Raw genomic sequence first — 57671 nt, 5'->3', positions numbered from 1 at the left:
CCGGCCGCCCGTGGGCGGGCAGGCGCAGGTCGGGCAGGCCGTCGAGGCGCTCGCGCCACCAGTCCAGCTCGGCCCGGGCCGTGCCGGCCCACCGCCGCCGCTGCGCCGCGGCGACGTGCCCGGCGGGGCGGGCGGCGGGCAGCGGCGCGTCCGTGCGGTACGCCCGGGTCAGGTCCCCGGCGAGCAGCTCCAGCGACCAGCCGTCGCAGATCGCGTGGTGGGCGACGAAGACGAGCCGGTGGCGCTCGGGTGCGACCCGCAGCAGGCGGGCCCGCCACGGTGGCGCGGCGGCGAGGTCGAAGGGCTCCCGCGCGAACCGGGCCACGAGCGCGTCGGCGTCGTCGGCGGGCACGTCGTCGGCGGGCAGCGCGACCCACGGCGCGCCGTCCGCGGGCAGCACGCGCTGGGCGACGCCGCCGGGCACGAGGCACGACCGCAGCCCGGCATGGCGGTCGACGACGGACCGCAGCGCGCGCTCCAGCCGGGCGGCGTCGAGCGGGCCGTCGAAGCGGACCTCGGCGGCGACGTGGTAGGCGGCGCTGTCCGGGTCGAGCGCGTGCAGCAGCCACATCCGTTCCTGGGCGAACGTCAGCGGGTGCTCCTCCGGTGTCTCCACCGGCGCTGTCCCGGCGGGCGCCGTCGCGGCGAGTGCCTTCTCGACGAGCGCGGCGACCCCGGCGACGGTCGGCGCGTCGAACAGCCGGTCCAGGGTGATCCGGGCGCCGGTGCGCTCCTCGATCCGCGCCACGAGCCGCATGGCGAGCAGCGAGTGCCCGCCCGCGGCGACGAAGTCGGTGTCCGGGGTGGGCTCGTCCGTGCCGAGCACCTCCGCCCACACGCCGGCGACGAGCCGCTCGGCCGGGCTGGCGGGCCGCTCCGGGCCGGGCTCGGCCACCGGCACCGGCACGGCGGCCAGGGCGGCCCGGTCGAGTTTGCCGTGCCGGTTGCGCGGCAGCCGGTCGAGGCGGATCCAGCGGGCCGGCACCATCGTCGCGGGTAGCCGCGCGGCGGCGTGCTCGCGCAGCTCGGCGTCGGTCGCGGCGCCGGCCACGTAGGCGACGAGCAGGGCGTCGGACGCGGTCGGCCGATGCACCCCGACCGCCGCCTCCGCGACGCCCGGGTGCGCGCCGACGACGGATTCGACCTCGTCGAGTTCGATGCGCACGCCGCGCACCTTGACCTGCCGGTCGGCGCGGCCGAGGTACAGCAGCGTGCCGTCGGGGCGACGGCGGGCGAGGTCGCCGGTGCGGTACTCGCGCCCGCCCCCGCCGGCCGGGTCGGGCACGAACAGCTCGGCCGTGCCGGCGGGACGGCCGAGGTAGCCGCGGGCCAGGTGCGAGCCGCCGAGGTGCAGCTCGCCGACGACCCCGTCGCCGGCCGGCCGCCCGGCGGGGGTACGCACCACCGCCGTGACCGCGGGCAGCCCGGTGCCGATGTCGACGAGTCGACCGCCGGCCGGGTCGACCTCGCCGCCGGTGGCGTACGTCGTCGCCTCGGTCGGGCCGTAGAGGTTCACGACGCGCCGCACGCCGTGCCGGTGCAGTTCGGCGGCGAGCCGGGCCGGCAGCGGCTCCCCGGCGAGGTTCACCGTGCCGGCCCCGGCCGGCAGGCCGTCCAGCAGCAGGTGCGCGGCGATGGACGGCACGGTGTTGAGCAGCGTCAGGTGCTCGCGGCCCGGCAGCCGGGGCAGGTCCAGCGCGTGGTCGGCGACGACGACGGTCCCGCCGGCGGCGAGCGTGACGAGCAGCTCGAAGACGGACAGGTCGAAGCTCAGCGGAGTGCCGGCGAGTACGGCCCGCCACTCGTCGGCACGGTACGCCCCGACACCCCAGGCCGCGAACGCGGCGAGCCCGCGGTGGGTGAGCGCGACGCTCTTGGGCCGGCCCGTGGAGCCGGAGGTGAACAGCACGTACGCGAGCTGGTCGGGGTGCACGACCGCGGGCGGCAGCGACTGCGGCGGCCCGGCGGCGCCGTCGCCGTGCTCGTCCGGGTCGTCGAGCAGCAGTCGACGCGGCCCGGCCGGTACGCGGTCGGCCAGCGCCGACTCGGTCACGACGACGGCGGGCTGGGCGTCGTCGAGCACTGCGGCGAGCCGGGCCGGGGGCAGGGCGAGGTCGAGCGGGCAGTAGGCCCCGCCGGCCCGCAGGATGCCCAGCAGCGCCAGCGGCAGCCGCTCGGTGCGCGACACCGCGACGCCGACGACGACCTCCGGCCCGACGCCGAGGCGGCGCAGCCGGTGGGCCAGGGCGGTGCTGTGCCGCTCCAGTGCGGCGTAGGTGACCGAGCGGGCGCCGTGCCGGACGGCGACGGCGTCGCGCCGCCGTATCCGGTCGATCCGGGCCAGCAGGTCGGGGCCGGCCGTGATCGCCGCCGCGGCGGGTGCCGCTGTGGCGTCGTCGGCCAGCAGCGCGTCGAGTGGGGTGGCGGGGTCGGCGAGAACCCGGCGGACGGCCCCGGCGCAGCGGGCGGTGACGGCGGCGGCGGTCGCCGCGTCGAACAGGTCCGCGGCGTAACGCACCTGGACGGCGGTGCCGGATGCGGTGTGCGCCACCTCGACGCAGAGCGGCACCTGGGCGTCGGTCGGCGGAACCGGCTCGGCGGTGAGCACGAGCCCGCCGAGGTCGAGCCGCTCGCCGGCGGCACCGAGGGCCAGCGCGGCGGTGCCGTCAGGGGCGAACGACGGCGGCGCGTGGTAGACGAACATGACGTCGAACAGCGGGTTGCCCCCGTCGGGCCGGGACGCACCGGCGGCGGCGACGATCTGCGCGAACGGCAGCGCGTGATGGTCCAGCGCCCCGGTGATCGCGGCGTGTGCCCGGGCGGCGAGGTCGGCGGCGGTGCGCGCGCCGGTGGTCTCGACGCGGATCGGCACGGTGTTGGCGAGGAAGCCGACGGTGCTGCGTACCGCCGGATCGGTGCGGGCGGCGACGGGCACGCCGACCGTGACGGCGGTGGTCCCGCCGTATCCGCGAAGGACCGCGGCGACGGCGGTGAACAGCACCGTGAACGGCGTGGTACCGAGGGCGGCGGCGACCGCGGCGACGTCGTCGCGGGCCACCTCGGGCAGCAGGCTGCGCACGGCGCCGGCCGGTCCGCCGGGCGTGCCGTCGCCGGTCCGGTCGACCGGCAGCGCCGTGTCCTCGTGCTCCCGCAGCGTCCGGGCCCACCAGTCGCGCAGCGCCGCCGGGTCGGTGCCGCCGGCCGCCGCGGCGGCCGGCGGGGGACCGGCGGGTGGCAGCTCCGGTGCCCGGCCCGCCGAGAAGGCGCGGTACGCGGCGGCGAACTCGCCGACCAGGATCGACGCCGACCACAGGTCGACCGCGGTGTGGTGCGCGGCGAGGGCGAGGAACCGGTCGGCACCGGCGTCGACGACGGTGGCCCGCAGCCGCGCGTCTGCGGGCGCGAACGGTGTGCGGGCGGCGGCCCGGACGAGCGCGGCGACCTCGGCCCGGTCGCGGCCGCGCGCGTCGACGATGTGCAGCGGCAGCTCGCCCGTGGGGGTGGACCCGCCGGGCGGCGTGCCGAGCAGCGCCGGATGGCGCGCCCCGAGCAGGCGCAGCGTCGCCCGCAGCGCGTCGAGATCGGCGTCGGCGGGTAGCCGGAAGGCCCGGCCGAGGACGTACATGGACGTACCCGGGCGGCGCTGTTCCAGGTACCGCGTGGCGGCCGTGTTCGCCGCGGCGATGCTCTCGCCCGCTTCGTGGTCCGGCGGCTGTCCGGCCTCCCGGCTCGGCAGGCCGCCGGGCAGCGGGCCCGTCCCGGTGCGGGTGGGCCAGTGCGCGACGACGGCCTCGGCCAGCTCGGTGACGGACGCGGCGGCGCTCAGCGCCGACATCGGCAGCCCGACGTTCCACGCGGCGGTGAGGTCGCCGTACAGCTGGGCCGTCGCGAGCGAGTCCAGCCCGGCGGCGACCGGCGAGGCGTCGTCGTCCAGCAGCCCGTCGGGCCGCTCGCCGGACGGTTCGGTGAGCGCGGCCAGCCGGGTGCGCAGAGCGGCGGCCACCGCGGCGACCCGCTCGGCGGCGGGCAGCGCGTCGAGGTCGGCCCGGTCCGGCAGCGGCGGTGTCCGCGCCGGCGCGTCGCGCAGCCGGTCCTCGGCGAGCACCCGCAGCGTGCCGTCGAGGTACCGGTCGCGGCTCGCCGAGCGGCGCACCTTGCCGCTGGTGGTGCGGGGCAGGCCACCCCGGCGTACGGCGAGCACGGCGTGGGGCTGCACGCCGAAGGCGTCGCCGATCGCGGCGCGCAGGCGCGCCAGCAGCGGGGCGGGATCGGTCGCGCCGGGCCCGCGCGTCGGCGTCTCGGCGGCGAGCACGAGCCGCTCGGTGCCGTCGTCGACGGCGAACGCGGCCACGACGCTGCCCGACAGCGCCGGGTGCGCGGCCCGAGCCACCTCCTCGATGTCCTCGGGCGCGAGGTTGCGGCCGCGTACGACGATGGTGTCCTTGCGCCGGCCGGTGAGGTAGACCTCGCCGTCCACGATCCGGCCGAGATCTCCGGTGCGCAGCCCGTCCGGCCCGTACACGGCTGCGGTCGCGGCCTCGTCGCGCCAGTAGCCTCGTGTCACGCTGGGCCCGCTGACCACGAGTTCGCCGACGTCGCCGGGCGGCACCTCAGCGCCCGTGTCCGGGTCGACCGCCCGCACCCGCAGCCCGCCCAGGGCGCGGCCGCAGGAAACCTGCTCGGGCCGGCGCGGCCGGTCGGGCGGCAGCGTGCGCAGCCCGCCGCCACGACGGCCGCCGCTGATGATGAGCGTCGTCTCGGCCATGCCGTAGCAAGGGTAGAACGCCTCGGGCCGGAAGCCCGCGACGGCGAACGCCTCGGCGAAGCGGCGCAGGGTGCGGGCCCGGACCGGCTCGGCGCCGACGAAGGCGATCTCCCACGAGGACAGGTCCAGCGCGGCCCGCTCCTGGGCCGGGATGCGGTCGACGCACACGTCGAAGGCGAAGTTCGGTCCGCCGGACAACGTCATCCGGTGCTCGCTCACCAGCCGCAGCCACGACAGCGGCCGCCGCGCGAAGACCTCGGTGGACAGCAGCGTCATCGACATGCCGGACCAGACGGGCGACAGCAGCCCCCCGAAGAGGCCCATGTCGTGGTACGGCGGTAGCCAGACCAGGGCGCGGTCGGCCTCGGTCAGCGACATGCCCGCCGTGATCGCGGCGAGGTTGTGCGCGATGCTGTCGTGGGTCACCATCACGCCCTTCGGCGCGCCGGTGGAGCCGGAGGTGTACTGCAACACGGCCACGCCCTCGGGCGCCGGCGCGGCAGCCGCCGGATCGGCGGTGGCGCGCAGGTCGAGCGGGCCGGCCGGGGTGAACGCGGCGACGGCACCGCTGGCGCGGACGACCGGATGGGCGGCGAGCCGCGCCTGCGGTGACTCGTCCTCGTCCCGGGCCCGCACGCGGGGCGGCAGCGGCACCGCGACGGCGCCGGCGGCGAGGCAGCCGAGCAGCCGGACGAGATACTCCAACCCGCCCGGCAGGGCGAGCGCGACACGTTCGCCGGGCCGGACCCCGGCCGCCCGCAGCGCCGCCGCCACCTCCTCGACCCGGTCGGCGAGCCGCGCGTACGACAGCCCGCGCGGCGGCTCGTCGCCGTCGGTCGCCTCCAGGTACCCCACCCGCTCCGGCTCCCGCTCCGCGCGCCGCCGCAGAACGTCGAGCAACGGCGCGGACCCGTGGTGCAGTGCCATGTAGCAACCCATTCCTCGCGTCGTCTTGCGGATGGAGGTCCGTGCTAGCGGGCCGCGCCGGCCACCGCCGGTTCGGGTACGAGCGCCGCCGCGGTCGCGTCGAGGCGGTCCAGGGCCTCCTCGACGCCGGCCAGCAGCCGCCTGCTGCGTGGCCCGAGCTGCTCGGTGACGCCCGGCTTTCCGGTGGAGCCGTGCGCGCCGAAGACGCGCAGCGCGGTCCACTCGTTGGCGAGACGGTCGACCTGCCGGCCGGCCTGCGCCAGCTCGTCACGGCCGAGGCGGCGGCCGGCGGCGCGCAGGAAGTCCGCGTGCAGCGCGGCCGCTCCCTGGGCCGCCCAGCCGACGCCGTACAGCTCGCCGAGCGCCCCGGTGGCGGTCTCCGCGTCCCCGCCGCGGGCGCGGTCGCCGATGTCGCCGAGCCAGTGCCGCAGTCCGTCCAGGCCGCCGCGGCCGGTCGGCGTCGGCGCGGGGTCGCGGAAGCCGTCCACGTTGGACCTGATGACGCCCGCGACCCAGGCGGTGTCGGTGACCGGCGGCGGGCCGGTGAACTCGACGTCGATCCAGCGGTGCGCGATCCTGGGTCCGGCGAAGAAGTAGTCGCGGGTCGCGGGCCGGGCCTCGTTGCCCGAGCCGCGGGCGCGCAGGAAATCGGCGATCGGGATGGGACCGCGGTACAGCGGCGGCGTGGGCTCCAGCACGTACGCCTCGCCCGTGTCGTCGTCGTAGCCCCAGACCACCACGAGGTGCGCGGCGTGCACGTCGCCGAAGGCGGGCCGGATCGGCATGTGGAAGTTGTCCACGGCGGCGATCGCGAGGCGGCTCGCGCGCAGCGACTGCCGGAGCCCGTCCCAGCCCGCCGCGCCGTCGGCCGGGTGCACCCAGCGGGCGCGCACCGGGTGGAACGGGAACATCGTCTCGCCCAGCGTCGGCCGGGGTGCGGGGTGGTAGAACTCCTCGCCCCGCACCTGGGCGGGGTCGTGGTGGAACTGCCACACCGCACCGAGCGCCCCGACCGGATCGAAGCCGCGCGCCAGCAGCAGGACCGCGAGGCAGTCGTGCAGGCAGTTGCCGAGGTCGTGGAACCAGAAGGGCGGCTCGTCCAGCAGGACCCTCATCACCGCCACCCGTTGGACACGGCGGTCATCGCGAAGATGTGCACGGCGACGTTGTCGGGCAAGCGCAGGTACACGAGTTCCTCCTGACGTGGCACGGGCAGCCGTTGCTGCCAGATCCTCGGTCCGATCCCGGGCTGGACGTGGCGCGGGAAGTGGATGCGTTCGCAGCGCACCGCCTCCAGCTCGCCGAAGCGTGGCGGCGACGCGGGCCAGAAGTCCGAGACGCGCAGCCACTCCTCGTCGACGGAGCCGTCGCGGTAGTGCAGGTGCACGACGTCCTCGATCCGGCGTTCGGCGCAGGCCAGCAGGTAGATCCAGTCGTACCGCGCCGGCCGCAGGTCGATGCGCTGCCCGGCGCAGACCACGTTGTCCAGCCGGCCGGGCCCGGTGGGCGGGAAGCGGAACGGCACCGCGCCCGGGCGGAACACCTCGGCGGCGCCGGGCAGTTCCTCGATCGGGAACGAGTTGCGCCACACATTGAGGCCGCCCTCGCCGGTGGTCTCCCGCGTGGTCGCCGCGGTGTTGTTGAAACAGGCTGACAGGTCGACCATCTCGGCGCGAAAGGTGGCCATTTCCAGCACATTCGACATGGCAATCCAAACATTGATGCTCATGAAACGAATAACCCCGACGGGCGCAGTCTGTGTGGCTCAAACCGCGCGCGTCAAGGCTGGTCAGTCGCGTATGTCCCGCCGGCGGGACAGCGAATTTCCGGTCGCTCCGCAGCGCGGTACGCCGTGCTAGCTTGGCCGGGAAATCGACCGGTAGGAGGCATTTCGGTGCGCCCTGAACTCGCGCGTCGGCCATTGTCGGACACCGTCGCGGCGTCGTTCGCGCAGGAGCGGTTCTGGTTCGTCGACCAGTTACGGCCGGGCTCGGCCCTGCACAACCTCGCCTTCGGCGTGGACGTCGACGGGCCGCTCGACGAGAGCGCGCTCGCCGCGGCGCTGCACGACATCGTGCGGCGGCACGAACTGCTGCGCACGCGGTTCGTCGTGGTCGACGGAGCGCTGTGCCTCGGGCCGGTGGAACCGGTCGGGCCGCGGCTGATCGTCCGCGACGCGCCGGCGGAGCGGCTCGACGAGCTGACCAGGGCCGCGGCCGACGAGCCCTTCGACTACCGCGCCGGCCCGCTGCTGCGGATGCTGCTGCTGCGCCTGTCGCCGTCGCGCCACCGGCTGGTGCTCGTCGCGCACCACGCGGTGTTCGACGGCTGGTCGTTCGGCGTGTTCCTGGCCGAGCTCGGCGAGCTGTACGCGGCGCACCGGCAGGACCGGCCGGCCCGGCTTCCCGGGCTCGCGCTGCAGTACCGTGACTACGCCGCCTGGCAGCGCGAGGCGCTCGCCGCCGGCGCGTTCGACGAGGACCTGGCGTACTGGGCCGGTCAGCTCGCCGGTGACCCGCCGCCCCCGCCGCTGCCCGCCGACTTTCCGCGTCCGTCCCGGCCGCTGCTGCGCGGGGCCACCCACCGCTTCCGGCTGCCGGCGGGTGACGTACGGGCGCTGCGCACGCTCGCCGCCGAGGAGCAGGCGACCGAGTTCATGGCGTACCTCGTGGTGCTGCAGGCGCTGCTGTGGCGGTGCGGCGGGCAGACCGAACCGCGGATCGGCAGCCCCACCGCCGGGCGGCCGGACGAACGGCTGGACGCGCTCATCGGACCGTTCATCAACGTCGTGGTGCTGCGCGGTGACCTGTCCGGCGATCCCACCCTGCGGCAGTTGCTCGGCCGGGCCCGCGCGGCGACCACGGGCGCGCTCGCCCACCAGCACGCGCCGCTGCAACACGTGGTCGAGCGCACCGCCGGACGGCGGGCGCCCTACCACGTCGCGTTGGCCGTGCAGAACTTCCGCGCCCCGCCGCTCGACCTCGGCGACGGTCTCCGGATCGTGGCCTTCCCGGTCGACGTCGACGCCGCGCAGCACGACCTGTCGGTCTTCGTGACCCCGTCGGCGGACGGCGCGCGGTGCATGATGCAGTACGACACGGCGGTGCTGCGCCCCGACACCGTCGCCGCGCTCGCCGCGGACTTCGCCGACCTGGTGCGCCGCCTGGCCCGCGACCCGGACCTGCCGCTGGCCCGCCTCGCCCGCCCCGAACCGCCGCCGGGGCGCTTCGCGCGGGACGCGCCGTTCCCGCTCGGCGCGGCGCAGCGGCGCTGGCACGCCGCCGAGCTGACCCGCCCCGGTGACCCGGCGGCGAAGATCGTGCGGGTCGTCGAGCTGCGCCCGCCACGGCCGGCCGCCCGGGTGCGGACGACGGTGGAGCGGCTGGCGCGGCGGCACGAGATGCTCCGCGTCGGCATCGCGCCCGACGGCCGCACCCAGTCCGTGCGGCCCGGCGGCGGGCCGGAGCTGCGGGTGGTATCGGCGGCGGGGGACGGTGACCCGGTCCGGGCCGCGGTCGAGCAGGCCCGCGCCGCCGTGCCCGGCCTCGACCGGTGCGGCGTCGAGGTGACCCTGGTCGAGCCGGCCGGTCGGTCGGTCCTCGTGGTTGCCGCGCACCGCGCCGTGCTCGACGACGACGGCGTCGACCGGCTCTGCCGCGACCTCGCCGCCGCCGAGCCCGCCGCCGAAGCCGAGGATCGGCCGGAGCAGACTCCGGGGCACCTCGACTGGGCGCTGTGGCGCCGGCGCCGGGCCGCTGGGCGTGACGAGGCCGTCGAGGCGTTCTGGCGCCCCCGGTACGCCGTGGCGGCCGAGCCGCTGGTCCTGGACGGCCGCACCGCGGCGACGGCGGCGGACACCGCCACCCGGGAGGTGCCGGTCCGGCTGGACGCGGCGGCCACCGCCCGCCTCGACGCCGCGTGCGCGGCCGCCGCCGTGGACCGTGGCACCGGCCTGCTCACCGTGCTCGGCCTGCTGCTCGCCCGGCACACCGGACGCGCCGAGACGTGGATCGGTGTCGAGGTCGCGCCGCCCGGCGCCCCCGACCCGCACGTCGAGGTGGGCGCCCGCGCCGAGCTGCTGCCGGTGCCGGTCGAAGCGGGCGACGCCGACCTGCCCGGCGTGCTCACCGCGGTCCACGCGGCGCTGGCCGAGGCGCGGGCGCACACCGGGTCGGAGGCGGCCACCGCCGCGGCACGTATCGTGTTCCGGCACCGGCCGGCCGGCCCCGGCGACCCGGCGACCGAGGCAACCGGCGTCGACGTGACGGGGGCCGCCGAGGCGGAGCTGACCGTCACCGCGCGCGACGCGGCGGGCGGTGTCGACATCGTCTTCGCGTTCCGCGCGCAGCAGTTCGAACCGGGCGCGGCCGACCGGCTCGCCGGCCGGTTCGCCGCACTGCTCGACCATCTGTGCGACGCGCCCGAGCAGCCCGTGCGGCGCGCCGCCGTCGTCGCCGGCGCCGAACGGGCCGCGCTGCTGCGGGCCGGGGACCGCCTCGCCGCGGCGGGCCCGGACGCCACGCTGCACGGGCGGTTCGCGGCCCACGCCGCCGCCGACCCCGACCGCGTCGCGCTGCGGCACGGCGCCCGGGCCGTCCGCTACGGCGAGCTCGACCGATTGAGCAACCGGATCGGCAACGCGCTGGTGCGGCTCGGCGTCCCGCCCGGGGGCGTGGTCGCGGTGGCAATGGAGAACGGTCCGCTCGCGATCGCGGTACTGCTCGGTGTGCTCAAGGCGGGCGCGGCCTTCGCCTGCCTCGACCCGGCCCAGCCACCCGCCCGGCTCGACGCCGTCCTGCGACGCACCGCACCGGCCGCCGTGCTGATGGACCGCCGCGCCGCGGCCCGCCACGGCGGCCCCGCGACTGTGGTGCTCGACGACGGCGGAGCACCCGACCCGGATCCCGCGCCGCAACCCTGGCGCGGGCCGGTTCTCGACACCGGCCGTGAACCGGCCACCGCGCCGGGGCGGACCGTTGCCCCGGACGACCTCGCCTACCTCGCCTTCACCTCCGGCTCGACCGGCCGGTCCAAGGCGATCCCGCACGCGCACCGCGACCTGGCCCAGTTCGCGCAGTGGCAGAGCACGGCGTTCGACGTGGCGCCCGGCGCGCGGATGGGACAGCTCGCGCCGATGCCGTTCGACGTGGCGTACTGCGAGATCTTCGGCGCGCTGTGCCACGGCGCCACGCTGTGCCTGCGACCCGCCGCCGGGCACGGCGATCCGGTCGCACTCGCCGCCTGGCTGGCCCGCGACCGCGTCAGCGTGCTGCAGGTGATCCCGGCGCTGTTCCGCGAGATACTCGCCGCCGCCGGCCCGCTGCCCGACCTGGGCACGGTGCTGTTCGTCGGGGAGGCCCTGCACACCGAACTCGTCCGGCGGGCCCGGCACCGGCTCGGCCCGGCGGTGCGGCTGGTCAACGTCTACGGCCCGACGGAGGTCGTCGCCGCGACCTACCACGTCGTGACCGACCTGCCCGGCGCGGCGGTCGTGCCGATCGGCCGCCCGATCGACGGGCGTCAGGTCGTGGTGCTCGACCCGGCCGGGGAGCTGTGCCCGCCGGGTGTCACCGGCGAGGTCTGCGTACACAGCCCGTACCTGGCGCCGGGGTACCGCGACGACGAGGGGCAGACCGCGCAGCGGTTCGTGGCCGGGCTGCTGCCGGAGGTGCCCGGCGTGCTCTACCGCACCGGCGACCTCGCCCGGCTGCGCCCGGACGACCTCGCGCTCGAGTTCGCCGGACGTCTCGACAACCAGGTGAAGGTCTCCGGCATCCGGCTGGAGCTGGAGGAGGTGGAGGCGGCCGTCACCCGCCACCCGGACGTGCGCCAGTGCGTGGCGGCCGTACGCGGCGGCTCGGGTCCGCGCGACCCCGGACGACTCGTCGCCTACGTCGTCACCGGCGACGGCGCCGCGCCGCCCGGCCTGCGTGACTTCCTTCGCGACAGCGTGCCCGCGCACATGGTGCCGGCCGACGTGGTCGCCCTGCCGGCCCTGCCCCGCACCGCCAACGGCAAGGTCGACCGGGCCGCGCTGCCCGAGCCGGCCGGGCGGCCGGACACCGGAGTCGAGCACGTGGCGCCGCGGACCTTCCTGGAGCGGCAGCTCGCCGGTCTCGTCGCCGAGGTGCTCGGCGTCGAGCGCGTCGGTGTCCACGACGACTTCTTCGCGCTGGGCGGCAACTCGTTGCAGGCGGCCCGGCTGGTCAACCGGGCCCGCGAGGCGCTCGGGCTGGAGCTTTCCCTGCAATCGCTGCTCACCGAACCCACCGTGTCGGCGGCCGCCGCGGCGGCCGACCGCGCAGGCGGCTACGAGGCCGAGGTGGCGCGGCTCGAGCGCGAGCTGCGCGAGCTGCCGCCGGAGCGACTGCGCGCCCTGCTCGCCCGCCACCAGGCGGGCGGAGTACCTGCCGAGCCACGGGAGCCGTGACGACATGACCCACGCCGACACCATCGACACCGCGCGTGACACGGTGGAGATCACCGCCGAGCGGTACACAGTGGAGGAGCTGTACCGGATCGCCACCACCCGGCCCCGGCTCGCGCTGGCGCCCGACATCGCCGAGAAGATCGCCGAGGGCGCGCGTTACATCGCGCAGATCTCCGGCCAGGACCGGCACATCTACGGCGTCAACACCGGATTCGGCTCGCTGTGCACCACCCGGATCTCACCCGAGCACATGTCGGACCTGCAGCACAAGCATCTCGTGTCGCACGCCTGCGGCGTCGGCGACGTCGTGCCCGAGCGCGTCTCGCGGTTGATGATGCTGGTGAAGCTGCTGACCTTCCGCGCGGGATACTGCGGAATCTCCCTCGACGTCGTCGGCCGGATGCTCGACATGTGGAACGCCGACGTCATCCCCGCCGTGCCGAAGAAGGGCTCCGTCGGCGCCAGCGGCGACCTCGCGCCGCTGGCCCACCTGGCGCTGCCGATCATCGGCCTGGGCCGGGTGCACGCCGATGGCGCGGTGGTGGACGCCGCCGAGGTCCTCGCCGAGCGAGGCTGGCAGCCGCTGCGGCTGCGACCGAAGGAGGGTCTCGCGCTCACCAACGGCGTGCAGTACATCAACGCCCTCGCGACCGACTCGATCGTGCGCTGCGGGGAGCTCATCCGCGCCGCCGACCTCATCGCGTCGCTGAGCATCCAGGCGTTCAGCTGTGCCGACACCTTCTACCAGCGGATCCTGCACGACACCTGCCTGCACCCGGAGCGCGGCGTCGTCGCGGCGAACCTGCGTGCGCTGCTGGGGGGCAGCAACCACCCGACCCTGCCGGGCGCCAACGTCGCGCGGGAGGACCCCTACTCGTTCCGCTGCGTGCCGCAGGTGCACGCCGCGGTCCGGCAGACGTACGGGCACGCCCGCACCGTCATCGAGCAGGAGTGCAACAGCGTCTCGGACAACCCGCTGTTCTTCCCCGAGCACGACCGGGTGATCCTGGGCGGCAACCTGCACGGCCAGTCGACCGCGTTCGCGCTGGACTTCCTGGCCATCGCGATGAGCGAGCTGGCCAACATCGCGGAACGGCGCACCTACCAGATGCTGTCGGGCCAGCACGGCCTGCCCGACTACCTCGTGCCGCGGCCCGGCCTCGACTCCGGGCTGATGATCCCGCAGTACACCTCCGCGGCGCTGGTGAACGAGAACAAGGTGCTCGCCACCCCGGCGAGCATCGACACCATCCCCACCTGCCAGTTGCAGGAGGACCACGTCAGCATGGGCTCGACCAGCGCCTACAAGCTCGACCAGATCATCGGCAACTGCGAGTACGTGCTGGCGATCGAGCTGCTCACCGCGGCGCAGGCGGTGGACCTCAACGAGGGGCTGCGGCTGTCGGAGCGCACCCGCGCGGTCTTCGACGACTTCCGCGCCGTCGTGCCGTTCCTCGCCGAGGACCGGCAGCAGTCGATCGACATCGAGCTGGCCCGGCAGTACGTGCGGCGGCACCGGTCGGCCTGGGCGCAGGTGCTCGCCTGATGACGGCCCCGGGCGGAGCCGCCGGGCCGGACGACGGCGCGCTGCGCGCGCTCGCCGAGGCGCTGCTGCGCGAGCGGCTCGGCGGCGGCACGCGGCCGACCGGCCCGGCCGCCGACGGGCCGGCGCCGCTGTCGTACCAGCAGGAGCGGCTGTGGCTGCTGGAGCAGATGCACCCCGGGACGGCCGCGTACAACGAGATGTTCGCGGTGTCCCTGCGCGGCCCGCTCGACGCCGACCGGCTCGCCGCCGCCCTCGCGCAGGTGGTGCGCCGCCACGACGTGCTGCGCACCGCGATCCGGCTCGACGGCGCCCGCCCGGTGCAGGTGGTCAGTGCCGACGCCGACGCGCCGCTGCGCGTCGAGTCGTGGGAACACCTGCCGACCGCCCGGCGGGAGGCCGCCGCGGCCGAGCGCCTCCGGGCGCTGGCCCGCGAGCCGTTCGACCTCGCCCGGGCGCCGCTGCTGCGGGCCCACCTCGCCCGCCTCGACGCCGGCGAGCACGTCCTCGCGCTGGTCCTGCACCACCTGGTCACCGACGGCTGGTCGCTGCGCCTGCTGCTGGCCGAGCTCGTCGCGCACTACGACGCCGGTGGCCACGCGCCGCTGCCCCCGCTGTCCGCCCAGTACGCCGACTACGCCCGCCGCCAGCGCGCGGACGGGCCGGGCGCGCAGGAACGGCTCGCCTTCTGGGTGCGCGCGCTCGCGGGCGCGCCGGGCGAGCTGGAGCTGCCGACCGACCGGCCGTACCCGCCGGTCGCCGGCCACGACGGCGCCGAGCACGTGTTCGCCGTCGACCCGGCGGTTCTCCAGGGCGTACGGGCCCTCGCCGCGGCGCAGCGGGCCACACCGTTCATGGTGCTGCTCGCCGCGTTCGACGTCGTGCTGTCCCGCTGGAGCGGGCAGGAGGACGTCGTCGTCGGCACGCCGGTGCTCAACCGGCACAGCAGCGCGACGGAAGGGCTCGTCGGGTTCTTCGTCAACACGGTGCCGCTGCGCGCCGACCTGTCCGGCCGGCCGACGTTCCGCGCGCTCGTGGACCGGGTGCGCGACGGCGTGATACCGGCGCTGGAGCACCAGGACGTGCCGTTCGAGCGGATCGTGCAGGCGGTGCGCACCGCCCCCGACGCGCGTCGCGCGCCGCTGTTCCAGGTGATGTTCGCGCTGCACAACCTGCCGGACGAGCCACCCGCGCCGCGGGGACTGTCGATCGCGCCGGTGCCGGGTCTGCACCACAGCGCCAAGTTCGACCTCACGCTCGCGCTCGTCGAGACCGGCGGCGCGCTGCGCGGGCATCTGGAGTACCGCACCGACCTGTTCGACGCGCCGACCGTGGCCCGCCTCGCCGGGCACCTCGCCACGCTGCTCGCCGACGCGGTCGCCGACCCGGACCGCCCGATCGGGGCGCTGCGGCTGATGGGCTCCCGGGAGCGGACGGCGGTCCTGCGCGACTGGCACCCGCCGGCCCGGCCGCGCACGGACGGCGTGACGCTGCACGAGGCATTCGCCGCGCAGGCGGCGCGTACCCCCGAGGCGGTCGCGGTGGTCGACGGCGACCAGCGGCTCACGTACGCGGCGCTGGCCGGTCGGGTCGACCGGCTCTCCGCCCGGCTGCGCCACGCCGGCGTGGTCCGGGGCACGCCGGTGGCACTACGGCTCGGACGCGGCGCCGACCTCGTGGTGGCGGTCCTCGCCGTGCTGCGGGCCGGCGGCGCCTACGTGCCCACCGACCCGCGGACCCCGCCGCGGCGGCTGCGGCACATCCTCGACGACACGGGCGCGCCGCTGCTGCTGACGCACGGCGGCCTCGCCGCGGGCACGCCGGCCCGGCCGGGCACCGAGGTGCTGCTCGTCGACGCCCCGGAGGAGCCCGGCGCCGCGCCCGTGCCGTCGGAGCCCGGCGACGGCGACGACCTGGCGTACGTCATCTACACCTCCGGCTCCACCGGGCTCCCGAAGGGTGTGCGGATCCCGCACCGCACCGTCGGATGGCTCATGCGCGCCGCCCGGGAGCGCTTCGGCGTCGGCGCCGACGACGTGTGGACGCTGTCGCACTCGTACACCTTCGACGTGTCGGTGTGGGAGCTGTTCGGCGCGCTGCTGCACGGCGGCCGGCTGGTGATCGTGCCGCAAGCGGTGAGCCGCGACCCGGGCGCGTTGTGGCGGCTGCTGGACCGCGAGGGCGTCACGGTCCTCAGCCAGACACCGACCGCCTTCCAGGGCCTCGTCGCCGCACAGCCGCCCGACGCGGTGCTGACCCGGCTGCGGCTGGTGGCCCTGGCCGGCGAACGGCTCGACTTCCGCCGCCTCGAACCCTGGTTCGCCCGCTACCCCGACACGCATCCGCGCGTGGTGAACCTGTTGGGCGCGACCGAGACCACCGTCCACTCGACCGAGCGGTTCGTGCGGGCGCACGAGACCGGCTCCGCGCGCAGCCACGTGGGCGGCCCGCTGCCCGGTGTGCGGCTGCTCGTCGTCGACGACGAGCTGCGGCCCGTGCCGCTCGGCGTGCCCGGCGAACTGCTCGTCGGAGGCGAGTGCGTGGGGCTGGGCTACCTGCGCCGCGACGAGCTGACCGCCGAGCGGTTCGTCGCCGACCCGCTGGGCTCGCCGATGCGCTGCTACCGCACCGGAGACCTGGTGCGCCGGGGCGTGGACGGCGACCTGGAGTACCTCGGCCGCGCCGACAACCAGGTGAAGATCCGCGGGTTCCGGGTCGAGCTCGGTGAGGTCGAGGCGGCGGTGCGCGAGCACCCGGCGGTCGCCGAGGCCGTCGTCGCGCTCACCGGGACCGCCGCCGACCAGCGGCTCGTCGCCTACGTCGTCGCGGCCGGCGACGGGACGCCGCCCGCGCTCGGCGAGCTGCGCGACTTCCTGCGGGGCCGGCTGCCGGAATACATGTTGCCCGCCGCGGTCGCCCACCTCGCCGAGCTGCCCCGCACCACCGGCGGCAAGCTCGACCGGCGGGCCCTGCCCGCTCCACCGTCCGTCGACGAGGCCCGTACGGCGGCCTACACCGCGCCGCGCACCGGCACCGAACGCACGCTCGCCGGCATCTTCGCCGAGCTGCTCGGCGCCGCACGCATCGGCATCGACGACAACTTCTTCGAACTCGGCGGGCACTCCGTGCTCGCCGTCGAGGCCCATCGCCGCATCCGCGACGCGGCGATCCCCGTCGAGGTCATCGACCTGTTCCAGTACCCCACCGTGCGCACCCTCGCGCAGCGGGCGGGCGGCGGGCGGCGGGACGGCGCCGACCTGCGCCGGGCCCGTGGCCGCGGCGCGCAGCGGCGTGCGGCGCTGACCCGGCACGCCCCCGACACGGGAAGCGAGGAGACACGTGACGACATCCGGCGATGAGTTCGACACCGCGGTCGCGGTGATCGGCATGGCCGGCCGGTTCCCCGGCGCCCGGTCGGTCGACGAGCTGTGGCGCAACCTGTGCGAGGGCCGGGAGGCGGTGACGTTTTTCTCCGCGGCGCAACTGCGGGCCGCGGGCGTTGCCGATGCCGAGCTGCGTGACCCGGCGTACGTGCCGGCCCGGGCCGTGGTCGAGGACGTGGAGCTGTTCGACGCCGGATTCTTCGGGTTCGGCGTACGCGACGCGGAGATCCTCGACCCGCAGCACCGCATCTTCCTGGAGTGCGCGTGGGAGGCCGTCGAGCACGCCGGATACGACACCAGCCGCTACGACGGCCACGTCGGCGTCTACGCCGGGTCGGCGATCAGCACGTACCTGCTGGCCCTGCTCGCCGACCCGGCGCTGGTCGCCGCCGTCGGCGGCTACCGCATCCTGCTGGCCAACGACAAGGACCACCTCACCACCCGGGTCGCGCACCAGCTCGACCTGCGCGGGCCCGCGGTCACCGTGCAGACGGCCTGCTCCACCTCCCTGGTCGCCGTGCACGTAGCCACCCAGGCGCTGCTGGCGCGCGAGTGCGACATGGCGCTGGCCGGCGGCGTGGCGGTGAGCCTGCCGCAGGTCAGCGGCTACCGGTACGAGCCGCAGGGCATCATGTCGCCGGACGGGCACTGCCGGGCCTTCGACACGGAGGCCCGGGGCACCGTCGCCGGCAACGGAGCGGGCGTCGTGATGCTCAAGCGGCTCGCCGACGCGCTCGCCGACGGCGACACCGTGCACGCGGTGATCCTCGGCTCGGCGGTGAACAACGACGGTGCCGGCAAGTCCGGCTACACCGCGCCCAGCGCCCGGGGCCAGGCCGACGTGATCGCCGAGGCGCTCGACGCGGCGGGGGTGGCGCCCGCGTCCGTCGGCTACGTGGAGGCGCACGGCACCGGCACGGGTCTCGGCGACCCCATCGAGGTTGCCGCGCTCGCCGAGGCGATGGACCGCGACGGGAACGCCCCGGAGTGCCTGCTCGGCTCGGTGAAGACCAACATCGGCCACCTCGACGCGGCGGCCGGGGTCGCCGGGCTCATCAAGACCGTACTCGCGCTGCGTGCGGGCATCGTGCCCGGCACGCTGCACTTCGAGCGGCCCAACCCGCGGGCGCGGCTGGCCGAGTCGGGCTTCACCGTGCACCCGGGGACGCGCGCCTGGCCCGACCGCGCCGGTCCCCGCCGCGCCGGGGTGAGCTCGTTCGGCATGGGCGGCACCAACGCGCACGTCGTGCTCCAGGAGCCGCCGCCGGCCCCGCCGCCCGGCGCCGGCCCGCGGGACCGGCAGGTGTTCGTGGTGTCGGCGGCGTCACCCGCCGCGCTCGCCGCGGCCTCGCGGCGGCTCGCCGAGCACCTGGCCGCCGCGCCCGAGCAGCCGCTCGCCGACGTGGCGTACACGTTGCAGGTCGGCCGCCGGGCGCTGCGGTACCGCCGGGCGGTGGTGGGGGAGTCCGCCGCGGCCGTCCGCGCGGCGCTCGCCGAGCCGGCGGCCGATGCCCGTCCGGTGCCCGACACCGACCGCGGCGTGGTGTTCATGTTCCCCGGCCAGGGGGCGCAGCGCGCCGGCATGGCCGCCGGCCTGTACGCGCGGGAGCCGCTCGTGCGCCAGGTCGTCGACGAGTGCGCGGGCCTGCTGCGGGAACCGCTGGGTGTCGACCTGCGGGACGTCCTGCTGCGCGGCGTCGGGGACCTGCGGGACACCGCCCTGGCCCAGCCGGCGCTGTTCATCGTCGAGTACGCGCTGGCCCGGCTGTGGATGTCCTGGGGCGTACGCCCCGAGGCGATGATCGGGCACAGCATCGGCGAGTACGTCGCGGCCTGCCTGGCCGGCGTCTTCGACCTCAAGGACGCCCTCGAACTCGTCGCGGCCCGGGGACGGCTCGTGTCCGGGCTGCCGCGCGGCGCGATGCTCGGCGTGGCGCTTCCGGCAGCCGAACTCGCCGAGCTGGCCGAGGACGGCGACGGGCTCGCGGTCGCCGCGGTGAACGGCCCGCGCGTCGGCGTGCTGTCCGGACCGGTGGAGGCCGTGGCGGCCCGCGCGGCCGCGCTCGCCGCTCGCGGGGTGCCGACGAGACGGCTGCACACCTCGCACGCCTTCCACTCGCCGATGCTCGACCCGGTGCTCGACGCGTTCACCGCGATCGTGGCGGCGGTGCCGAGGCGGGCGCCGCAGATTCCGTACGTGTCCAACGTGTCCGGCGGCTGGATCGGTGAGGACGAGGCGACGGACCCGGCGTACTGGGCACGGCAGATGCGCGGCACCGTCCGCTTCGGCGACGGGGTGCGCACGCTGCTGGCGGACGGGCCGCGGGTGCTGCTGGAGGTGGGGCCGGGCGACGGGCTCGGCGCCCTCGCCGCCGGCCACGACGGTGAGCACCGGTCGGTGGTGGTGGCCACGCTGCCGCCGACGGACGCGGCCACGATCGGCGGCGCCGCCGTGCCCGACTCGCTCGCCCGGCTCTGGAGCGCGGGGGTGCGGGTCGACTGGCCGGCGTACCACGCGGCGGCGCGCCGCCGCCGGGTTCCGCTGCCGACGTATCCGTTCCAGCGGCAGCGCTACTGGGTCGAGCACCGTCCGGGCGCGTCGGGGCTGCCCACGGCGTCGCCGGGCGAGCCCGCTGCCGTGGCCCCCGTGACCGCGCCGCCGCCGTCGGCGGACGGGCGGGTGCCGACGCCGCCCGGCACCGACCTGGAGCGGGCGCTGGTGGAGCTGTGGACGCAGATCCTGGGGGCCCAGCCGATCGGCATCCACGACTCGTTCCTCGACCTCGGCGGGCACTCGCTGCTCGCCACCCAGCTCACCGCCCGGCTCCACGACCGCTTCGGGGTCGCCGTCACCGTCGAGCAGATGTTCGCCCTGCGGACCGTCGCCCGGCTCGCCGAGCACATCGAGGAGCAGCTCATCGCCCGGCTGGAGGAGCTGTCCGACGACGAGGTCGCCCGGCTGGCCGCGGACGAGGGACGGTGAAGCCGTGACCACCACGACCTCCGCCCGGCAGCCGGGCACGACGGACGGTCAGATCGGGTTCACCGCGGATCAGCTCGCGCTCGAACGGGACGTCCACGCGCTGCTCACCGGGCCGCTCGGGCGGCCGCTGGTCGCGCGGGCCGCCGCTGACGGCCCCGCCCGCGGCGAGGCGCTCGGCCCGTTGCACCGGCTGCTCGGCGCTCGTGGATGGCTCGCGCCCGGCTGGCCGCGGGAGTACGGCGGCCTCGGCCTCGGCCCGGTCGAGACCGCGATCGTGCACCGCGAGCTGGTCCGCAACGGCGTGCCCGACCTGCTGTTCGTCGTCTCGATCTGCTACGTCGGCACCTGCTTGCTGCTGGCCGGCAACGACACCGTCAACCGGACGTATCTGCCGGCGCTCGCGGCGGGCGAACTCACCTCGTGCACGCTGTACAGCGAGCCCGACACCGGCTCGGACCTCGCCTCCCTGGCCAGCCGGGCCGAGCGCGTCGAGGGCGGCTACCGCCTGCACGGCCGCAAGACCTACAGCCAGGCCACCGAGCACGCCGGCTACGCGCTCGTCGCCGCGCGGCTCGCCGAGGCCGGCGCATCGGGCGGCTCGAGCGACGGCGCGCCGCCGGCGCACGCCGGGATCACCCTGTTCTGGGTGTCGTTGCACGCCCCCGGCGTCACCGTGCGGCCGGAGCCCAACCTCGGGGAGGCGCCGTTCAGCACGGTGCTGCTCGACGGGGTGTTCGTCCCCGGCGACCACGTGATCGGCCCGCCGGGCGAGGCGTGGTCGCTGTTGAACACCGCGCTGTCCATCGAGCGCACCGGCTTCGAGGCGCACCTGAAGATGCGCCACTGGCTCGACGCGGTCGACGCCCGCGCGGCCGCGCTCGGCCTCGACCGGGAGCCCTGGTTCGCCGGAGCCGCGGCGGTCCTCGACGCGCGCGTCGAGGCGGGCGGCCACCTCGCCTGGCAGATGATCGGCAAGCAGGCGCGCCGACAGCTCGACGGCCCCGGCGCGGCGATCGCCAAGTGGTACAACACCGAGTTGGGCCGGCCGATCGCCCGCCTCGCGCTGGACGTGGAGGCCGCCGCGGGCACGGTCGTCGACGCGCCCGCCGGGCCCGGCGCCGACGAGCAGTACCGGGAGTGCCCGGGCCTCACCCTCTCCGCCGGCACGTCGGAGATCATGCTGTACGCCGTGGCGACCGGCCACCTGCGCGTGCAGATCGGCGACGCGCCGCCGCTACCGCTCGACGACCCCGACGCCGCGTTCCGGCGGCGGCTGCGCCGCTTCGTCGGCACCGCCTTCGCCGCCGAGTTCGCCGCGGCCGGGCCGGGTACGCCCACCGGCGCGCCGCGCACCGACCCGGCCGCGGCCTGGCAGGCGCTCGTGCGCAGCGGCACCGTCGGGTTGACGCTGCCACCGGCGGCGGGCGGCGCCGGCCACGGCGTCGTCGAGTCGCTCGTGGTGGCCGAGGAACTCGGCCGTGCGCTGGTGCGCGGGCCGTACCTGGCGACCGTCGCCGTCGCGGAGGCCGCGGCGGCGGACGGCTCCGGCGGCAGCGGCTGGCCGCTGGCCCTCGCGGTAGCCGGGGGCACCGTCACGGCCGCGGTGGCCGGCGAGGTCACCGCGGACGTCCCGGCGACCGGCCCGCCGGATGCCGCCGTGTTCGACGGCGGGACGGTCAGCGGCGCCGTGGCGCTCGTGGCGCACGCCGAAGTCGCCGACATGCTCGTCGCCCCGGCGTGGACGCCGGCCGGGCCGGTGCTCGTCACCGTCCGGCGCGACCAGCCGGGCGTGCGGTTGCGCCACCGCACCGCGCTCGGGCACGAGGACCTGTTCGCGGTGACGTTCGACCGGGCGGCCGTGGAGCCGGGTGGTGTGCTGTGCGAGGCCGGGTCGCCGACCCACGCGGCACTCGTCGAGCGGCTGCGGCTGCGGCAGTGCGGGTACCTGCTCGGCCTGTCCGCGCAGGCGTTCGACCTGACGCTCACCCGCGCCAAGACCCGGCGGCAGTTCGGGCAGCCGATCGCCGCGTTCCAGTACGTGTCGTTCCGGCTGGCGGCGCTGGCCGCCCGCCTGCACGCCGCGCGGGTCCTGGTGCGGGCCCGCGCCGCCGAGCACGACGCCGGGCGGGTGCCCGAGCCCGCGCGCGGCGCGGCGGTGCTCGCCCTCGTCGCGCAGGTGGCCCGGGACGTGACGGCCGAGGGGGTGCAACTGCACGGCGCCCACGGCATGACCCGGGCGGCGGCGATCGGCCGATTCTACCATCGCGCCGCCGCCGAGACAGTCGTGCTCGGCGGCCCGCACGCCATGCGGTCGGCCGCGGCGGGCTGAGCGGCGCCGCGCCCGCGCTGGTCGCGGCACCTGGGTCAGGGCGCGGGGGGCCGACCTCGCAGAGGCGGCCGGCGCTACCGCCGGCGCGGCGTCTCGGCGAGCATCGCGTGCGCCGTCGCCACCACCTGGCCGGCCGTCACACCGGCCCGCCCGAGCAGGTCTTCGTGGTCGTCCGCATACGGGAAGAACCGGTCCGGCGCGCCGATCCGCCGGACCCGGGCCCCCCGCTCGGCAAGGCACTCGGCGACGGCCGAGCCGAGCCCGCCCGCCGCCCAGTGGTCCTCCACTGTGAGCACGGTGTCGTTGCCGGCCGCGGCGGTCAACGTGGCCACGTCGAGGGGCTTGACCGTGTGCATGTCGAGCACCGTGGCGGCGACGCCGGAGGCGGCGAGCACGTCCGCGGCGTGCAGCGCGATCCGGACCGGCCGGGGCCCGCAGCCCACGATGGTCACGTCCCCGCCGATCGGCCGCAGCACCTGGGCCCGGCCCAGCCGCACCGGCGACGGGCGCGGTGGCAGCGGTGGGGTGCCCTCCCGCCCGAGCCGCAGGTAGCTCGGGCCCGGGCCGCCGAGGCACTGGCGCAGCAGGCCGGCGGCGTCGTCCGCGTCGGCCGGCACGACGACACGCAGGTTCGGCAGGGTCCGCAGCACCGCGACGTCCTCCAGCGCGTGGTGGGTCGGGCCGAGGCTGCCGGCGGACAGCCCGCCGTGGGTCGCCACGATGTGTACGGCGAGGTTGCCGAAAGCGACGTCGATCTTCACCGCCTCCAGCGCGCGGGTGGCGGCGAACGTCGCCATCGTGTGCACGACCGGGATCCGGCCGGCCCGCGCCAGGCCGGCCGCGGTACCCAGCAGGTTCTGCTCGGCGATGCCCAGGTTGACGTACCGGTCGGCGGCGGCGCCGAAGTCCGTCCGCGCGAACTGCCCGGTGTCGCTGTCCAGGCACACCAGGCGCTCGTCGGCGAGCATCATCTCGGCAAGGAGCTGCGCGCACACCTCGCGGGCCGGGCGGGCCGCCGTGCCTGCGCCGCTCACGGCCGCGCCGCCCGCGTTCCGTGGTCCAGGGCCGCCATGGCCCGCGTGAGCTGGCGCTCCCCGAGCCGGGCGTAGTGGCTGTGCACCTGGTCCTCGACGTACGGCAGTCCTTTGCCCTTGACCGTGGTGGCGAGCACGACGGTCGGCCGTCCGGGCTGCGGGGGCGCCGACAGCGCGGCGCACAGCCGGTCGCGGTCGTGGCCGTCGACGGCGCGCACCGTCCAGCCGAAGCTCGCCCATTTCGCGGCGAGCGGCTCCAGGGCCAGTACCTCCTCGGTCGGTCCGGTGATCTGCAGGCCGTTGCGGTCGACGACGGCGACGAGCCGGTCGAGGCGGTGCGCGGCCGCCGCCATCGCCGCCTCCCACACCGAGCCCTCCTGCAACTCGCCGTCGCCGAGCACGACGAAGCAGCGGCGTTCGGCCCCGTCGAGCCGCATCGCCAGGGCGTACCCGACACCGAGCGGCAGGCCGTGGCCCAGCGCGCCGGTCGGGGCCTCGACTCCGGCGACGTCGGGGACCGGGTGGGCGAGCAGCGTGCCGCCGGGCCGGCCGTACCCGGCGATCGTGGACTCGGGCAGGAAGCCACACTCGGTGAGCACCGCGTACAGCCCGATCGCACCGTGGCCCTTGCTCAGCACCATGATGTCGCGGTCGGGGTCGTCGGGGCGCGCCGGGTCGACCCGCATGACGTCCTGGTACAGCGTCAGCAGGATCTCCACCAGCGACATCGAGCCACCGAGGTGCCCGCCGCGGGCCTGCCCGCACATCTGCACGATGCGCCGGCGCACCCGCCCGGCGGCGGTGTCGGCCCGTGGCGGCGAAACAACGTCCATCATCTGCTCCCGGTAGCCGGTGCGGTGGTGAGGCGCTCGACGGCCCAGCGCAGGGTCGCGATCGCCCGGTGGTACTCGGCCAGTTCGAGGTGCTCGTCGGCGCTGTGGTCGAGCCGGCTGTCGCCGGGCCCGTAGCAGGCCATCGGCACGTTCCAGTACTCGGCCAGCGTGTTCATGTCGGAGGTCGCGGTCTTCACCTTGTACCCGACCGTGCCGCCCTGCGCGCGTACCCCGCCCACCAGGGCGCGCACCACCGGGTCGCGCCGGCCGACCCGGCACGCAGGCACGCTGGCGCACACCTCCAGCCGCCCGGCCGGCAGCCGGCGGCGCAGTTCGGCGACGAGCGCGTCGGCGTCGAACCCGAGCGGGCTGCGTACCGTGAACTCGGCCTCGGCCTCGGTCAGGTCGCCGCGCAGCGAGCACAGGGTCGTCGCCGGCCGGTCGAACGCCGAGTGCGCGTCGGGTGTGCCGGCGAGCGCGGTGAGCGTCTCCCAGGCGGCGGCGGCGAGCTCTACCGCCTTGGGCCCGGGGCGGGTCGGGTGGCCGGCCGGGCACGTCACCCGGTAGCGCAGGTCGAGCTTGCCCTTGTATCCCAGGACGACTGTCGACCAGCCGCTCGGCTCGCCGACGACGAGCGCCGACGGTGGCGGGTGACTGCTACCGACCAGCCGGGCGCCGCGGGAACTGGGCAGTTCCTCCTCGACGGCGCCGACGACCACGACGCGGCCGCGCGCTCCGTCCGCCCCGGCGGCGGCGCTGATCATCGCGGCGAGGGGGCCCTTGGCGTCGACGGTGCCGCGGCCGTACAGGCGGCCGTCGGCGACGCGCACGGGAACCGGGTCACCGGCGGTGTCGAGGTGACCGAGGAGCATGACGGTGGGCCCGTCGCCGCGGTCGAGTTCGCCGACCGCGTTGCCGGCCGCGTCGACCCGCGCGGTGAAGCCGAGCGTACGCATCCGCGTGACGACCAGGCGGGCCAGCCGCTCCTCGTCCCCGGACGGCGACGGGATCCGCACCATGTCGTGGAGCAGCCGTTCGGCGGCGTGGGGGGTCACGCCGGTACCGTCGCGCCGGACAGGCGGACCCGCGTGCCCGCGCCGTCGAGGGCGGCCCGCACCGGGTGGTGGCCCCGGCCGTCGGCGATCATGACGTGTCCGACACCGGCGTGCAGCGCGTCCCGCGCGGCGAGCAGCTTCACCGTCGCGCCGTCGCGCACGCCCGCCGGCGGTCCACCGTCCGGCGGCAGCGTCACCACGTCGCGGAGCGTCCGCTCGTCGGCCGGGTCGGCCAGGACTCCCGGCGCGCCGGTGAGCAGCAGCAGGCTGCGTGCGCCGAGCGCGGCGGCGACGGCGGCCGCGACCCGGTCGGCGTCGACGTTGACCGGCTCGCCGTCCAGGCCGAGGGCGGGTGGCGAGACCACCGGCACCGTGCCGGCGTCCAGCAGCGTGCGCAGCAGTTCGGTGTGGACCTCCACGATCCGGCCGGTGTGGTTGTCGCGTACCAGCCGGGTCCGCCCGTCGATCACCGCGCGGTGCGGCCCGTGGCGGCGCGCGACGATGAGCCCGGCGTCCAGGCCGGTGAGTCCGACCGCCGGTACCCCGGCGCCGGCCAGCGCGGCGACGAGCCGCGGCTTGACCGCACCCGCGAGGGCCAGCAGCACCACCTCGATCGTGGCCGGGTCGGTGTAGCGGGTCGACGAGCCGTCCGGGGCGGTGATCCTCCGCTGTGCGACGCCCAGCCGCGCGGCGATCGCGTCGATCTGCGCGGAGCCGCCGTGGACCAGCACGACCCGCCGGCCGGCCGCGGCGACCGCCGCGACGTCGGCGCAGACGGCGGCGGAGTCGACGGCGGCAGTGCCGCCGCACTTCACCACGATGATGTCCGACATCGGCCTCCTCCGGGCGCGGGCTGGACGGTTGGTCAGTTCGGGTGCAGGCCGGGGAAGTCCAGGCCACGCCGCTCGGGCAGGCCGAAGCGGATGTTCATGCACTGCACGGCGTTGCCGGCGCCGCCCTTGACGAGGTTGTCGAGCGCCGCGACGAGCAGCGCCTCCCGGTCGTGCGCGCCGAGGGCGAAGCCGACGTCGCAGAAGTTCGACCCGGTGAGGATCTTCGGCTCGGGCAGCCGGTACAGGCCGCGCCGCTGGGCGACGACCCGCACGAACGGCTCGTCGGCGTAGCGCAGCCGGTAGGTGTCCCGCACGAGCCGTTCCTCCACGCCCTCGACCAGCCTCACCCGGCACAGCACCTGCACGCCGCGCACCGCCTCCACCCCGGTCACCGACATGCGCACCTCGGCGCCGGTCGCCTCGGCGATCTCCGCCTCGTGCCGGTGCCCGGCCGGGGCGAAGACCCGCATCGCGCCGGCCCGTTCGGCGTGGACGTTGCCTTCGCCGGGCCGTCCGCCGGAGCCGCTGGAGCCGGTGCGGGCGTCGACCCAGACCTGTCCGGCGACCAGCCCGGCCGCGGTGAGTGGTTGCAGCGCCAGGATCCCCGCGGTGGCCATGCAGCCGGGCACGCTGATCCGGTCGGCCTGCGCCAGCCGTTTGCGCTGCGTCTCGGGCAGGCCGGGCACGAACGTGGGCAGCAGGTGCGGTGCGGTGTGCGCGGTGCCGTACCACCGCGCGTAGACCTCGGGATCGGCGAGGCGGAAGTCGCCGGAGAGGTCGACGAGCACCGCGCCGTGGTCGAGCAGGCCGGGCAGCACCGTCATGCCGGCCCGGTGCCCGCCGGCGTGGAACAGCACGTCGCACGGGCCGAGCCGGTCTATGGCGCAGAACCTCAGGTCGGTCAGCGAGCGCAGGTTGGGGTGCGTGCCGTCGACGCGCCGCCCGGCCGAGCTAGCGGAGACGGCGGCGGTGACGGTGACGTCGGGGTGCCCGAGCAGCAGGCGCAGCAGCTCGCCGCCGATGTAGCCCGCGGCGCCGACGATCGCGGCGCGGATCATGCTCCGGCCCGCCGTCCCAGGTAGTCGACGATCTGCTCGGCGACGTCGACGCGATCGCCGTGCGCGGCCTGGAACCCGGCGAACTCGACCCGGTGGTTGACCTCCAGCACGTAGAGGCCGCCGGCGCGGTCCTCCAGCAGGTCCACGCCGGCGATCTCCGCCCCGACCGCCTCGGCGGCGGCGACGGCGAGTTCGCCGATCGGCGCGGTGAGCAGGCAGCGGACGCTGTTCGCGCCGGTCGCGACGTTGGCCCGCCAGCCCTCGGCGCGGCGCCAGGTGACGCCGACGGCCTTGTCGCCGACGACGATCACCCGGAGGTCGCGGCTCACCCTGGTGATCTGCTCCTGCAGGTACACCACGTGCGAGCGCGGCGAGGGCAGCGCGGCGACGTGCTCCAGCACCGTCTCGGCGGTGTCCCGGCAGGTCAACCGGCCGACGAGGCGGCCCCAGGACCCGACGAGCGGCTTGATGACGGCCGGGTAGCCCAGCTCGTCGAGGGCGTCGAGCGCCGCCTGCGGGGTCAGCGCCAGCGCGGTGCGCGGCGCAGGCAGTCCCCGCTCGCGCAGCGCCAGCGAGGTGCGCCACTTGTTGCCGCAGGTGCCGACGGCGGCGGCGCTGTTGACGCCGACGACGCCGCACGCCTCCAGCGCCTCGGCGGCGTACTCGGCCCGGGTCTGGCTGATCTCGCGGTTGAGCGCGAACGAGTACGCCGGTCCCGGCCCGTCGGTGTTGAACCGCAGCCGCCGCGGGTCCACGCGGGTGTAGGCGAGGTCCCGCCGGGACAGGGCCGCCATGATCTGCTTCTCCTCGACGCGGATGGTGGAGGCCAGCAGCGCCACCGCCGGCGCGCTCACGGCCGCTCACCCGCCGGCCGGACCCGGTGCCGGCGCAGTTCGCGGTAGACCGGCTCGTGGTGGGCCAGATAGCCGGCCAGATGCGGCACGGCGTCGAGGTCCACGGCGTGGCTGGGCGGCCGGCGGGTGAGCGTGGTGCTCCGTGCGACGTCGGCGTGCCAGCGGCGGGTCGCCTGCCACTCCGGCCGGTCGCCCGCCGGCCACGTCATCGCCTCCGCCAGGAACGGCAGCCCGAACAGCTCGCAGAACCGCGCCACGGTGGCCTCGGGCGCGGCGACGAGGTCCTCGGCGTCGATCACCGGCGGTGTCGTGCCGGTCAGCGAGCGGACCCGCTCGAACAGCTCCCACAGGTGGGTGAAGCCGATCTGCTCGGACCGCACCTGGGGGTTCACGGCGAAGTACGACGGTATGGTCTCGGCCGGGTGGCGGATCAGGAACGCGCTGCGGGCCAGGCCGCCCAGGAACGCCTCGTCGGCGAGGACCGCCGGGTAGCGGGCATCGGTGGTGTCCTTGACGAAGACGGGCGCCCGTTCGGCCAGCTCGCGCAGCGCCGCGACGACCCCGGCCTCGTCGTGCGCGATGCGGCCGCCGACGTCGGCGGCGCCGTGCTCGGCCAGGGTGGAGAACGGCTCGTGGACGGCGATGTGGTCGCCGCGTTGCAGCATCATCCGGAAGAACGCGGTCGAGCGCGAGCGCGGGACGCTCCACAGCACGATGACCGCCCCGGTCACGCCGCCACCCGGTCTCCGCGATGCTGGGCGCGGGCAAGCACCGCGAGCGTCGCGCGATGCTCCCACACCTTCTCCAGCGCGTCGGCGACGCGGTCCAGCAACGAACCCGCGTCGGGGTGCAGGTGGACCCGTTGCAGCACGAACGAGTCGGCGACGACCGCCTCGGTCACCGGGACGTCGGTGCGGCGACAGGCCGGCCCGCCGTCGGCGAAGAGCGGTTGACGCGACAGGGGCATGCTCTGGTACCGCGAGGCCGGCACCCCTTCGCCCCGCAGCACGCGGCAGAACGCCGCCCGCAGGGCCCCGGCGGTGGCCTCCGGCAGGTCGAACGCGGCCGGGCGCAGCCGGAAGCGCAGGATGTGCCAGCCGTGCTCGCGGTCGCCCGGCACCGTCGGCGCGACGAGCCCGGGGATGGCCGCGATCCGGTCGAGAAACGCCCGCACGTTGCGGTCGCGCGCCAGCGCCCACTCGTCGAGGTGGGCGAGCTGGGCCCGGGTGAACGCCGCCTGAATCGCGTTGATCTTGCCGTTCCAGCCGGCCACCTCCGACCGGTAGGGCCGCTCGCCGCGCGCGGGCAGCCGCTCGCCGAACTGCCGCAGCAGTGCCGCGCGCCCGGCCAGCCGGGCGTCGTCGGTCGTGACCAGGCCGCCCTCGCCGCACGTCGGCAGGTTCTTCGAGGCGTTGAGACTGAACGCCGCCAGGTCGCCGAGCGAGCCGGTGCAGCGACCGCGGTACGCGACGCCGTGCGCCTGCGCCGCGTCCTCGACGACCGCGAGGCGGTGCCGTGCGGCGACGGCGCCGATTTCGTCCATGTCGGCGGGCAGGCCGTGCAGGTGCACCGGCACCACGGCGGTCGTGCGGTCCGACAGCGCGGCCCGCAGAGCCTCCGGGTCGAGGTTGAACGAGACCGGGTCGACGTCGGCGAAGACCGGCACGGCGCCGAGGTGCACAACGGCGAGCGCGGTGCCGACGAAGCTCAGCGCCGGCACGATCACCTCGTCGCCCGGCCCGACGCCGGCCGCGGCGAGCGCGATCGACAGCCCGACCGTGCCGTTGGCGACGGCCACGCAGTGTCCGACGCCGACCCGGTCCGCCCACTCCCGCTCCAGCGCCGGGATCTCCTGCTCGCCGCTCGCGGCGACGGTGAACCGCCCCGAGTCGACGACACCGAGCACGGCCGCGCGTTCCGCGTCGGTGACGACCGGCCACCGGGGCGCGGTCGTGCCCTCGGGTACGGTCCGCGTCCCGCCGAGCACCGCAAGCCTGGACATGGCGTGCTCCCCGCTTCCCGTACGCCTACTCGCCCCAGTCCTCCTCGACCTCGGGGGCTCTGCCGAGCACCACCGGATCGGTGGACAGCACCTCGAGCTCGCTGCGGCACTCGGCGCACTCGACGATCTCGTTGAGTACCGGCGCGTCGAGCGACACACCGGCTTCGCAGTCGGGGCAGGCCACAGTTGACACCTGAATCTCCTCGCGAGCGTCGTCGGGCGGGATCGGGCCCTCTGTCTACCGTGGCCGTCCCGGCCCGGACAAGCATCCGACGTCCCGCCGGCGAGACAACCGTCCGCGTGCCCGGTCCGTCTTGCCCGCCCGCCGCCCGGACGCCCAGACTCGGCGGGGCACGTCCGCCGGAGAGCCCGACTGACAGAGGGAGCAGCAGTGTGGTCAACATCTTGCGAACCTTGACGCGGAGCGGCTTGGCGCTGTCCCTTGTGGTCACCGTGGCCGCCGTCGCGGTCCCGTCGCGGGCCGAGCCGGCATCGGCCGCGGGTGCGGACGCGGACGCGGTGCCGAGTTGCGCGGCACCGACGACGCCCGGCCAGTTCCGGTGCTTCGCGCTCAAGCGCACGGGGGTACGGCACGGGAAGCCGTCCGGTCGCCCGGCCCGGCCCGAGGGGCTCGGCCCCGCCGATCTCCGCTCCGCCTACCGCCTGCCGTTCAGCCGGACCAACGCCACTGTCGCGGTCGTGGTCGCCTACGACAACCCGGCCGCGGAGGCCGATCTACAGGTGTACCGCTCGACGTACGGCCTGCCGCCGTGCACGACCGCGAACGGCTGCTTCCGCAAGGTCAACCAGCGGGGCCACGCCGCCCCGTTGCCGGCACCGGACCCGGCCTGGGCGGGGGAGAGCAGCCTCGACCTGGACATGGTGTCGGCCGTGTGCCCGTCGTGCCGGATCCTGCTGGTCGAGGCCGACGACGCCTCGCTGAACCTCCTCGAAGGGGTGGCCACGGCCGTCGCGCTCGGCGCGTCGTACGTGTCGATGAGCTGGGGCCTGCCGGAGCAGGAACTGGAGCTCACGGTCGACCCGCTGTTCTTCTCGGCGCCGGGCGTGGTCTTCACGGCGGCCAGCGGTGACAGCGGCGCGGCCGGGGGCCCGGTCTACCCGGCGTCCTCGGCCGGGGTCGTCGCGGTGGGCGGCACCTCGCTGCGCCGCGCGTGGAACTGGCGGGGCTGGAGCGAGTCGGCGTGGTCCGGCTCGGGCGGCGGCTGCTCGGCCTACATCGCGAAGCCCGCCTTCCAGCATCGGGTGCGGGCCTGTGCGACGCGGGCCACCGCCGACGTCGCCGCGGTCGGCGACCCCGCCACGGGCGTCGCGGTGTACCAGACGTACGGCGACGGGGGCTGGGGGATCGACGGCGGCACGAGCGCCGGGGCTCCGATCATCGCGGCGGTGTACGCGCTGGCCGGCGCGGCCGGTGGTCCGGGCGCTCCGGCCGGATATCCCTACGCCGCCCGCCGCGGCCTGTTCGACGTCACCAGCGGCTCCACCGGCACCTGTACGCCGCGCGTGCTGTGCACCGGCTCGCCGGGCTGGGACGCGCCGACGGGCCTCGGCACGCCCAACGGCATCTCCGCGTTCGCCGCGCCGCGGTGACCCGCGCGCCCGGCCGGCTCCCGCCCGGGGGCCGGTCGGGCGCGCGGCGGCGGTCGCACGTCGGTGGTGGGTTGACCCCGACGAATTGCGGACGCGGGACACCGGGTCGACGCCAGCGACCGGCGGAACGCCGGTTCCCGGTCACGCCGCCGGCTTCCGGCCGTTCAGGCCGGCGAGAAGCCGGGCGGTCGCGACCGCCTGCTTGCGGGCGCAACTCATCGACGCGCCCCCACAGCCGTCGCCGTCGTAGTTCAGGGCGACGATGCGACCGCGTGGGGAGAGACGCATGCCCTTGGTCCTACCCCGGCCCGGAGCGGGGAAGTCGAGGCCGACCGGTGACGCGTACCCGGTCGCGGCGATGATGTGGTCGTACTTCTCGACGCTCCCGTCGGAGAACTCCACTCGCTCCCCGTCGACCTGGAGGACGCGGGTCGGCATGATCGTGCAGCGGGCCGGGACCGTGGCGGGGTTCTTGGTGATGACGAACCCGCGAGGAGCTTCCCCTCTAGTCGAGTAGCGGACGCACGTCCCCAGCATGGCGAGGGGAGAGAGCCGGGAGATCAGTCGCACCCTGCGTCCGGTGCACCACGACAGCCGGACGTCGGGCCGTTCCTCGATGATCTCCTCGCAGACCTCCACCCCGCTCTGTCCACCGCCGATGACGAGGACCGACTGGCGGGGTTGGATGCGCGACAGATCCTGGAGGGTGGAGGCGTGGTAGCAGTTGTCCCCCGTCCATTCGCCGGGGATGCGCGGCGTGCCGTAGTGGCCTGTCGCGATGACGACGAATCCGTACGGTATCTCGCCGTGCGGGCTGGTCACACCCACGTACGAGTCATGTTCGACGACCCCTTCGACCGGGGTGCGGAAGCGCCGCCGCTGGAGGTCGGCGCGTTCGTCGGACCAGGACCTCAGGAGAGCGCGGAACTCCTGGACCGTCACGCTCGGTTTCGTCCTGAACTCGGGGGCGATGCACCATCCCGGATTGACCAGCTCGGTGCTCTCGCGGGTCTTGCCCCACGGCATGGGCTGCCAGATCCCACCCGGTTCGGGGTCCGACGAGTACCAGTCCACGACGTTTCCCCGGCGTGTGAGCTCGCGGACGGCCAGGATGCCGAAGAGGCCGCTTCCGATGACGGCGCAGTTGTTGTCCGTTGCCATGCGATCGAACTTCCTTCCGGGAACTGTAGTCCACATGCGACGGTTCAACCATTTCGATGATCGGCCTCCGCGCCAAGGGCCCCTGGATGTGACTATTCGGGCCGTTGGCCTCCTTGCCGCCCCGGCATCGATCGGCAGTCGCCGCCCGGGACCACGCCGCTGCCGTCGCGCCCCGCCGCTGCGCGCCGGCGACGGTGCGACGAAAAGCCGTCGACGGCGGGGGACCATCGGTCAGGAAGCGTTCCCCCGAACGGACTTTCTCGTCCCGTTCTGGATCATGTCGTGCACGTTGCGCACTGAATCGATGACCGTGTGTGCGTACCGCGATGCACAGGGAAGATGAGCGCCCCGTAGTCGCACCCCTGCGCTCCGCGACCGGGTGGCCGCCGGGGATCGATGGTTGACACTGCCGACGGGCATCGAAAAAGTTGAGCCGGCTCAGTTCCGTCGCCGATGTCGCCGCTCGGCTCCCGAACGGGTCCTGAACGTACGAACCGGTCGAACGGTTGCCGTGCCACGGGGGGAAGATGTGACGACGACGAATGCCGGACCCGCTCCGGGCGCCACGGCCGCCTCTCCGCGACAGCTCCGCGAGGAGTTGGTGAAGCTGGTGGATGAGCAGTTGTACGCGTTCCTCCGCACCGAGCGGGAACGATGCTCGCCGGAGACTCCCCGGAGCGCGGAACTGGTGGACGTCGTGGCCCACATGGTGGCTGCCGGCGGCAAGCGGATCCGGCCCGCGTTCTGCGTCAGCGGACATCTGGCCGCCGGAGGCGAGCCCGGCGACGAGCGCGTGCTCGCCGCGGCCGGTGCGCTGGAACTGCTGCACGCCTGCGCCCTGATCCACGACGACATCATGGACGGGGCGACGCGCCGTCGCGGGAGTCCCACCGTCCATCACCGGCACGCCGACGTGCACCGGCGGCTCGGCTGGACGGGTGACGCGCACCGGTACGGCGAGAACGTCGCCATCCTGGCCGGCGACCTGGCCCTGGTCTACGCCGACCAGTTCATCGCCCCGGCGTCGCCGGTGGTCGGCCCGCTGTGGGCACAGCTCAGGTCCGAGCTGATCGTGGGGCAGTTCGCCGACATCGTCGCGGGTGCCGAGTTCGCCGTCGATCTCGACGTGGCCCGGTCCATCGCCGTGGCGAAGTCCGGCCGTTACACGATCCACCGGCCGCTCGAAATGGGCGCCGTGATCGCCGGCCGGCCGGACCTCGCCGCGGCGTTCGCGGCCTACGGGACCGCCGTCGGTGAGGCGTTCCAGCTCCGTGACGACCTCATGGACGTCTTCGGCGACTCCTCGGTGACCGGCAAGCCGCACGGACTGGACTTGGAACAGCACAAGATGACGCTCCTGATCGCCCTGGCCGTGGAGCGCGACCCGGGCATCCGCGATCTGCTCACCGCGGATCCCGGCGACGCCTGCCGGCTGCTCCGCCGGCTGGCGGAGACCGGGGTACGCGCCCGGATGGAGGAGGAGATCGACCGGCTCGTCGAGCAGGGCTGCCGCGCCATCGCCGACGCCCCGCTCGCCGACGGCTGGCGCGAGGAGCTCACCGAGATGGCCCACCTCGTCGCCTACCGGGAACGCTGACCGGCTGCCCGCCTGCGGTGCCGGCCCCCTGACGGGGCGCCGGCGCTCCGCCAGGGGGTGGCCGTCCGCTCGACCGACCCGAGACAACACCTGCGAAGGGAGAACAGAGATGGTGAGCGGTAAGCAGCGTCGCTTGGCCCGCCTGCTCGGAGACGACGGCAGAACACTCCTGGTCGCCGTCGATCACACAGTGACGATGGGGACCGTGGGCGGTCTGTCGGACATGGGGAGGGTGCTCCGGGCCGTCGTCGCCGGCGGCGCGGACGGCGTCGTCACCCACCGGGGCACCGCCGCGCACGAGATGCCGGTGCAGCGGGATACGGCCCTGATCGTCCACCTCTCCGGCAACACCGACCTGAGCCCCGGATCCGAGGTCAAGACCCGCGTGTGTGAGCCGGAGGCCGCCCTGGCGCTCGGGGCCGACGCGGTGTCCGCCCACGTGACGCTCGGCTGCGGCAGCCCGGAGGACCGGGCGGCACTGGCGAACCTCGGCGATCTCGCCTCGTCCTGCGACCGGCTCGGACTTCCGCTGATGGTGATGACGTACGTGCGGACGACGCCGGACCGGCACGGCCGGGCCGTCGTCCACGCCGCCCGGGTCGCCGCCGATCTCGGTGCCGACCTGGTCAAGACGGCCCACCCGGGCGCGGAGCACGTCAGCGACCTGGCCGGCTCGATCCCGGTGCCCGTCGTGGTCGCCGGTGGCGAGGCGGCGGGCACCTGGGACGACTTCCTCCACTCGGCGAAGAACGCGATGGGGGTCGGGCTGGCCGGCCTGTGCGTGGGCCGGTGGGTCTTCGGCAGCACCGACCCGGCGCGCGCGGTAGCCGAGTTGCAGGCGGTCGTGCACGGCGAGGAGCAGGCGCCGACCGGCGCCGAGGCATGACGGGGATGTCGTTTCGACGGGGAGGACGCATCTGATGGAAGCCGAACTGTGGGCGGACGTCAGCCGACTGAGCGCGGGCGCCACGCCGGCTGCCCTGGCCCACGTACGCACGTCGGCGGTGACGACGGTGCTGGCCCGGCTCGACCAGCTCGCCGACTGGAAGCCGGTGGAACGGACGACGCTCGCCTGCCTGGCGTTGCGGCCCGATGAGCTGGACCTCGGTGACAGCCCGGTCGACCTGGTGGTGGCCGGCACACCGGAGATCCTGCAGGCGTTGCGGCCGACCGTCGGCGGCCGCCGGCTGGGAGTGCGGTGCGAGATCGCCGACGGCGCCGGCATGGACGCCGCGGCCGCGCTGTGCGGTTCCGTGGACGTTCTCGTCGCCGCGTTCGTCGACGACACCAACATCCCGCTCGAACTGCTCCTGGCCCGGGCGCAGGGCACGCGTACCCGGGTGCTGAAGGAACTGGTCAGCAGCGCGGAGGCCGCCACCGTGGTGGGGGTGCTGGAGAGCGGCCCGGCCGGCATCGTGGTCCGGGGAGACCAGCTCGGCGATCTCGACCGGGTCGGCGAGGTGCTGCGGGCACGGCGGGAGACACGCCGCGACATGGTCGCACTCGAGGTGATCCGGGCCGATCCCGTGGGCATGGGGCACCGCGGCTGCATCGACACCGCGACGCTGTTCGGCGAGGACGAAGGCATGGTGGTCGGCTCCACCTCGTCGGGCGGCGTGCTGGTGTGTGCCGAGGTCCACCACCTGCCGTACATGAACCTGCGGCCGTTCCGCGTCAACGCCGGTGCGGTGCACTCGTACGTCTTCGGCGCCGACGAGACCGCGTACATCACGGACCTGCGGGCCGGTGAGCCGGCGTACGCGGTGTCGGCCGACGGCCGGTTCCGCGAGGTCCTGGTCGGCCGGGTGAAGGTGGAACTGCGACCCTTGCGGCTCATCGAGGCCCGGCACGGGGACACCGTCGTCAACGTGCTGCTCCAGGACGACTGGCACGTGCGGGTGATGGGCGCGGAGGGCCGGCCGCTCAACCTCACCGAGGTCCGGCCCGGCACGCAGCTGCTGGGAACGGTCTGCCGGCCGGGGCGCCACGTCGGCATCAAGGTCGAGGAACAGATCGATGAGTTCTGACCTGTCGGTGCCCGGGCGGGTCCGGTCGCCGTGGCAGGTCGCCGTGGGGCTGGCCCGGATCTCCAAGATCTCGGTCTACCTGCACTTCTTCCCGTGGGCGCTGGCCGCCCTGTCGCTCAGCCCGGCGGCGCTGGACCGCCCGGGCGCGATCCCGGCGTTGGTGCTGTTCCTGCTGGCGTCGGCCGGTCTCGTCGCGGCGACCGCGACAGTGGACGACATCGTGGGGTACCGCAACGGCAGCGACGCGGCTAACTACACCCGGCCGGGCTTCCGGCGGGACATCCGCCGCAAACCGCTGCTCAGCGGAGCGGTCACGACGCGCCAGGCGGTCGTCTTCGCGGTGCTGGCGGAGGCGTTCGCGGTGGTCACCGGCATCGCCGGCTTCGCCGTCCTGCACTGGGACGTGCCGCTGTCGGCGGTGGTCGTGTTCGCCCTCGTGACAGTGCTCGGGCCGCAGTACTCCGGCGGGCTGCGGTTCAGCTACCACCTCGGGGGAGCGGAACTGCTGCTGGGCGTCGGGACGCTCGGTGGTCTGCTGTTCCCGTACCTCGCGATCGAGGGCCGCTGGACGTGGCACGCGGCACTCCAGGGCGCGCTCATGGGCCTGTGGCTCGTCATGCTCGTCTCGTGCTCCAACGTGGGCGATCGCGACGGCGACGCCCGGGTGGGCCGGCGCACCCTTCCCGTCGTCGCCGCCATGTCGACGGTGAAGCTCGCGCTTGTCGCGTACCTCATGTCGTCCGTGCTCGTCATCGGGATGTTCGCCCTGGTCAGCACGGAGCCGTGGTGGGCGGCAGCGGCGCTCGCGCCGGCCACGGCGCTGCACGTCGCGCAGATCCACTTCGCGGTGCACGACCGCTGGCAGAGCGCACGGGTCGCCGCGTTCGTGGCGTACGACCTCGGCTTCCTCGGACTGGTGGCGGTGGACCTGCTCGCGCGTTGACCCCCCGGCCCCGCCGTTTCCCGCCCGCCGTCGAAGGACCACCGACATGGCACTGCTCCGACCCTCGCCCTATCACATCGGGCGTCTGTTCCACTGGCACGCCGAACGCCGCCGGCAGACGGTCGTCCACCTCGACCGGCCGCTGGACGTCGTCCCGGACGGCGGCACGGTCTACGACGGCGCGGCGCTGGCCGGCACGGTCACGCTGCTCGCCGACTGTCTGTACGCGGCCGGGCTGCGCGCCGGCGACCGGGTCGTGGTGGCCAAGGACAACCACTTCGACATGCCGCTGCTGGCTGCCGCCGCCGCCCGGCTCGGTGCGCTGCCGGTCATGATCGCGCCGATCGCGTCGGTGGAGACGGTGCGGGCCCTGATCGGCCGGGCCCAGCCCACGCTGCTGGTCGCCGGAACCCGGCTGCTCGCGTCCGCCGGGGAGGCGGGCGTCGCGCTCGTCCCTGCCGGGGTCCGCACCATCGCCGTCGGCGCGCCGGTCGGCGACCTGCCCGCCGGTACGCTGACGCTCGGCGACCTGCGCGGCGGCGCTCCGGCCCCGGTGCGTATCGGGGGCGCCGACGAGCCGATGATCTCGACGCACACGTCCGGCACCACGGGCGTGCCGAAGCTGGTGCTGCACAGCGCGAACACGGCGATCGGCCGGTTTCCCGCCCGGATGGAACGGTGCTTCATCCCGTTCCTGACCACCCGGCACAGTGACGTGACGGCGGCCGCCGTCTCGTTCGCGCACATCCGGGTGATGGCGTGGACGGCCTCCCAGCTCAAGATGGCCCCGCGCGGACTGGTGGCCATCTCCGACCCGGGCCTGCCGGTCGTCGAGCGGATGCTCGCCGAGCACCGGCCGACCACGCTGGAGGCCATGCCGAACATGTTCCAGCGGTGGGAGGTGCTGGCCGAGCGGCGCCCCGAGCTGTTCGGCCGGGTACGCCTGTTCGTGAGCACCTTCGACGCGGTGCATCCCCGGACGCTGCGCACGATGCTCGACGCCTCCGGGCGCCGGTTCCCGGTGTGGGGCTGGGGACTGGGCCAGTCGGAGGTCACCGGCATCACCGTCAACCTCTTCACCCGCCGTACCGTGCGCCCGGGCGCACCTGCCGACCGGAGCACCACCGGCTGGCCGGCCGCAGGCGTCCGGATCCGTGTCGTCGACCCGGTGACCGGTCGCCGGCAGCCCCACGGCCGGCGGGGACTGCTGCTGATCGCCACCCGGGCCCGGTGCCTGACGTACCTGGGTGAGGACGACAGGTACCGAGCCAAGCTGGACGGCCGGTGGTGGAACACCGGGGACCTCGCCGAGCGCGTCGCCTTCGGACGGATCCGCCTGCTCGACCGCGAGGTCGACATGCTGCCCGGTCACAGCTGCCTGGAGCTGGAGAGCATCCTGCTGGACCGGCTGCCGAACGCCACCGACGTGACGGTCCTGGCGCTTCCGGGTGGCCCGCCGGTGCCCGTCCTCTGCATGCGGGACGACCGGCTCGACGCGCGGGAGTGGCGCGAGGCCGGCCGGGGCCTGCCCGAGATGGCCGCCCCCCGGCTGGTGCCGTGGGACGAGGTACCACGGACGGCGACCTGGAAGGTCCGCCGGCTGGCACTGCAGGAGCAGGTCCTCGGCACCAGCCGGACGCCCGGCACCGGCCGGTGGACCTGAGGCGTCAACTCTCGACCCCCTTTTCAGGAACGGAGGTTCCGATGGACTGGCTTCCCCCGGCTCTCGTCGATCTGCCCCGCGTGGCGCCGTCCGTGTCCGCGCCGGCGGACTTCCGCAACGGATGGTTCTGGGCGATCGTGGCGGGAATCGCGGTGTTCTGGATACTCGCCTACGGCCTGTCGATCCAGCGTGCCTTCGTCGACAAGGCCGTCGGCATCCCGGTCGTCATCGTGGCGATCAACTTCGCCTGGGAGTTCGTGCACTCGTTCGTCATCGACCAGGAGCCGGCGCAACGACCGGCCAACTTCGTCTGGTTCTTCGTCGACATCGTCATCGTCACGCAGGTGGTGAGGTACGGGCACCGGGACTTCCCCCGGTTGTCCCGGCGGCTGTTCCGGCGGCTGTTCTTCGGCCTGGTGGCGATCGCCGCGGTGCAGCTCTTCCTCATGGCGCGCGAGTTCAGGGACATCCTCGGCATGTACAGCGGCTGTGCGCTCAACGTCGGCATGAGCGCGGCCTTCATCGTGATGCTGGTCAAGAGGCGCTCGTCGGCCGGCCAGTCGGTGTACGCGGCGATCTGCAAGATGGTGGGGTCGCAGCTCGCCGGGCTGAACGTCCTGATCCTCTTCCCGGACCGTTACCTGGTGCTGTCCTGGTTCGTCATGATGTTGGTGCTCGACATCGTCTACGTCCGCATGCTCTACCGGCAGATCCGGGCCGAGGGGCAGTCGCCCTGGAACCTCAACCGGCCGCCGGTGGGCGTGCCGGCCGCGCCGGTGCCGGCGCCGCGCGAACGGACCGTGGCCGCCTGATGCCGGGGCGCGGCCCCGGTGAGCCCGTCGGATGTTCGACCCGTCCCGTCGAAGGAGTGGACACATGCTGGAGAAGCTGGCCCAACTGACGCTACGGCGCAGCCGGACGGTCCTGGCGCTGTTCGTGGTGCTGGCCGTCGTCGGCGGCGTGGCGAGCGCGACGCTGTTCGACAAGCTGACCGCCGGCGGGTTGGCCGACCCGGGCGCCGAGTCCGGACGGGCGGCGCAGGTGCTGGAGGCGGCCGGGCAGGGCCCGCCCAACCTCACGCTGGTGGTGAGCGCGCCGTCGGGCGTGGACAGCGCCGCGGCGGTCAGCGCCGGCACCGCGCTCAGCAACCGGCTGGCCGCCGAGCCGCACGTCACGAACGTCACCTCGTACTGGACCGCCGGGCGGCCGCCGCAGTTGCGCGGCCACGACGGCGACAAGGCGTTGATCGGCGCGAGCGTCTCGGGAGACGAGACGGCAGTGAACCGGATTCTCGACGAACTGGTGCCCCGGTACGAGGGATCGCACGACGGCCTCGACGTCCGGGTGGGCGGCTCGGCGATGTTCTGGAAGGAGACGACCGAGCAGAGCCAGAAGGACGGCACCAAGGGCGAGGCGATCGCGTTCCCGGTGGTGATGGTCGTCCTGGTGATCGTGTTCGGTTCGCTCGTGGCCGCACTCGTGCCGCTGAGTGTGGCGTTCCTGACCATGCTGCTCGGCATGGGCGTGCTGTGGCTGGTCGCCTCGGCGACCGACGTCTCCGTCTTCGCGGTCAGCGTCGTCACGCTGCTGGGTCTGGGACTGGCCATCGACTACAGCCTGCTGATGGTCAGCCGGTACCGGGAGGAACTCGCCCTGGGCCGGGACATGGCCGGAGCGCTGCGGACGACGATGACGACGGCCGGACGTACGGTCGTCTTCTCCGCCGTCACGATCGTGCTGGTCCTGTCGGGCCTGCTGCTCATCCCGCTGGCGGCCGTACGCAGTCTGGCACTCGGCGCCGTGGTCACCGCCGTGTTGTCCGCCGCCGGCTCGCTCACCGCCCTGCCGGCCCTGCTGGTCGTCCTCGGCCCGCGCATCGAGCGCGGACGGGTGCTGCGCCGGCGGCGGCCGGCCCGCGATGCGGATCCCGAGTCCGGATTCTGGCACCGCCTGGCGACCTTCGTCATGCGCCGCCCGGTCCCGGTCGCGACGGTGGTCGTCGTGTTGTTACTCCTGCTCGGTACGCCGTTTCTGAACATCAGGCTGGGCATGCCGGACGAGCGCTCCATGCCGGAGTCGTCGCAGGCACGCCAGGTGACCACCCTCATCAGGCAGAACTTCGACGGCGCCGAGCTGAACGCCCTTCAGGTCGTCGCGCCCCGCGCCGACCCGGCGCCGGCCGAACTCGGCGCGTACGCCGCCCGGTTGTCCCGGCTGCCCGACGTCGGCCGCGTCGACACCAGCACCGGCAGCTACGTCGACGGCGCGCTGCGGGTGCCCGCGCAGGAGGCACACCGCCGCTTCGCCCTCGGCGACGGCGTCTACCTGTCGGTGGTGCCGGAGACGGCGGACCCGGACGACGCCCTGCGTCTCGTCCGCGACGTGCGGGGTGCGCCCGCGCCGTTCCCGACCCTGGTGGGCGGGACGGCGGCGGTCAGCGTCGACACCACCGACGTGCTCATCGCCCGGTTGCCGTACGTGCTGGGCCTGGTCGCGGTCGCCATGGTGGTGCTGCTGTTCCTCCTGACCGGCAGCGTCCTGCTGCCCTTCCTCGCGCTGCTGCTCAGCGCGCTCAGCCTGACGGCCACGTTCGGCGCACTCGTCTGGATCTTCCAGGACGGCAACCTGACCGGGCTGCTCGGTGGCTTCACCGTCACCGGCACCATCGCGTCGACGATCCCGGTGATGCTGTTCGCCCTGTCCTACGGGCTCGCCATGGACTACCAGGTGTTCATGCTCTCCCGCATCCGCGAGGAGTACGAGCGGACCGGCTCCGGCACCGCCGCGGTGGCGATCGGGCTCGAACGCATCGGGCGCATGGTCACGGCGGCGGCCGTCCTCATCTCGATCGTCTTCCTGGCGTTCACCGTCTCCGGCATCACCTACATCAAGGCGTACGGCGTGGGCCTGCCGCTGGCCGTGCTCGTGGACGCGACACTGATCCGCGGTGCGCTCCTGCCGGCCCTGATGCGCCTGGGCGGGCGGGCCACCTGGTGGGCTCCCGGTCCGCTGCGGCGTCTGCACGACCGGTTCGGGCTGCGGGAGGCACCCGGACCCGTGCCGCCGACGCTCACCACGTCGGGCGGGGCCGCGGCCGCGACCGGGCAGACCTGAGCCGTCCGGCGAGGTTCGTGAGCAGACGCCGGCCGTTGGCGTGTCGAGGTCTGCCCCCACCCGCCGGGGTGCCGCGGGCCGGGTGGGGCCGCGGCACCCCGGCGGGTGGTCGTCCGTCACCCGCCGGGGCGGTCGTCCCGTTCCAGCGACCGCACCTGGGCCAGCAGGTCGAGATGACGGTAGATGAAGGTGCGGTGCACCCGGGCGATACGTGCGACACCGCTGATGCTGGTGTCACCGCCGTGGGCGGCGACGTGCCGGAGTGCGTCGAGGACGCGTTGCCGGCGGCGCACCGAGTCGGCCTGCCGGGCGGCCGCCAGGGCGGCGGCGTTCTCCCGAGCCGGTGTGCGCGGGCCCTTCATCACGGCCGTCCGACGTTGGCGGCGGGCGACCATGGTCGATTGCGTGTCATGGTGACCTTCCTCAAGACGCGGATCGATGGCTGCGCGTCCAGGATTTCGCACGGTGCCGCGCCGCCGCAGGGCCCATCGGTCCACTGTCGAGGGTCTTTCGGCAGGTGGTACCGGCATGCCGGAAGGCAATGGCCGTTCCGCGTGGCCGGATCATCCGTCACGGTCGGCGGGCCTCGGACGTTGGGGTGACGCAGATCGTCTTCTCGGTCAGGACGATATCCGCTGAGCGGGCGGATTCCGGTGAGAGATGACCTTGTTGTGCACGTTGCGCACGCGATTCGTGGTGCTCCGATGACAATGCGTACGAGCAGCGCGGATGAACGATGAGCACTCGACTCGCTACCTGCCGTAGCGACCCCGGCGGCGATCCGGCTGCGTTGACACCGCCTTTCGGGCGTCCGACAGTCACACCACCGGGGATGCAACTGGCATCCGAGGACGCCGGTCCACTGTGGACCACGGGGTTGAGGTGTCCCGGACTCACGGTCGTCGACCGTGAGCGGCTGCCGTCGCTCCCGTCGCTGCTCACCCCCTCGCTGGCAGAAGGTGCGATGGACGCGCTCGATGAGGTGCTCCGGCACGCCCACGTCTGGAACAGCTGGCTCGTCCTGGTCACCGGCTGCGCCACCCTGGGCGGGCTGATCGTGTCGGCCCGGCGCGGCACGCGCCGGGGGAGCCGGATGCTCGGCGCGTTCGTGGGCGCCGTGCACCTGCAGGTCGTCCTGGGCGTCGCGCTCGGGCTGCTGCTGACCGCCACGGGTGACGAGTTCTTCGCCGGCGACGACGCGAAGGCCGGCTGGCACGCCGGCCTCGGGGTGGCGGCGGCCGTGTCGGCCACCGCCGCGATCCGGCTGCGCCGACGGCCCGGCCGGGCCTGGCCGGCCGTGCTCGCGGCCGCGACGGCACTGGTCGCGCCGCAGCCGGCACGCCTGCCCCTGATCGTCCTGGGCGTTCTCGCCGCCGTCGGCGCCGCCGCACTGATCGAGCGGCGTCCGCCGCGCGTCCCGCAACCGATGTCACCCAGCCAGGAGTCGAGATGAACGTCCTGATCGTCACCGAGTCGTGCTTCGGCAACACATCCCGGGTCGCCGACGCGGTGGCCGCCGGCCTGCGGTCCACGGGGGCCGAGGTCACCGTCGCGGAGGCCGCCGCCGCGCCCGCGCTCGACGGCGTGGACCTGTTGCTGGTCGGCGCGCCCACGCACAACATGGGTCTCCCCGGGCCGGCGTCGCGCCGGCAGGCCGCGATGAAGGGCGGCAGCCCGGCCGCCACCGGCGTGACGGAGTGGCTGGACCGGCTGCCCACCGGGTTCGCCGGCCGCGCCGCCACCTTCGACACCGTCACCGGGACCGGATTCTTCTCCGGTTCCGCCGCCAAGGGCATCCAGAAGCGGCTCCGCCGGCAGCGGGTGGACGTGGTCGCCCGGGCGAGCTTCGTCGTCACGGCGACCGAGGGCCCGCTGGCCGACGGCGAACTGGACCGAGCCCGCCTGTGGGGCGCCGGCCTGGCCTGACCGGGGCGGCCCGGTAGACCCTGCGAGAACTGGAGTGTGTGATGGCAGCATCCGCGGACGAGACCCTCGTCGACCGCTTCCATACCGTCCTGCAGCGCCGTTCGGACGTGCCCTGCTACCGGTTCCTCGTCGACGGCGAGGGTCCGGCGCAGATCCTCACCGGCGCCGCCCTCGACCGCCGCGCCCGCGCCACCGCGGTCGCGTTGCGCCAGCGTACGGCGGAGGGGGACCGGGCGCTGATCCTCTGCCCGCCCGGGCTCGACTACGTGGTGGCGTTCTTCGGCTGCCTCTACGCGGGCGTGGTGCCGGTCCCGGCCTACCCGCCGGACCCGGGCCTGCTCGCCCGGATGCTGCCCCGTCTGGCCGGTGTGCTCCGGGACGCCGCTCCGGCGGTCGTTCTCGCCCCGGCCGCGGACGCCGGGCTCGCCGGGCACCTCGCGGCCCTCGCCCCGGAGGCCGGCGCGCTGCCGTGGATCGCGGTGGACGACGTGGACGACGCGACGGCGGGGGAGTGGCGGCGTCCCGGGGTGCGGGGCGACGACCTGGCCCTGCTGCAGTACACGTCCGGTTCCACCGGAAGCCCCAAGGGCGTGATGCTCAGCCACGCCAACCTGCTCGCCAACCTGGCCGCCATCGACGACCGGTTCTTCGACCCCGACGAGCCGGATCCGAGCTGCGTGATCTGGCTGCCGCCCTACCACGACATGGGTCTCATCGGCGGGCTGCTGGAGCCGGCCTACCGCGGGTATCCGGTGACCTTCATGTCGCCCCTGGCCTTCCTGAAGCGGCCCGTCCGGTGGCTGCGCGCCGTCGCCGACCAGCGGGCCACCCACGCCGGCGGACCCAACTTCGCCTTCGACCTGTGCGTCGCGAAGATCCCCGAGTCCGAGCGCGCCGAGCTCGACCTCAGCAACTGGCAGGTCGCCTTCTCCGGTGCCGAGCCGGTCCGGGCCGCGACGCTCGACCGGTTCGCCGACGCGTTCGCGATCAGCGGTTTCCGCCGCACCGCGCTCTACCCCTGCTACGGGATGGCCGAGGCGTCGCTGCTGATCGCCGGTGGCACGCGGGCGTCCGAGCCGTCGCTGCTGCGGGTGCGGGCCGACACGCTGCAACGCGACCGCGTCGAACCGGCCGAGCCCGGCGACGCCGCCCGCACCCTGGTCGGCTGCGGCCCGGTCATCAGCGGGCACCAGCTCGTGGTCGCCGCCCCGGACGAGCGGACGCCGTTGCCGGAGCGCCACGTCGGCGAGATCTGGGTGGCCGGACCGAGTGTGGCGCGCGGCTTCTGGGGCCGCCCGGAGGAGACGGCCGAACGGCTCGGCGCCCAGCTCGCCGACGGTACCGGCCCGTTCCTGCGTACCGGTGACCTCGGCTTCCTCGACGGCGACCAGCTCTACGTGACCGGCCGGATCAAGGACCTCGTGATCATCGCGGGCCGGAACCACTACCCGCAGGACATCGAGCGCACCGTGGAGGAGGCCCACCCGGCGCTGCGCCGCAGCGCCGGGATCGCCTTCTCGGTGGATGCCGGCGACGAGGAGCGGCTCGTCGTGCTCCAAGCGATCAACGGGAGTGCCGCCCACCTCGACACCGGTGAGGTCTTCGCCGCCGTACGCGCCGCGGTCGCCGCGGATCACGGCCTTCAGGTCCACGACATCGTGCTGGTCAGGGCGGGCGGCATCCCGAAGACGTCGAGCGGCAAGCTCCAGCGGTTCGCCGGCAAGCAGGCCTACCTGGCCGGCTCGCTGACCGTGGTGGCGCGGTCGTCCGCGGCGGCCGCCGGCCCCGCTCGGGAACCCGCGCCGGCCGAACGCCTGACCCGGCAACAGTGGGAGGAACGGATCCTGCGGGAACTCGCGACCCGCCTGCACCTCGACCCCGGGTCGGTCGACCCGAAACGCCCGACAGCGACCTACGGCCTTCAGTCGGTGGACCTTCTCGGCCTGATCGGCGAACTGGAGCAGTGGTCCGGCCGCGCGCTGCCGGCCACGCTCGCCTGGGAGTATCCGACGGTCGAAGCCCTGGCCGGGTTCCTGGCTGGCGACGGCGACGGGACCGCGGCTGCCGCGGGGCCGGCGTCCGCACCACCGCGTACGGAGGGTCCGGAACCCGTCGCGGTGATCGGGATCGGCTGCCGCTTCCCCGGCGGTGCCGACGGGCCGCAGGAGTACTGGCGGCTGCTCGCCGAGGGCCGCGACGCCGTGACCGAGGTACCCGGCGACCGCTGGCGGGCCGCGGACTTCGACGCCAGCCGGTGGGGCGGATTCCTGACCGGTGGCGTCCAGGGCTTCGACCCCGCCTTCTTCGGCATCTCCCCGCGCGAAGCCGCCCGGATGGATCCGCAGCAGCGGCTGCTCGCCGAGGTCGCCTGGGAGGCGCTGGAGGACGCGGGCATCGTGCCGGAGCACCTCGCCGGCTCGCCCACCGGGGTCTTCATCGGCATCGCCACCAACGACTACGCACACCTGCAGTCGCGGCGGCTCGACCGGATCGATGCGCACACCGGGACGGGCAACGCCCTCAGCATCGCCGCGAACCGCCTCTCCTACCTCTTCGACCTGCGCGGGCCGAGCCTCGCCGTGGACACGGCCTGTTCGTCCTCGCTGGTCGCGGTGCAGCAGGCCTGCGCCAGTATCGCGCAGGGTGACTGCACCCTCGCCCTCGCCGGTGGGGTGAACCTCATCCTGTCCCCGGCGCTGGCGATCAACTTCACCCGGGCCGGCGCGATGGCCGCCGACGGGCGGTGCAAGCCGTTCGACTCGCGCGCCGACGGCTACGTCCGAGCCGAGGGCGCCGGTGTGGTGGTCCTGAAGCCGCTCTCCCAGGCGGTGCGCGACGGCGACGCGATCTACGCGGTCATCCGTGGCAGCGCGGTCAACCAGGACGGCCGGACCAACGGGCTGATGGCACCTAACCCGCACGCCCAGGAATCGGTCGTCCGGGCCGCGTACCTCCGGGCCGGTGTCGCGCCCGGCGACGTGCACTACGTCGAGACGCACGGTACCGGCACGCTGCTCGGCGATCCGATCGAGGCGAAGGCGCTCGCCGCCGTGGTCTCCGCGCGCCGTGACCCCGCGCGACCCTGCCTGATCGGGTCGGTGAAGTCGAACATCGGTCACCTGGAGGCCGCCGCCGGCATCGCCGGTCTGATCAAGGTCGCCCTGATGCTGCGCCATCGCCGCGTCCCGGCGAGCCTGCACTACCGCGAGCCGAACCCGCACGTCCCCTTCGACCAACTGCGGTTGCGGGTCGCGGACGCCGCGCAGCCGTGGCCGGCCGGTGACGGCCCGGCGCTGGCCGGTGTCAGCTCGTTCGGCTTCGGCGGCACCAACTGTCACCTGGTGCTCCAGGAGGCGCCGCCGACGGTGCCGGCCGAACGGACGGTCCCCGGCCGCACCCTGGTGCTCACCGTGTCGGCGGCCACCGACGCGGCGGTGCGTGAGCTGGCCGCCCGGCACGCGGCCCGGCTCGCGGAGCCCGGAGCCGAATCCACGGTGGCGGCGTACTGCGCGGCCGCGGCGGTCCGGCGTACCCATCACGCGCAGCGACTGGCCGCCGTGGGCGGATCGGCGGCCGAGCTGGGCGAGGCGCTCGCCGCCCACGCCCGCGGGGTCGACCACCCAGGTCTGGTCACCGGCCTCCGGCGGACCGGCCTCCGGCCCCGGCCGGTGTTCGTCTTCGCCGGGCAGGGCCCCCGCTGGTGGCCGCTGGCCGCCGAGCTGCTGGACAGCGAACCGGTCTTCCGGGACTCGCTGTACCGGTGCGACGCCGCGCTGCGCCAGCACGTCGACTGGTCACTCGTCGAGCAGCTCACCATGGCGCCGGAGCGGTCCCGGCTCGCCGACCCGGGCGTGGTGCAGCCGGCCACCTGCGCGCTGCAGATCGCACTCGCCAACCTGTGGCGGTCCTGGGGCGTCGAGCCGGCCGCTGTGGTCGGACACAGCGTCGGCGAGATCGCCGCCGCGCACGTCGCCGGCGCCCTCGACCTGGACGACGCCCTCCGGGTCGCCCTGCACCGCGGCCGGGTGATCCGCACGGTGATCGGGCGGGGCAAGATGGCCGTCGTCGGCGCGTCCTACGACGAGACCCGGAAGATCCTGGCCCGGCTCGGCGACGGCCTCGTCTCCGCGGCCGCCGAGAACGGCCCCACCTCGACTGTCATCTCCGGTGAGACCACGGCGGTGGAGCGGCTGGCCGGCCTCCTGGACGCCGAGGACGTCTTCTGCCGGATCCTGGAATCCGTCGACTACGCCTCGCACAGCCCGCAGATGGAGCCGCTCCAGCCCGTGCTGCGCGACGCGCTGGACGGCCTCACGCCGGGGCCGGCCGCCCGTACCCTGGTCTCCACCGTCACCGGCGAGCCGATCGACGGGTCCGCCGTGGACGCCGGGTACTGGGCGACGAACCTGCGTCAGCCGGTGCTGCTCGATCGTGCCGTGGACCACCTGCTCGCGACCGGGCACGACACGTTCGTCGAGATTTCCGGCCACCCCATGCTCGTCGGCGCCCTCGCCGAGAAGCTCGACCTGCGCGACCAGCCCGGCACGGTGGTCGGCTCCCTGCACCGCGACCGGCCCGGCCGCGCCGCGCTGCTCGGCGAGCTGACCGCGCTCTACTGCGCCGGTCTGCCGGTCGACTGGGCCCGGCTGTACGGCGCGGTCCCGCCGGTGATGCCGCTGCCGTCCTACCCGTGGCAGCGGGAACGCTGCTGGGTGGACCAGGACGACGAGGTCCCGCCGGCCGACCGTGCGCTCTGGCAGGCGGTGGAGAGCGGTGACCTGGACGCGTTGCACGGCGTGCTGGGACTCGCCGGCACGGCCCAGCGCGCCGCCCTCGCCACCGTGCTGCCCGCCCTGGCCGCCTGGCGCCGGTCGGCCCACGGCCGCGACGCCGCCGAGTCCTGGCGCTACCGCGTCACGTGGGCGCCCCTGCCGGACGCCCGGGCCACGCCGCTGTCCGGCACCTGGCTGCTGGTGACTCCGGCTACCCCGGGCGGCGCCCACCTCGCCGCCGCGGTCCGCGCGGCACTCGCCGGCCAGAGCGCGACAGTCGTCGACGTGCCGGTCGTCGCCACGGACCGGGCGTCGCTCGCCGCGGCCCTGCGGCGGTCGCCTGAGCCGCCGAGCGGCGTGGTGTCCCTGCTCGCCGTCTCCGCCGCGCCGCCGCCCGGCGGCGCCGCCCCGACCCTCGCCCTGGCACAGGCCATGGCCGACACGGCGACGACCGCTCCACTGTGGCTGATCACGCAGGGTGCCGTGTCGACCGGTCCGGCCGACCCGGTCGAGCATCCGGCCCAGGCGCTCGCCTGGGGACTGGGCCGGGTGATCGGCCTGGAGCACCCGCAACGGTGGGGCGGGCTGATCGACGTCGCCGGCCCGCTCGACGGGACCGCTGTGGAACGACTCGCCGTGGCACTGGGAGGTCCGGCCGACGAGGACCAGATGGCGGTGCGGCCGGCCGGGCTGTTCGTCCGCCGACTGGTGCGCTCGCCCGCCGACGAGCCGGCCTCGCCGGCCTACCGGCCCCGCGGGACGGTGCTCCTCACCGGTGGCACCGGCACGCTGGGCGCCGAGCTGGCCCGCCGGCTCGCTCGCGCCGGCGCCGAGCACCTGGTGCTCACCAGCCGGCGCGGTCCGGCCGCGCCGGGCGCCGCCGACCTCGAGACCGAGCTGATCGCGCTCGGCGCCCGGGTCACAGTGGCCGCCTGCGACGTGGCCGACCGGGCCCAACTCGCCACGCTGCTCGACCGGCTGTCCGCCGCCGGCGACCCGGTCCGCTCCGTGTTCCACGTCGCGGGCGACGTCTCGCTGGTGAAACCACTCACCGACACCACCGCCGCCGACCTGGAGCGCGTCGTCGCGGGCAAGGACGCCGGCGCACTGCACCTGCACGAACTGCTGACCGGCCCGCTCGACGCCTTCGTCCTGTTCTCCTCGATCACCGCGGTGTGGGGCAGCGGATACCAGAGCGCCTACTCGGCTGCGAACGCCTACCTGGACGCGCTCGCCGAACACCGCCACGCCCGGGGACTGCCGGCGCTGTCGGTGCAGTGGGGCCCGTGGGCGGCCGGTCAGGCCCATGACGCGCACGAGGACGAACTGGCGCGCCGCGGCCTGCGGCTGATGCCGGTCGAGCCGGCCCTGGCCGAGCTGGACCGGTCGCTCGGCGCGGACCGGCCCACGACTGTGGTGGCCGACGTGGACTGGTCCCTGTTCACCCCGGCCTACGCCATCGCCCGGCCCCGGCCCCTGCTGCGCGAACTGCCCGAGGCGCAGCAGGCCCTGCAGCCGGCCGAGTCGCCGCCGGCTTCGGCCGGGGAGCGCCGCGACGACCTGCGCCGGGCGCTGCTCGCGGTGGAGCCGGGCAGGCGCCGTCGCGACGTGCTCCTCCGCCGCTGCCGGGAGGAGGTCGGCCACGTGCTGAAGCAGGCCCCGCACCGGGTGGACACCACCGTCCCCCTCGCCCACATGGGCTTCGACTCACTGCTCTCGGTGGAGTTGCGCAGGCGACTGGAGGAGCTGGTCGGCGCCACGCTGCCGGCCACGCTCGCCTGGCGGTACCCCACAGTGGACGCGTTCGCGCCGTTCCTCGCAGAGCAGATGGGGATACCCCTGGACGCGGCGCCCGCCGACGACACCGTGCCACCCGTGCCACCCGCGGCGTCCGAGCCGGTCCTCGACGTCGAGGCGCTGAGCGACAGCGACGTCGAAGCGCTACTCCTGGAACGCCTCCAGTCCATCGAGGGGACCCGCAATGAAACCGCAGACGAAAGAGCCTGAGATGACCGCTCCGGACACCTCTGCCGCGACATTGAAGCGCGCCCTCGCGGCGATCGACCAGCTGCAACGCGACCTGGCCGCGGCCCGCGACCAGCGGGCCGAGCCGATCGCCGTGGTGGGCCTCGGCTGCCGCTTTCCGGGCGGCGTGGTGGATGCGGACTCGTACTGGCGTCTGCTCGCGGACGGCGTGGACGCGATCCAGGACATACCGCCGGACCGCTGGAACGTCGACGCGTTCTACCAGAGCGAGGTGGGCCACCCCGGGACGATGACCACCCGCTGGGGTGGCTTCCTGGACCGGATCGACGAGTTCGACGCGGCGTTCTTCGGCATCTCGCCACTCGAGGCCGAAGCGATGGATCCCAACCAGCGGCTGGTCCTGGAAGTGGCCTGGGAGGCGCTGGAGCACGCCGGTCACGCCCGGATCGCCGGCAGCCGCACCGGAGTGTTCGTCGGCGTGCTCGGCAGCGACTACGCGCTCCGCAACTTCCGCCGGCCGGACGAGGTCACGCCGTACGTGCTGACCGGCAACGCGCACAGCATCGTCTCCGGCCGGCTCGCCTACCTCCTCGACCTGCGCGGCCCCGCGGTGTCGGTCGACACCGCGTGTTCCTCCTCGCTGGTCTCGGTGCACCTGGCCTGCCAGAGCCTCCGGTCCGGTGAGTGCGACACGGCCCTGGCCGGTGGGGTCAACGTGATGCTCTCCCCGCTTCCCACGATCGGCTTCTCGCAGTTCGGGATGATGGCGCCGGACGGCCGGTGCCGGACGTTCGACGCGGCGGCGAACGGTTTCGTACGCGGCGAGGGCTGCGGCATGGTGGTGCTCAAGCGCCTCTCCGACGCGCTCGCCGCCGACGACGACGTGCTGGCCGTGATCCGCGGCGGGGCGATGAACCAGGACGGCCGCAGCACCGGCCTCACCGCTCCCAACGTGATGTCCCAGCGTGACCTGCTGCGCCGCGCCCTGGACGCGGCCGGTGTCCGGCCCGAGCAGGTCTCCTACGTCGAGGCGCACGGCACGGCGACGACCCTGGGCGACCCCATCGAGGCGGAGGCGCTGGCGGAGGTCTACCCGGCGGAACCGGGCGCGGAGTGGCACCTCGGCTCGGTGAAGACGAACTTCGGCCATCTGGAGGCGGCGGCGGGGGTGGCCGGCCTGATCAAGGTGATCCTGGCGCTGCGTCATCGGGCGATCCCCGCCCACCTGCACTTCGAGCGGCTGAGCCCGCTCATCGGCCTGGATCGTCCGCCGTTCACCGTGCCGACCCGGCTCACCGAATGGGCGCCCCGGGACGGCCGCCGGATCGCCGGCGTGAGCAGCTTCGGGCTGAGCGGCACCAACGTCCACCTGCTCGTGGAGGAGGGACCGCAGCGGCAGCCGGTGGAGGCGGACGACCGCCGGCCGCTGTCCGTTCTCGCCCTGTCCGCCCGCAGCGAGGAGGGCCTGCGCGCGCTCGTCAGCCGGCACCGCGAGGTGCTCGCCGCCGCGCCGGCCCGGCTGGCGGACCACTGCTGGTCCGCCAACACGGGACGTATGCACTTCGCCCACCGGCTCGCGGTGGTGGCGGGTACCGCGGAGGAGGTGGACGCGGCCCTCGCCGCCGCGACGGAACAGCCCGCACCCGCCGCGGCCCGCGACCCCGAGGTCACGTTCCTGTTCAGTGGCGACGGTGCCGGGAGCCCCGGCATGGCGCGCACCCTGTACGAGACCTCCCCGGTGTTCCGGGAGGCGATCGAGCGGTGCGACGAGCTGCTGCCCGATCCGCTGCTGCCGGTGCTGTTCCCGGCGCGACCGGACGCGGCGGACCTCCGCCGTCCGGCCCGGGCGCAGCCGGCGCTGTTCGCGGTGGAGTACGCGCTCGCCCAGCTCTGGCGCTCGTGGGGGGTGGAACCGGCCGCGGTGCTCGGTCGCGGCGTCGGAGAGGTGGCGGCCGCCTGCACCGCCGGAGTGCTCAAACTGGAGGGAGCGCTGCGACTGGTGACCGAGCGGGCGCGGCTGGCCGAGGCGGGCGCCGCCGGGCTCGACGCCTTCCACCGGGCGGTGGCCGAGATCGGCCAGGCGCCGCCGCGCATCCCGTTCGTGTCCAGCCTGACCGGGGAGTTGCAGCCCTGGGACCGCGCGCCGGGGGCCGAGCACTGGAGCGGGCTGGCCGGCGGTCCGGAGCGGTTCGCCGAGGGTGTGGCGGAGCTGCGCGGTCTCGGGCACCACCGGTTCCTCGGGATCGGCCCGGACACCACCATGCTCGACGATCTCGACGGCGACCTGCTGCGCCTGCCCAGCCTGCGGCCCGGCACGGACGACTGGGAGACCATGCTGGGCGCGCTCGCCGAGCTGTACCGGCAGGGCACCGACGTGGACTGGCTCGGGTTCGACCGCGGCTACCGGCGTACCCGGGTGCCGGTGCCGACCACCCCGTTCGTCCGGACCCGGCACTGGTACGAGTCGGCGTCGGAGACCGACCTGCCCGCGCCGGGGCCCGGGTCGGCGGCCGCCCCGGCATCGGCCGGGGAACCGCTGCTCACCCGGGAGGCGCTGCTGGCGCTGCCACCAGCCGAGCGCTTCGACGTCCTCGCCGATCACCTGGCCCGCGGTGTCGGGGCGGCGCTGAGCTCCGGCTCCGCCGCGCGCCGCAAGGCGGCCGGCGCAGCCGTCCAGGTCGGACTCGACCAGCCGTTCCTGGAGCTGGGCATGGACTCGCTGATGGCGATGGGGCTGCGGAACCAGATCCGGACCCGGTTCGGCGTCACGCTGCCCATCGCCGGCCTGCTGCAGGGGGCGTCGGTCCGCCGGCTGGCGGACCGGATCCTGGCCCTGCTCGACGAGACGGACGCCCCGCCGGCCGCCGACGGCCCAGCCGCCGACGCCCCGGCCGCCGACGGCCCAGCCACCGACGCTCCGGCCGCCGACGACCCGACGGACGCGCTGCTCGCCGAGCTGGAACGTCTGCCCGCCGACGAGCGGCAGGCCCTGCTCGCCGAGGGGAACGACCGGTGAGCCTGCGCCAACGGCTGGCCGGCCTCTCGCCGGAACAGCGCGCACGCCTCGCGAGGCGTCTCGCCGACCGGGAGCGGACCTATCCGCTCTCGGCCATGCAACGTCGCCTCTGGTTCCTCGAGCGGCTCAACCCCGGCACCACCGCCTACCTGGTGCCAGCGGCCGTCCGGCTGTGCGGCCCGCTCGATCGGACGATGCTGCGCGCCGCCGTGGCGGACCTGGTCGCCCGGCACGAGTCGCTGCGCACCACTGTGGTCGAACGGGACGGCGAACCGGTCCAGGTGGTGACGCCGAGCGTGACGATCGACATCGGTGAGGAGGATCTGCGGGCGGCGTCCGACGACGTCGTCGAGGACCGGGTGACCGCGGCCGTCACCGCCCCGTTCGACCTGGCGACCGGGCCGCTGATGCGGTTGCGGCTGTTGCGGGTCGCCGACGAGGAGCACCGCCTGATCGTGGTCCTGCACCACATCCTGGCCGACGGGTGGTCGGTGAGCGTGCTGTTCGCGGAGTTCGCCGCGCTCTACGCCGGGTACCGCGAGGGCCGGCCGGCCGTGCTGCCACCACTGCCGCTCCAGTACGGCGAGGCCGTGCAGCTCGAACCGACCGACTTCGACGACGACCTGCGCTACTGGGCCGATCGGCTTGCCGGTGCGCCACAGGTGCTCGAACTGCCGCTGGACCACCCGCGCCCGCCGGTCGCGTCGTCGCACGGCGACTCCTGGCACTTCGACCTCCCGGCCGGCCCGGTCCGGGATCTCGTCGCCGTCGGGCGGGCCCGCGACGCCACGCCGTTCATGGTGCTGTTCGCCCTGTTCCAGGTTCTCCTGTACCGCTACACCGGGCAGGACGACGTGGTCGTCGGCGTGCCGGTCGCCAACCGGGACCGGGCCGGGCTGGACGGACTGATCGGGTTCTTCCTCAACACCCTGCCGATCCGCACCGACCTCGCCGGCGACCCGAGCTTCACCGAACTGCTCGACCGGGTCCGGGACACCTGCCTGGAGGCGTACGCCCACCAGCAGGTTCCCTTCGACCGGCTGGTGGAGGAGATGAAGCCGGCCCGCGACCTCAGCCGCCCCCCGCTCGTCCAGGTCAGCTTCGCCTACCAGACCCAGCCGGTGCCGGCCGTCGAGGTGGCCGGGCTGAAGATCACCCGGCTTCCGCTGCGCAGCCGCGCGGCGCGATTCGATCTGGAACTGCAACTCGTCGACGACGCCGAGCACGGCGTGAACGCGCTGATCGAGTACAACAGCGACCTGTTCGACGCCGCGAGCATCGCGCGGATGGCCGGCCACCTGAGCCGGCTCGCCACCGCGGCGGCGGCCGACCCGGACGCGCCGGTCGGCGCGCTCCCGCTGCTCGGCGACGAGGAACGGGCCGCGCTGCTGATGCTGGGCGCGGACAGCCGGCGCGACTGGCCGGCCGGCGACCTGGCGCACCGGCGGATCGCCCGCCGGACGCGGGAGACGCCCGAGGCCGAGGCGATCCGGTTCGAGGACCGCACCCTCACCTACGCCGAGGTGGACCGCCGCGCCAACCAGCTCGCGCACTGGTTGCGCGGGCGGGGCGTCGGGCGTGACGTGCTGGTCGGCCTCTGCCTGGAGCGTTCGCCGGAGACGGTCATCGCCATCCTGGCGGTGCATCGGGCCGGCGGTGCGTACCTGCCGCTCGACCCGGACTACCCGCGGGCGCGGTTGACGTTCATGCTCGACGACTCGCGGACACCGTTGGTGCTCACCGGGTCCGCGGTGCGCCACCGGGTTCCGGCCGGGGCCGCCGTCGTGGCGTGCCTGGACGCGATCGAGAGCGAGCTGAACGGACAGCCGGTGCATCCGCCGGCCGTCGACGTCGCCGACGAGGATCTCGCGTACGTGATCTACACGTCCGGTTCGACCGGCCGGCCCAAGGGCGTGCAGATCCCGCACCGCGCGCTGGACAACTTCCTGCGGTCGATGCGGGACCGGCCGGGGATCGACCGCGACGACGTGCTGCTCGCCGTGACCAGTCTCTCCTTCGACATCTCGGTGCTCGAACTGCTGCTGCCGCTGACGACCGGCGCCCGGGTGGTGCTGGTGCCGCGCACGGTGGCCGCCGACGGCCGGGAGCTGGCGCGGGTGCTGGACCGGGCCGACGCCACGATCATGCAGGCCACGCCGTCGACCTGGCGGATGCTCGTCGAGTCCGGCTGGTCGGGCTCGCCGCGGCTGCGCATGCTGTGCGGCGGCGAGGCGCTGCCGCCGGGCCTCGCCGCCGCGCTGCGCACGCGCGGCGCGGAGCTGTGGAACATGTACGGCCCGACCGAGACCACCGTCTGGTCCGCGGTCTGGCGGGCCCGCCCCGGTCCGATCCTGCTCGGCGAGCCGGTCGCCAACACCGGCCTGCACGTCCTCGACCGGCACGGGCAGCTGGTTCCGCCAGGCGTCCCCGGCGAGCTGCACATCGGCGGCGCCGGGCTGGCCCGCGGGTATCTGAACCGCCCCGACCTCACGGCGGATCGGTTCGTCGAGCTGACCGTCCCGGCCGGCCGGTTCTACCGCACTGGCGACCTGGTGCGCCGCCGCGCCGACGGCGGCCTGGAGTTCCTGGGCCGGATCGACCACCAGGTGAAGGTCCGCGGATTCCGCATCGAGCTCGGCGAGATCGAGGAGGTGCTGGCCGCCCATCCGGCGGTCGGCGCGGCGGTGGTGACCGCCCGCGAGCACACCGGCGACACCCGGCTGGTGGCCTACCTGGCCGCGGCCGACGTGCCCGCTGCCCAGATCGTGGCGTTCCTGCGCGAGCGGCTGCCGGAATACATGGTGCCCTCGGCCTTCGTCCACCTGCCGGCGTTCCCGCTCACCCCGAACGGCAAGATCGACCGGGCCGCGCTGCCCGAGCCGGAGTACGGCCGCTCCGGCTCGGAGACTCCCTACCGGGCCCCGCGCGATCCGCTGGAGCACCTGGTCGCCGAGGTCTTCGCCCAGCTGCTCGGCATCGAGCGGCTCGGTCTGGACGACGACTTCTTCGCGCTGGGCGGCCATTCCCTCCTGGCCACCCGGGTGGCGACCCGGCTCCGGCCGGTGGTCGGCATGGAGCTGCCGCTGCGGGTAATCTTCGAGCACCCGACCGTCGCCGCCCTCGCCGCCCAGTTGCGCGACCGCGGCGCGCGGCCGGCGACCGGACCGGTGGCCGGCGCAGCGGTCGTGCCGCGCCGCGCCGACCCGGCCGCGCCGGTGCCCCCGGCGACCGCCCAGCGGCGACTGTGGCTGCTGGAGCAGCTCGCCCCGGGCAACCGTGCCTATCTGCTGCCGGCCGCCCTGCTGGTGCGCGGCCGCCTGGACGTCGCCGCCTTCCGCCGCGCCTGCGACGAGGTGATGCGGCGGCACGAGGTGCTGCGCGCGGTGTTCCCCGAGATCGACGGCAGGCCCTGGCTGGTGGTGCGCCCGGAGATGCCGGCCGAGCTGGCGGTGCGCGACCGTACCGAGGGTGCGGAGGCCGAGCTCACCGAGAGGTTTTTCGACCGGCCGATCGTCCTCGCCGAGGGGCCCCTGCTGCGCTGGGAGGTGCTGCGGCGCACCGACGACGAGGCCGTGGTGCTGCTCGCGATGCACCACATCGTCTCCGACCAGTGGTCGCTGGGCGTGCTGCTGGGCGAGGTCCTGGCGCTGTACGCCGCGTACACCGCCGGCGCGCCGAGCCCGCTGCCCGCCCTGGAGATCCAGTACCCGGACGTCGCCCGCTGGCAGCAGGACGAGCCCACCGACCCGGCCGGCCTCGACTACTGGGTCGGGCAACTGCGCGGGGCGCCCGCCGAGCTGAACCTTTCCCTGGCCCGGCCCCGGCC

32 protein-coding genes (2 of these 32 running past the window's edge) are annotated in these 57671 nt (G+C 75.0%); 18 read left to right on the top strand and 14 right to left on the bottom strand.

All coding sequences use genetic code 11. The features are described 5' to 3' along the window. The 3 genes in view from O7622_RS22945 to O7622_RS22935 are tightly spaced (at most 44 nt apart) and all read right to left on the bottom strand, a layout consistent with a single transcriptional unit that may run on beyond the window. A protein-coding gene (locus tag O7622_RS22945; RefSeq protein ID WP_282310263.1) for a non-ribosomal peptide synthetase crosses the window boundary here: on the bottom strand, positions 1-5692 show its 5' portion. The gene continues 2480 nt to the left of window position 1, outside the view; only the first 5692 of its 8172 coding nucleotides appear in the window; it begins with the start codon at positions 5690-5692; its stop codon lies off the left edge, out of view. 44 nt (positions 5693-5736) lie between these two features. Continuing rightward, positions 5737-6807 (bottom strand): BtrH N-terminal domain-containing protein, encoded by a 1071-nt coding sequence (locus tag O7622_RS22940; RefSeq protein WP_282310262.1) that lies wholly within the window; start codon positions 6805-6807, stop codon positions 5737-5739. Beyond that, on the bottom strand, positions 6807-7379 hold the full coding sequence (locus tag O7622_RS22935; protein WP_282310261.1) for a hypothetical protein: 573 nt from the start codon (positions 7377-7379) through the stop codon (positions 6807-6809). The genes O7622_RS22940 and O7622_RS22935 overlap by 1 nt, the downstream gene beginning before the upstream one ends. A gap of 234 nt (positions 7380-7613) precedes the next feature. Here O7622_RS22935 and O7622_RS22930 point away from each other — a divergent pair, with 234 nt between their 5' ends. From O7622_RS22930 to O7622_RS22910, 5 genes are read left to right on the top strand one after another with little or no spacing between them, the layout of a single operon-like run. After that, complete coding sequence (locus O7622_RS22930; protein WP_282310260.1) at positions 7614-12122, top strand: non-ribosomal peptide synthetase; 4509 nt, start codon at positions 7614-7616, stop codon at positions 12120-12122. A 4-nt stretch (positions 12123-12126) separates the two neighbouring features. Continuing rightward, complete coding sequence (hutH, locus tag O7622_RS22925) at positions 12127-13668, top strand: histidine ammonia-lyase (RefSeq protein WP_282310259.1); 1542 nt, start codon at positions 12127-12129, stop codon at positions 13666-13668. Beyond that, positions 13668-17024, top strand: a complete 3357-nt coding sequence (locus O7622_RS22920) for an amino acid adenylation domain-containing protein (RefSeq protein ID WP_282310258.1) — start codon at positions 13668-13670, stop codon at positions 17022-17024. Before hutH ends, O7622_RS22920 begins: the two co-directional genes overlap by 1 nt. Next, the gene (locus tag O7622_RS22915; RefSeq protein ID WP_282310257.1) at positions 17005-20031 is read left to right on the top strand and encodes a type I polyketide synthase; all 3027 of its coding nucleotides are present in this window, start codon (positions 17005-17007) and stop codon (positions 20029-20031) included. Before O7622_RS22920 ends, O7622_RS22915 begins: the two co-directional genes overlap by 20 nt. 4 nt (positions 20032-20035) lie before the next feature. Next, positions 20036-22360: an acyl-CoA dehydrogenase family protein gene (locus tag O7622_RS22910; protein ID WP_282310256.1), complete on the top strand. Its 2325-nt coding sequence runs from the start codon at positions 20036-20038 to the stop codon at positions 22358-22360. A 74-nt stretch (positions 22361-22434) separates the two neighbouring features. Here O7622_RS22910 and O7622_RS22905 read toward each other — a convergent pair whose 3' ends face one another. Genes O7622_RS22905 through lysW form a run of 9 tightly spaced genes read right to left on the bottom strand, consistent with a single transcriptional unit; the run spans position 22435 to position 30222 of the window. After that, positions 22435-23394 carry a transketolase C-terminal domain-containing protein gene (locus O7622_RS22905; protein WP_282310255.1) on the bottom strand — a complete coding sequence of 320 codons (960 nt, stop codon included), beginning with the start codon at positions 23392-23394 and terminating at the stop codon, positions 22435-22437. Continuing rightward, a complete protein-coding gene (locus O7622_RS22900) occupies positions 23391-24230 on the bottom strand; it encodes a transketolase (RefSeq protein ID WP_282310254.1) in 840 nt (279 codons plus the stop codon). The genes O7622_RS22905 and O7622_RS22900 overlap by 4 nt, the downstream gene beginning before the upstream one ends. Beyond that, positions 24227-25282, bottom strand: a complete 1056-nt coding sequence (locus O7622_RS22895) for a M20/M25/M40 family metallo-hydrolase (protein ID WP_282310253.1) — start codon at positions 25280-25282, stop codon at positions 24227-24229. Before O7622_RS22895 ends, O7622_RS22900 begins: the two co-directional genes overlap by 4 nt. Beyond that, positions 25279-26115: a [LysW]-aminoadipate kinase gene (locus tag O7622_RS22890; protein WP_282310252.1), complete on the bottom strand. Its 837-nt coding sequence runs from the start codon at positions 26113-26115 to the stop codon at positions 25279-25281. The genes O7622_RS22895 and O7622_RS22890 overlap by 4 nt, the downstream gene beginning before the upstream one ends. Before the next feature lie 32 nt (positions 26116-26147). Then, positions 26148-27173, bottom strand: coding sequence for an N-acetyl-gamma-glutamyl-phosphate reductase (gene argC / locus O7622_RS22885; protein WP_282310251.1), 1026 nt, complete (start codon positions 27171-27173; stop codon positions 26148-26150). After that, positions 27170-28027: a RimK family alpha-L-glutamate ligase gene (locus O7622_RS22880; protein WP_282310250.1), complete on the bottom strand. Its 858-nt coding sequence runs from the start codon at positions 28025-28027 to the stop codon at positions 27170-27172. Before O7622_RS22880 ends, argC begins: the two co-directional genes overlap by 4 nt. After that, positions 28024-28758: a hypothetical protein gene (locus O7622_RS22875; protein ID WP_282310249.1), complete on the bottom strand. Its 735-nt coding sequence runs from the start codon at positions 28756-28758 to the stop codon at positions 28024-28026. The genes O7622_RS22880 and O7622_RS22875 overlap by 4 nt, the downstream gene beginning before the upstream one ends. After that, positions 28755-30029 (bottom strand): DegT/DnrJ/EryC1/StrS family aminotransferase, encoded by a 1275-nt coding sequence (locus tag O7622_RS22870; RefSeq protein WP_282310248.1) that lies wholly within the window; start codon positions 30027-30029, stop codon positions 28755-28757. The genes O7622_RS22875 and O7622_RS22870 overlap by 4 nt, the downstream gene beginning before the upstream one ends. A gap of 25 nt (positions 30030-30054) precedes the next feature. Beyond that, positions 30055-30222, bottom strand: a complete 168-nt coding sequence (gene lysW, locus O7622_RS22865; protein WP_282310247.1) for a lysine biosynthesis protein LysW — start codon at positions 30220-30222, stop codon at positions 30055-30057. Between the two features lie 236 nt (positions 30223-30458). On the opposite strand from lysW, the gene O7622_RS22860 reads away from it, so the two are divergent. Further along, positions 30459-31640, top strand: coding sequence for a S8 family serine peptidase (locus O7622_RS22860; protein ID WP_282310246.1), 1182 nt, complete (start codon positions 30459-30461; stop codon positions 31638-31640). A gap of 141 nt (positions 31641-31781) precedes the next feature. Here the strand turns inward: O7622_RS22860 and O7622_RS22855 are convergent, their stop codons facing one another. Continuing rightward, positions 31782-32801: an NAD(P)-binding domain-containing protein gene (locus O7622_RS22855; protein ID WP_282310245.1), complete on the bottom strand. Its 1020-nt coding sequence runs from the start codon at positions 32799-32801 to the stop codon at positions 31782-31784. A 601-nt stretch (positions 32802-33402) separates the two neighbouring features. On the opposite strand from O7622_RS22855, the gene O7622_RS22850 reads away from it, so the two are divergent. The 7 genes from O7622_RS22850 to O7622_RS22820 all read left to right on the top strand — a co-directional run bounded on the left by O7622_RS22850 (position 33403) and on the right by O7622_RS22820 (position 42145). Next, complete coding sequence (locus O7622_RS22850; protein WP_282310244.1) at positions 33403-34398, top strand: polyprenyl synthetase family protein; 996 nt, start codon at positions 33403-33405, stop codon at positions 34396-34398. A gap of 109 nt (positions 34399-34507) precedes the next feature. Continuing rightward, entirely contained in the window at positions 34508-35284 is a 777-nt protein-coding gene (locus O7622_RS22845) for a hypothetical protein (protein WP_282310243.1), read from the top strand. A 34-nt stretch (positions 35285-35318) separates the two neighbouring features. Continuing rightward, positions 35319-36425, top strand: a complete 1107-nt coding sequence (locus O7622_RS22840) for a 3-dehydroquinate synthase II (RefSeq protein WP_053065262.1) — start codon at positions 35319-35321, stop codon at positions 36423-36425. Then, the gene (locus tag O7622_RS22835; RefSeq protein WP_082171176.1) at positions 36415-37368 is read left to right on the top strand and encodes a UbiA family prenyltransferase; all 954 of its coding nucleotides are present in this window, start codon (positions 36415-36417) and stop codon (positions 37366-37368) included. Before O7622_RS22840 ends, O7622_RS22835 begins: the two co-directional genes overlap by 11 nt. Positions 37369-37414: 46 nt before the next feature. Beyond that, entirely contained in the window at positions 37415-39031 is a 1617-nt protein-coding gene (locus tag O7622_RS22830) for a class I adenylate-forming enzyme family protein (protein WP_282310242.1), read from the top strand. A 41-nt stretch (positions 39032-39072) separates the two neighbouring features. Further along, positions 39073-39843: a hypothetical protein gene (locus tag O7622_RS22825; protein WP_053065263.1), complete on the top strand. Its 771-nt coding sequence runs from the start codon at positions 39073-39075 to the stop codon at positions 39841-39843. A 64-nt stretch (positions 39844-39907) separates the two neighbouring features. Beyond that, positions 39908-42145 carry an MMPL family transporter gene (locus O7622_RS22820; protein WP_282310239.1) on the top strand — a complete coding sequence of 746 codons (2238 nt, stop codon included), beginning with the start codon at positions 39908-39910 and terminating at the stop codon, positions 42143-42145. 116 nt (positions 42146-42261) lie between these two features. Here the strand turns inward: O7622_RS22820 and O7622_RS22815 are convergent, their stop codons facing one another. Further along, positions 42262-42507, bottom strand: a complete 246-nt coding sequence (locus O7622_RS22815; protein ID WP_152748170.1) for a hypothetical protein — start codon at positions 42505-42507, stop codon at positions 42262-42264. Between the two features lie 602 nt (positions 42508-43109). On the opposite strand from O7622_RS22815, the gene O7622_RS22810 reads away from it, so the two are divergent. The 5 genes in view from O7622_RS22810 to O7622_RS22790 are tightly spaced (at most 41 nt apart) and all read left to right on the top strand, a layout consistent with a single transcriptional unit that may run on beyond the window. Then, on the top strand, positions 43110-43598 hold the full coding sequence (locus tag O7622_RS22810; RefSeq protein WP_282310238.1) for a hypothetical protein: 489 nt from the start codon (positions 43110-43112) through the stop codon (positions 43596-43598). Then, the gene (locus O7622_RS22805) at positions 43595-44071 is read left to right on the top strand and encodes a flavodoxin domain-containing protein (protein WP_047890613.1); all 477 of its coding nucleotides are present in this window, start codon (positions 43595-43597) and stop codon (positions 44069-44071) included. The genes O7622_RS22810 and O7622_RS22805 overlap by 4 nt, the downstream gene beginning before the upstream one ends. A 41-nt stretch (positions 44072-44112) precedes the next feature. Continuing rightward, positions 44113-50850, top strand: a complete 6738-nt coding sequence (locus O7622_RS22800; RefSeq protein WP_282310237.1) for a type I polyketide synthase — start codon at positions 44113-44115, stop codon at positions 50848-50850. Position 50851: 1 nt separating this feature from the next. Beyond that, on the top strand, positions 50852-53845 hold the full coding sequence (locus O7622_RS22795; RefSeq protein WP_282310236.1) for a beta-ketoacyl synthase N-terminal-like domain-containing protein: 2994 nt from the start codon (positions 50852-50854) through the stop codon (positions 53843-53845). Then, on the top strand, positions 53842-57671 hold the 5' portion of the coding sequence (locus O7622_RS22790; RefSeq protein ID WP_282310235.1) for a non-ribosomal peptide synthetase. Its footprint extends 2602 nt past the window's final position; the window shows 3830 of its 6432 coding nt (coding positions 1-3830); its start codon is at positions 53842-53844; its stop codon lies beyond the right edge, outside the window. Before O7622_RS22795 ends, O7622_RS22790 begins: the two co-directional genes overlap by 4 nt.

The sequence above is a fragment of the Micromonospora sp. WMMD1076 genome (assembly GCF_029581475.1).
GTDB lineage: Bacteria > Actinomycetota > Actinomycetes > Mycobacteriales > Micromonosporaceae > Micromonospora > Micromonospora aurantiaca.
The sequence above is the reverse complement of the archived record's forward strand: the minus strand, read 5'-3'. Positions and strand labels throughout refer to the sequence as shown.

Excerpts from the sequence above, each read along its gene's own strand:
- O7622_RS22940 (WP_282310262.1), bottom strand. The coding sequence starts at position 6,807 with ATGAGGGTCCTGCTGGACGAGCCGCCCTTCTGGTTCCACGACCTCGGC.
- O7622_RS22935 (WP_282310261.1), bottom strand. The coding sequence starts at position 7,379 with ATGGCCACCTTTCGCGCCGAGATGGTCGACCTGTCAGCCTGTTTCAAC.
- hutH (WP_282310259.1), top strand. The coding sequence starts at position 12,127 with ATGACCCACGCCGACACCATCGACACCGCGCGTGACACGGTGGAGATC.
- O7622_RS22920 (WP_282310258.1), top strand. The coding sequence starts at position 13,668 with ATGACGGCCCCGGGCGGAGCCGCCGGGCCGGACGACGGCGCGCTGCGC.
- O7622_RS22900 (WP_282310254.1), bottom strand. The coding sequence starts at position 24,230 with ATGATGGACGTTGTTTCGCCGCCACGGGCCGACACCGCCGCCGGGCGG.
- O7622_RS22890 (WP_282310252.1), bottom strand. The coding sequence starts at position 26,115 with ATGTCGGACATCATCGTGGTGAAGTGCGGCGGCACTGCCGCCGTCGAC.
- argC (WP_282310251.1), bottom strand. The coding sequence starts at position 27,173 with ATGATCCGCGCCGCGATCGTCGGCGCCGCGGGCTACATCGGCGGCGAG.
- O7622_RS22870 (WP_282310248.1), bottom strand. The coding sequence starts at position 30,029 with ATGTCCAGGCTTGCGGTGCTCGGCGGGACGCGGACCGTACCCGAGGGC.
- O7622_RS22855 (WP_282310245.1), bottom strand. The coding sequence starts at position 32,801 with ATGGCAACGGACAACAACTGCGCCGTCATCGGAAGCGGCCTCTTCGGC.
- O7622_RS22845 (WP_282310243.1), top strand. The coding sequence starts at position 34,508 with ATGGTGAGCGGTAAGCAGCGTCGCTTGGCCCGCCTGCTCGGAGACGAC.
- O7622_RS22840 (WP_053065262.1), top strand. The coding sequence starts at position 35,319 with ATGGAAGCCGAACTGTGGGCGGACGTCAGCCGACTGAGCGCGGGCGCC.
- O7622_RS22835 (WP_082171176.1), top strand. The coding sequence starts at position 36,415 with ATGAGTTCTGACCTGTCGGTGCCCGGGCGGGTCCGGTCGCCGTGGCAG.
- O7622_RS22830 (WP_282310242.1), top strand. The coding sequence starts at position 37,415 with ATGGCACTGCTCCGACCCTCGCCCTATCACATCGGGCGTCTGTTCCAC.
- O7622_RS22825 (WP_053065263.1), top strand. The coding sequence starts at position 39,073 with ATGGACTGGCTTCCCCCGGCTCTCGTCGATCTGCCCCGCGTGGCGCCG.
- O7622_RS22820 (WP_282310239.1), top strand. The coding sequence starts at position 39,908 with ATGCTGGAGAAGCTGGCCCAACTGACGCTACGGCGCAGCCGGACGGTC.
- O7622_RS22815 (WP_152748170.1), bottom strand. The coding sequence starts at position 42,507 with ATGAAGGGCCCGCGCACACCGGCTCGGGAGAACGCCGCCGCCCTGGCG.
- O7622_RS22810 (WP_282310238.1), top strand. The coding sequence starts at position 43,110 with ATGGACGCGCTCGATGAGGTGCTCCGGCACGCCCACGTCTGGAACAGC.
- O7622_RS22805 (WP_047890613.1), top strand. The coding sequence starts at position 43,595 with ATGAACGTCCTGATCGTCACCGAGTCGTGCTTCGGCAACACATCCCGG.
- O7622_RS22800 (WP_282310237.1), top strand. The coding sequence starts at position 44,113 with ATGGCAGCATCCGCGGACGAGACCCTCGTCGACCGCTTCCATACCGTC.
- O7622_RS22795 (WP_282310236.1), top strand. The coding sequence starts at position 50,852 with ATGACCGCTCCGGACACCTCTGCCGCGACATTGAAGCGCGCCCTCGCG.